The 55,727-nt window shown below is 63.6% G+C and carries 53 protein-coding genes, 2 tRNA genes and 1 pseudogene (1 of these 56 running past the window's edge); 22 read left to right on the top strand and 34 right to left on the bottom strand.

Going from position 1 to position 55,727, the window contains the following annotated elements:
- Window positions 1-188 carry the start of a universal stress protein gene (locus K7W03_RS10370; RefSeq protein WP_025549169.1) on the bottom strand. 268 nt of this gene lie to the left of the window's left edge, so the window shows 188 of its 456 coding nt (coding positions 1-188); the start codon lies at window positions 186-188; the stop codon falls past the left edge of the window.
- A gap of 204 nt (window positions 189-392) precedes the next feature.
- On the opposite strand from K7W03_RS10370, the gene K7W03_RS10365 reads away from it, so the two are divergent.
- The 4 genes and pseudogenes from K7W03_RS10365 to K7W03_RS10350 all read left to right on the top strand — a co-directional run.
- Window positions 393-1,691 carry a pyruvate dehydrogenase complex dihydrolipoamide acetyltransferase gene (locus tag K7W03_RS10365; protein WP_222886252.1) on the top strand — a complete coding sequence of 433 codons (1,299 nt, stop codon included), beginning with the start codon at window positions 393-395 and terminating at the stop codon, window positions 1,689-1,691.
- Window positions 1,691-2,095: an acyl-CoA thioesterase gene (locus K7W03_RS10360; RefSeq protein WP_048575700.1), complete on the top strand. Its 405-nt coding sequence runs from the start codon at window positions 1,691-1,693 to the stop codon at window positions 2,093-2,095. Before K7W03_RS10365 ends, K7W03_RS10360 begins: the two co-directional genes overlap by 1 nt.
- Before the next feature lie 10 nt (window positions 2,096-2,105).
- Window positions 2,106-3,503 carry a dihydrolipoyl dehydrogenase gene (gene lpdA, locus K7W03_RS10355; protein WP_222886251.1) on the top strand — a complete coding sequence of 466 codons (1,398 nt, stop codon included), beginning with the start codon at window positions 2,106-2,108 and terminating at the stop codon, window positions 3,501-3,503.
- A pseudogene (locus K7W03_RS10350) lies at window positions 3,460-4,041 on the top strand (phosphatase PAP2 family protein); the annotation flags it as partial. The gene lpdA and the pseudogene K7W03_RS10350, both read left to right, overlap by 44 nt.
- Window positions 4,042-4,092: 51 nt before the next feature.
- On the opposite strand, the gene K7W03_RS27775 reads toward K7W03_RS10350, so the two are convergent.
- Window positions 4,093-5,580, bottom strand: coding sequence for a DUF2142 domain-containing protein (locus K7W03_RS27775; protein WP_319024305.1), 1,488 nt, complete (start codon window positions 5,578-5,580; stop codon window positions 4,093-4,095).
- 390 nt (window positions 5,581-5,970) lie between these two features.
- On the opposite strand from K7W03_RS27775, the gene K7W03_RS10345 reads away from it, so the two are divergent.
- Window positions 5,971-6,345: a hypothetical protein gene (locus tag K7W03_RS10345; RefSeq protein WP_025549176.1), complete on the top strand. Its 375-nt coding sequence runs from the start codon at window positions 5,971-5,973 to the stop codon at window positions 6,343-6,345.
- Between the two features lie 73 nt (window positions 6,346-6,418).
- Here K7W03_RS10345 and K7W03_RS10340 read toward each other — a convergent pair whose 3' ends face one another.
- The 10 genes from K7W03_RS10340 to K7W03_RS10295 form a co-directional block, all read right to left on the bottom strand.
- Complete coding sequence (locus K7W03_RS10340) at window positions 6,419-7,366, bottom strand: hemolysin family protein (RefSeq protein WP_025549178.1); 948 nt, start codon at window positions 7,364-7,366, stop codon at window positions 6,419-6,421.
- Window positions 7,367-7,469: 103 nt separating this feature from the next.
- Window positions 7,470-7,970 (bottom strand): rRNA maturation RNase YbeY, encoded by a 501-nt coding sequence (gene ybeY, locus K7W03_RS10335; protein WP_025549179.1) that lies wholly within the window; start codon window positions 7,968-7,970, stop codon window positions 7,470-7,472.
- 141 nt (window positions 7,971-8,111) lie between these two features.
- Window positions 8,112-9,116: a PhoH family protein gene (locus tag K7W03_RS10330; RefSeq protein WP_025549180.1), complete on the bottom strand. Its 1,005-nt coding sequence runs from the start codon at window positions 9,114-9,116 to the stop codon at window positions 8,112-8,114.
- Between the two features lie 122 nt (window positions 9,117-9,238).
- Window positions 9,239-10,588, bottom strand: a complete 1,350-nt coding sequence (gene miaB / locus K7W03_RS10325) for a tRNA (N6-isopentenyl adenosine(37)-C2)-methylthiotransferase MiaB (protein ID WP_222886249.1) — start codon at window positions 10,586-10,588, stop codon at window positions 9,239-9,241.
- Window positions 10,589-10,597: 9 nt separating this feature from the next.
- On the bottom strand, window positions 10,598-11,356 hold the full coding sequence (locus tag K7W03_RS10320) for a lysophospholipid acyltransferase family protein (protein WP_222886248.1): 759 nt from the start codon (window positions 11,354-11,356) through the stop codon (window positions 10,598-10,600).
- Window positions 11,357-11,362: 6 nt separating this feature from the next.
- Entirely contained in the window at window positions 11,363-11,785 is a 423-nt protein-coding gene (locus K7W03_RS10315; RefSeq protein WP_025549184.1) for a Fur family transcriptional regulator, read from the bottom strand.
- A gap of 123 nt (window positions 11,786-11,908) precedes the next feature.
- Window positions 11,909-12,334, bottom strand: a complete 426-nt coding sequence (locus tag K7W03_RS10310) for a MucR family transcriptional regulator (RefSeq protein WP_025549185.1) — start codon at window positions 12,332-12,334, stop codon at window positions 11,909-11,911.
- Window positions 12,335-12,446: 112 nt separating this feature from the next.
- Entirely contained in the window at window positions 12,447-12,929 is a 483-nt protein-coding gene (locus tag K7W03_RS10305) for a GNAT family N-acetyltransferase (protein WP_222886247.1), read from the bottom strand.
- Complete coding sequence (gene tsaB, locus K7W03_RS10300) at window positions 12,926-13,555, bottom strand: tRNA (adenosine(37)-N6)-threonylcarbamoyltransferase complex dimerization subunit type 1 TsaB (protein WP_222886246.1); 630 nt, start codon at window positions 13,553-13,555, stop codon at window positions 12,926-12,928. Before tsaB ends, K7W03_RS10305 begins: the two co-directional genes overlap by 4 nt.
- Before the next feature lie 100 nt (window positions 13,556-13,655).
- Entirely contained in the window at window positions 13,656-14,228 is a 573-nt protein-coding gene (locus tag K7W03_RS10295) for a NifU family protein (protein ID WP_222886245.1), read from the bottom strand.
- A 114-nt stretch (window positions 14,229-14,342) separates the two neighbouring features.
- Here K7W03_RS10295 and K7W03_RS10290 point away from each other — a divergent pair, with 114 nt between their 5' ends.
- The 3 genes from K7W03_RS10290 to K7W03_RS10280 all read left to right on the top strand — a co-directional run bounded on the left by K7W03_RS10290 (window position 14,343) and on the right by K7W03_RS10280 (window position 19,476).
- A complete protein-coding gene (locus K7W03_RS10290; protein WP_222886244.1) occupies window positions 14,343-14,813 on the top strand; it encodes a pyridoxamine 5'-phosphate oxidase family protein in 471 nt (156 codons plus the stop codon).
- A gap of 249 nt (window positions 14,814-15,062) precedes the next feature.
- Window positions 15,063-16,448, top strand: coding sequence for a DEAD/DEAH box helicase (locus K7W03_RS10285; RefSeq protein WP_061938865.1), 1,386 nt, complete (start codon window positions 15,063-15,065; stop codon window positions 16,446-16,448).
- Between the two features lie 136 nt (window positions 16,449-16,584).
- Window positions 16,585-19,476 carry a M16 family metallopeptidase gene (locus tag K7W03_RS10280; RefSeq protein WP_222886243.1) on the top strand — a complete coding sequence of 964 codons (2,892 nt, stop codon included), beginning with the start codon at window positions 16,585-16,587 and terminating at the stop codon, window positions 19,474-19,476.
- Window positions 19,477-19,489: 13 nt separating this feature from the next.
- Here the strand turns inward: K7W03_RS10280 and K7W03_RS10275 are convergent, their stop codons facing one another.
- Window positions 19,490-19,654 (bottom strand): hypothetical protein, encoded by a 165-nt coding sequence (locus tag K7W03_RS10275; protein WP_165363355.1) that lies wholly within the window; start codon window positions 19,652-19,654, stop codon window positions 19,490-19,492.
- A gap of 131 nt (window positions 19,655-19,785) precedes the next feature.
- A complete protein-coding gene (locus K7W03_RS10270) occupies window positions 19,786-20,373 on the bottom strand; it encodes a TetR/AcrR family transcriptional regulator (RefSeq protein WP_025549192.1) in 588 nt (195 codons plus the stop codon).
- 118 nt (window positions 20,374-20,491) lie between these two features.
- Here K7W03_RS10270 and K7W03_RS10265 point away from each other — a divergent pair, with 118 nt between their 5' ends.
- The 4 genes from K7W03_RS10265 to K7W03_RS10250 all read left to right on the top strand — a co-directional run bounded on the left by K7W03_RS10265 (window position 20,492) and on the right by K7W03_RS10250 (window position 26,805).
- Window positions 20,492-21,652, top strand: coding sequence for an efflux RND transporter periplasmic adaptor subunit (locus K7W03_RS10265; protein ID WP_222886242.1), 1,161 nt, complete (start codon window positions 20,492-20,494; stop codon window positions 21,650-21,652).
- Between the two features lie 3 nt (window positions 21,653-21,655).
- Window positions 21,656-24,832, top strand: coding sequence for an efflux RND transporter permease subunit (locus K7W03_RS10260; protein WP_222886241.1), 3,177 nt, complete (start codon window positions 21,656-21,658; stop codon window positions 24,830-24,832).
- A gap of 5 nt (window positions 24,833-24,837) precedes the next feature.
- Window positions 24,838-26,238, top strand: coding sequence for an efflux transporter outer membrane subunit (locus K7W03_RS10255; RefSeq protein ID WP_222886240.1), 1,401 nt, complete (start codon window positions 24,838-24,840; stop codon window positions 26,236-26,238).
- A gap of 81 nt (window positions 26,239-26,319) precedes the next feature.
- Window positions 26,320-26,805, top strand: coding sequence for a methylated-DNA--[protein]-cysteine S-methyltransferase (locus tag K7W03_RS10250; RefSeq protein WP_222886239.1), 486 nt, complete (start codon window positions 26,320-26,322; stop codon window positions 26,803-26,805).
- 14 nt (window positions 26,806-26,819) lie between these two features.
- Here K7W03_RS10250 and K7W03_RS10245 read toward each other — a convergent pair.
- The 4 genes from K7W03_RS10245 to dapB form a co-directional block, all read right to left on the bottom strand.
- A tRNA-Arg gene (locus K7W03_RS10245) sits at window positions 26,820-26,896 on the bottom strand.
- A 74-nt stretch (window positions 26,897-26,970) separates the two neighbouring features.
- Window positions 26,971-27,354 (bottom strand): hypothetical protein, encoded by a 384-nt coding sequence (locus tag K7W03_RS10240; RefSeq protein ID WP_413469324.1) that lies wholly within the window; start codon window positions 27,352-27,354, stop codon window positions 26,971-26,973.
- A 95-nt stretch (window positions 27,355-27,449) separates the two neighbouring features.
- Window positions 27,450-28,100, bottom strand: coding sequence for an endonuclease III (nth, locus tag K7W03_RS10235; RefSeq protein WP_044662448.1), 651 nt, complete (start codon window positions 28,098-28,100; stop codon window positions 27,450-27,452).
- Between the two features lie 6 nt (window positions 28,101-28,106).
- On the bottom strand, window positions 28,107-28,871 hold the full coding sequence (gene dapB, locus K7W03_RS10230) for a 4-hydroxy-tetrahydrodipicolinate reductase (protein ID WP_222886238.1): 765 nt from the start codon (window positions 28,869-28,871) through the stop codon (window positions 28,107-28,109).
- Between the two features lie 187 nt (window positions 28,872-29,058).
- On the opposite strand from dapB, the gene K7W03_RS10225 reads away from it, so the two are divergent.
- On the top strand, window positions 29,059-29,757 hold the full coding sequence (locus tag K7W03_RS10225) for an NAD-dependent deacylase (RefSeq protein ID WP_222886255.1): 699 nt from the start codon (window positions 29,059-29,061) through the stop codon (window positions 29,755-29,757).
- Between the two features lie 171 nt (window positions 29,758-29,928).
- Here the strand turns inward: K7W03_RS10225 and K7W03_RS10220 are convergent, their stop codons facing one another.
- From K7W03_RS10220 to K7W03_RS10210, 3 genes are all read right to left on the bottom strand, one after another.
- Complete coding sequence (locus K7W03_RS10220) at window positions 29,929-30,954, bottom strand: FecR family protein (RefSeq protein ID WP_048575717.1); 1,026 nt, start codon at window positions 30,952-30,954, stop codon at window positions 29,929-29,931.
- Complete coding sequence (locus tag K7W03_RS10215) at window positions 30,872-31,477, bottom strand: sigma-70 family RNA polymerase sigma factor (RefSeq protein ID WP_048575718.1); 606 nt, start codon at window positions 31,475-31,477, stop codon at window positions 30,872-30,874. Before K7W03_RS10215 ends, K7W03_RS10220 begins: the two co-directional genes overlap by 83 nt.
- A gap of 146 nt (window positions 31,478-31,623) precedes the next feature.
- A complete protein-coding gene (locus K7W03_RS10210; protein WP_044662444.1) occupies window positions 31,624-31,815 on the bottom strand; it encodes a hypothetical protein in 192 nt (63 codons plus the stop codon).
- Between the two features lie 145 nt (window positions 31,816-31,960).
- On the opposite strand from K7W03_RS10210, the gene K7W03_RS10205 reads away from it, so the two are divergent.
- The 6 genes from K7W03_RS10205 to K7W03_RS10180 all read left to right on the top strand — a co-directional run bounded on the left by K7W03_RS10205 (window position 31,961) and on the right by K7W03_RS10180 (window position 40,806).
- Window positions 31,961-32,045, top strand: a tRNA-Leu gene (locus K7W03_RS10205).
- Between the two features lie 69 nt (window positions 32,046-32,114).
- Window positions 32,115-33,734, top strand: a complete 1,620-nt coding sequence (gene tig, locus K7W03_RS10200) for a trigger factor (protein WP_222886237.1) — start codon at window positions 32,115-32,117, stop codon at window positions 33,732-33,734.
- A gap of 246 nt (window positions 33,735-33,980) precedes the next feature.
- A complete protein-coding gene (locus K7W03_RS10195) occupies window positions 33,981-34,958 on the top strand; it encodes a glycosyltransferase family 2 protein (RefSeq protein ID WP_222886236.1) in 978 nt (325 codons plus the stop codon).
- A 113-nt stretch (window positions 34,959-35,071) separates the two neighbouring features.
- On the top strand, window positions 35,072-35,707 hold the full coding sequence (gene clpP / locus K7W03_RS10190; protein WP_007685070.1) for an ATP-dependent Clp endopeptidase proteolytic subunit ClpP: 636 nt from the start codon (window positions 35,072-35,074) through the stop codon (window positions 35,705-35,707).
- A 135-nt stretch (window positions 35,708-35,842) separates the two neighbouring features.
- A complete protein-coding gene (gene clpX, locus K7W03_RS10185) occupies window positions 35,843-37,111 on the top strand; it encodes an ATP-dependent Clp protease ATP-binding subunit ClpX (protein ID WP_007685071.1) in 1,269 nt (422 codons plus the stop codon).
- Window positions 37,112-37,476: 365 nt separating this feature from the next.
- Window positions 37,477-40,806, top strand: coding sequence for a TonB-dependent receptor (locus K7W03_RS10180; RefSeq protein WP_222886235.1), 3,330 nt, complete (start codon window positions 37,477-37,479; stop codon window positions 40,804-40,806).
- A 49-nt stretch (window positions 40,807-40,855) separates the two neighbouring features.
- Here the strand turns inward: K7W03_RS10180 and mtgA are convergent, their stop codons facing one another.
- The 3 genes from mtgA to K7W03_RS10165 all read right to left on the bottom strand — a co-directional run bounded on the left by mtgA (window position 40,856) and on the right by K7W03_RS10165 (window position 43,709).
- Window positions 40,856-41,551, bottom strand: coding sequence for a monofunctional biosynthetic peptidoglycan transglycosylase (mtgA, locus tag K7W03_RS10175; protein WP_048575722.1), 696 nt, complete (start codon window positions 41,549-41,551; stop codon window positions 40,856-40,858).
- Window positions 41,552-41,753: 202 nt separating this feature from the next.
- Window positions 41,754-42,668: an RNA polymerase sigma factor RpoH gene (gene rpoH, locus K7W03_RS10170; protein WP_025548839.1), complete on the bottom strand. Its 915-nt coding sequence runs from the start codon at window positions 42,666-42,668 to the stop codon at window positions 41,754-41,756.
- A 75-nt stretch (window positions 42,669-42,743) separates the two neighbouring features.
- Window positions 42,744-43,709 carry an RluA family pseudouridine synthase gene (locus K7W03_RS10165; protein ID WP_222886234.1) on the bottom strand — a complete coding sequence of 322 codons (966 nt, stop codon included), beginning with the start codon at window positions 43,707-43,709 and terminating at the stop codon, window positions 42,744-42,746.
- Window positions 43,710-43,726: 17 nt separating this feature from the next.
- Between K7W03_RS10165 and K7W03_RS10160 the strand changes: the two genes are divergently transcribed.
- Both K7W03_RS10160 and K7W03_RS10155 read left to right on the top strand, forming a co-directional pair.
- On the top strand, window positions 43,727-44,128 hold the full coding sequence (locus K7W03_RS10160; RefSeq protein ID WP_222886233.1) for a Mov34/MPN/PAD-1 family protein: 402 nt from the start codon (window positions 43,727-43,729) through the stop codon (window positions 44,126-44,128).
- A gap of 81 nt (window positions 44,129-44,209) precedes the next feature.
- Window positions 44,210-44,863: a histidine phosphotransferase family protein gene (locus tag K7W03_RS10155; RefSeq protein ID WP_044662436.1), complete on the top strand. Its 654-nt coding sequence runs from the start codon at window positions 44,210-44,212 to the stop codon at window positions 44,861-44,863.
- On the opposite strand, the gene K7W03_RS10150 is transcribed toward K7W03_RS10155, so the two are convergent.
- The 4 genes from K7W03_RS10150 to map form a co-directional block, all read right to left on the bottom strand.
- Window positions 44,860-45,912, bottom strand: coding sequence for an NAD(P)H-dependent flavin oxidoreductase (locus tag K7W03_RS10150; RefSeq protein ID WP_222886232.1), 1,053 nt, complete (start codon window positions 45,910-45,912; stop codon window positions 44,860-44,862). The two genes, K7W03_RS10155 and K7W03_RS10150, sit on opposite strands and share 4 nt — an antisense overlap.
- 301 nt (window positions 45,913-46,213) lie before the next feature.
- A complete protein-coding gene (gene glnA / locus K7W03_RS10145) occupies window positions 46,214-47,626 on the bottom strand; it encodes a type I glutamate--ammonia ligase (RefSeq protein ID WP_025548834.1) in 1,413 nt (470 codons plus the stop codon).
- 96 nt (window positions 47,627-47,722) lie between these two features.
- Window positions 47,723-48,061 carry a P-II family nitrogen regulator gene (locus K7W03_RS10140; protein WP_222886231.1) on the bottom strand — a complete coding sequence of 113 codons (339 nt, stop codon included), beginning with the start codon at window positions 48,059-48,061 and terminating at the stop codon, window positions 47,723-47,725.
- A 242-nt stretch (window positions 48,062-48,303) separates the two neighbouring features.
- Window positions 48,304-49,134 (bottom strand): type I methionyl aminopeptidase, encoded by an 831-nt coding sequence (gene map, locus K7W03_RS10135; protein WP_025548831.1) that lies wholly within the window; start codon window positions 49,132-49,134, stop codon window positions 48,304-48,306.
- An 80-nt stretch (window positions 49,135-49,214) separates the two neighbouring features.
- Here map and K7W03_RS10130 point away from each other — a divergent pair, with 80 nt between their 5' ends.
- A complete protein-coding gene (locus K7W03_RS10130; protein WP_025548830.1) occupies window positions 49,215-49,976 on the top strand; it encodes a competence/damage-inducible protein A in 762 nt (253 codons plus the stop codon).
- A gap of 71 nt (window positions 49,977-50,047) precedes the next feature.
- On the opposite strand, the gene K7W03_RS10125 is transcribed toward K7W03_RS10130, so the two are convergent.
- From K7W03_RS10125 to K7W03_RS10100, 6 genes are all read right to left on the bottom strand, one after another.
- Window positions 50,048-51,244, bottom strand: a complete 1,197-nt coding sequence (locus tag K7W03_RS10125; protein WP_222886230.1) for an acetyl-CoA C-acetyltransferase — start codon at window positions 51,242-51,244, stop codon at window positions 50,048-50,050.
- Between the two features lie 25 nt (window positions 51,245-51,269).
- On the bottom strand, window positions 51,270-52,424 hold the full coding sequence (locus K7W03_RS10120) for an acyl-CoA dehydrogenase family protein (RefSeq protein ID WP_025548828.1): 1,155 nt from the start codon (window positions 52,422-52,424) through the stop codon (window positions 51,270-51,272).
- A gap of 25 nt (window positions 52,425-52,449) precedes the next feature.
- Window positions 52,450-53,274 (bottom strand): MaoC family dehydratase N-terminal domain-containing protein, encoded by an 825-nt coding sequence (locus tag K7W03_RS10115; protein WP_222886229.1) that lies wholly within the window; start codon window positions 53,272-53,274, stop codon window positions 52,450-52,452.
- On the bottom strand, window positions 53,271-54,479 hold the full coding sequence (locus K7W03_RS10110; RefSeq protein ID WP_222886228.1) for a CoA transferase: 1,209 nt from the start codon (window positions 54,477-54,479) through the stop codon (window positions 53,271-53,273). The genes K7W03_RS10115 and K7W03_RS10110 overlap by 4 nt, the downstream gene beginning before the upstream one ends.
- Before the next feature lie 6 nt (window positions 54,480-54,485).
- Window positions 54,486-55,502, bottom strand: coding sequence for an NADP-dependent oxidoreductase (locus tag K7W03_RS10105; RefSeq protein WP_222886227.1), 1,017 nt, complete (start codon window positions 55,500-55,502; stop codon window positions 54,486-54,488).
- 10 nt (window positions 55,503-55,512) lie between these two features.
- A partial coding sequence (locus K7W03_RS10100; protein WP_264319055.1) for an acyl-CoA dehydrogenase family protein occupies window positions 55,513-55,727 on the bottom strand: 215 nt, incomplete at its 5' end.

Genomic DNA, 55,727 nt, shown 5'->3' with positions numbered 1-55,727 from the left:
GCTTCGGCCCGTTGCAGGGCTTCATCCTCCATCGTCGCCTGCACGCCGCCCCATTGGACGAACTCGGCGGGAGGGATGAGGGCCAGGATACGGATCGCGCCCGCCGTCTTGGCGGCGCGCCGCGCAGCGAAACGAAGCGCCGTCTCCGCCTCCGGCGATTCGTCCACGACAACCAGATATGTCCGCATCTGCCGCGTCCTTACAGGGTAACGACCTTTTGGTCTTCATCGTCACAGGCGCCGGCTGAACCCATATGGTTAGCCGTGAACCAGAGTGGTGAAATGTGGCCGATTATCGGCGGGTGCGCAAGGCTTGGCCTTGACCGTTCCGGCCAAAGCGCCGAAACGAACTTCATTGCCCCATGCCCGATAAAGATGAGAGGCCTTCCACCCATGAGCAAGACGATCCAGATGCCGGCCCTTTCCCCGACCATGGAAGAAGGGACGCTGGCAAAGTGGCTGGTGAAGGAGGGCGACGCCGTCTCCTCCGGCGACCTGCTCGCAGAGATCGAGACCGACAAGGCGACGATGGAATTCGAAGCCGTCGATGAAGGCATAGTGGCCAAGATACTGGTGGCCGAAGGGGCGGAGGGCGTGAAGGTGGGCACGGTCATCGCCATCATCGCGGAGGAGGGCGAGGATGTATCGCAGGCCGCTGCTGGAAATGCCGCGCCCAAGGCGGCTGCTCCCGCAGAGAGTGCAGAGAGTCCTGCGCCCAAGGCTGACCCTGTTCCCGCCAAAGCGCCCGCACCTGCCGCCAAGGCTGATCCGGCGCCGGCCCAGGGGACCGATGGCAGGGTGAAGGCCAGCCCGCTCGCTCGCCGTCTGGCCGAGGCGAAGGGGCTCGATCTTGCCGCCGTCACCGGTTCCGGCCCCAATGGCCGCATCGTGAAAGCGGACCTCGACGGTGCGACGCCGGCCGCCAAGGCCGCTGCTCCGGCGCCTGCCTCCGCGCCTGCGGCCGCACCCGTCGCCGCTCCGGCTGCAGCGCAGGACTTTGGCATCCCGCATGAGGTCATCAAGCTCAGCGGCATGCGCAAGACGATCGCGCGCCGCCTGACCGAATCCAAGCAGCAGGTGCCCCATATCTACCTGACCGTGGACGTTCGGCTCGACAAGCTGTTGAAGCTGCGCGGAGAACTCAATGCCGGCCTTGCTTCGCGGGGCGTCAAGCTGTCGGTGAATGACCTGCTGATCAAGGCGCTGGGCGTCGCGCTGGTCCAGGTGCCGGAATGCAATGTGCAGTTCGCCGGCGACCAGATGCTGAAATTCCAGCGCGCCGACATTTCGGTCGCCGTGTCGATTCCCGGCGGGCTGATCACGCCGATCGTGACCGAAGCGGACAGCAAGGGCGTCGCCGCCATCTCGACCGCGATGAAGGACCTCGCCAGCCGCGCCAAGGACGGCAAGCTGAAGCCGGAGGAGTATCAGGGCGGCACCGCCTCGCTCTCCAACATGGGCATGTTCGGCATCAAGCAGTTCGAGGCCGTCATCAACCCGCCGCAGGGCATGATCATGGCTATCGGCGCGGGCGAGAAGCGGCCCTATGTCATCGACGACGCCCTCCAGATCGCGACCGTGATGTCGGCCACCGGCAGCTTCGACCATCGCGCCATTGACGGCGCGGACGGCGCCCGCCTGATGCAGGTCTTCAGGGAGCTGGTCGAAAATCCGATCGGCTTGCTGGCCTGATGAGCCGGCTGGACGAGCAGCCGCCGGCAGACCACCCGGCGGTGCGCGTCATCGCGATGCCCGCCGACACCAATCCCTATGGGGATATTTTCGGCGGCTGGTTGATGAGCCTGATGGATTCCGCGGCGGGTTCCGTCGCCGCCAGACACAGCCATGGCCGTGCCGTGACCATCGCGGTGGAGGGCATGACTTTCCTGCGCCCGGTCGTTGTGGGCGATGAGGTGTCGGTGTTTGCAACGCTGAAATCGGTCGGGCGCACGTCCATGAAGATCGACGTGGAAGCATGGCGCCGTGCCCGGCACGACGACCGCAGCTATCGCGTCACCCGCGCGACCTTCACATTCGTGGCGATCGGTGAGGATCGCCAGCCCCGTTCCGTGCCGCCCTTGGCGGACCAAGACTAGAGAGACCGATATGGCTGAGAATTACGACCTCATCGTTCTGGGCTCCGGCCCCGGCGGCTATGTGGCCGCGATCCGCGCCGCCCAACTGGGCCTGAAGACCGCCATTGTCGAGCGGGAGAATCTGGGCGGCATCTGCCTCAACTGGGGCTGCATCCCGACCAAGGCGCTCCTGCGTTCCGCTGAAATCTACCATTATATGCAGCATGCCGGGGACTATGGACTGGCGGCCGAGAAGATCAGCGCCGACATCGCGGCGGTGGTGAAGCGTTCGCGCGGCGTCGCCAAGCAACTGAACCAGGGCGTCACGCACCTGATGAAGAAGAACAAGATCGCCGTCCATATGGGCGAGGGCAAGCTGACCGGGAAGGGCAGGCTCAGCGTCACCAGGGACGGCAAGACGGAGGAACTGACGGCGAAGAACATCATCGTCGCCACCGGTGCGCGGGCGCGCGACCTGCCGGGCAGCCCGGCCGACGGCAAGCGCGTCTGGACCTATCGCCACGCCATGACCCCGCCGGAAATGCCGGGCAAGCTGCTGGTCATCGGATCGGGCGCGATCGGCATCGAGTTCGCCAGCTTCTACAATGACATGGGCGCCGACGTGACCGTGGTCGAGATGATGGACCGCATCGTGCCGGTCGAGGATGCGGATGTTTCCGCCTTTCTCGAAAAGGCGCTGAAGAAGCAGAGCATGACCATCCTGACCGGTGCCGGCGTCAGCGACATCCAGGTCGGCGCCAATGGCATCAAGGCGAAGCTGAAAGACAAGGCGGGCAAGGAGAGCGCCGCCGAATTCAGCCACATGATCGTCGCCATCGGCATCGTCCCCAATACGGAGAATATCGGCCTCAAGGAACTGGGCGTCGCCATGGACGAGCGCGGTTTCCTGAAGACCGACGCGATGTGCCGCACCAATGTCGACGGCCTCTGGGCGATCGGTGACATCACTGCCCCGCCGTGGCTGGCGCACAAGGCGAGCCATGAGGGCGTGATCGCGGCGGAAGCCATTGCCGGCAAGCATCCCCATGCCATGGACCCGCGCAATATTCCGGGCTGCACCTATTGCCATCCGCAGATCGCCTCCGTTGGCCTGACTGAAGCCAAGGCGAAGGAAGCCGGCTATGAGGTGAAGGTCGGCATGTTCCCCTTCATCGGCAATGGCAAGGCCATCGCGCTGGGCGAGGCGGAAGGCTTCACCAAGACGGTGTTCGATGCCAAGACCGGCGAGTTGCTTGGCGCGCATATGGTCGGTGCGGAAGTGACCGAGATGATCCAGGGCTATACCATCGGCAAGACGCTGGAGACGACCGAGGCGGAACTGATGCACACCGTCTTCCCGCATCCGACCATCTCGGAATCGATGCATGAAAGCGTGCTCGCCGCTTATGGGCGCGCACTCCATATCTGATCGGCGCAAAGCCGTGGCTAAAGGCGCGGGGGCGTTTGTCCTCGCGCTTTTTTGCGTCCTGGGGATTGCGCTGGTCCAGCGGCAGGGATGGCTGGATGGGCTGAATGCCGGGTTGATGGGAATGGCGGGGCGCGCGCGGGACAGCGGCACCGGAACCATCGTCACCTGGATCATGCAACTGGCGTCGGCCGTGGGCGGAACGGCCGGGCGCTTCGCGCTGCTGGGCGCCTGCTTCGTCGCGCTTTGGCGGATGGCGCGTGCGCGTGCCCTCTGGCTGTTCTGGGTGGCGTTCGGCGGGACATTGCTCAACCTGGCGCTCAAGCAGATATTTGCCGCGCCCCGGCCCGATCTGTTGCCGCATCTTGACCTGGTGAACAGCTATAGTTTTCCAAGCGGCCATGCGGCGGGAAACATGGTCTTCTTCGGGGCCCTGGCCATGCTGGGCGGGCGGCGCTCCGCCTATGTCGCCATGGGACTGGCGATTGCGCTGATCGGGATCAGCCGGGTCTGGCTGAGCGTGCATTGGCCAAGCGACGTGCTGGCGGGTTGGATCGAAGGACTGGGCTGGCTGGCGCTGTGCGGTGCCTGGCTACCAGCGCGGAGAGGGCAGGAAAAGTCGGCGGATGGGGTCATGGTGCGGGGGCATGCCGTCGGCGGTGACGAAGCCATGGACCCAGAAGCTGTCGAAAACCGTGGCGGCGGCAATGGCGAGTAGCAGCAGGGCCGATCCGGCGAACAGGGGCCGCGCGCCGCGCAGCGGGGCCGCCGGCATAAGGGCGAGCAATGCGAGTGGCAGAACGGGCAGGAAATAGCGACCCTGCGTCCCCTGGATATAGTCGGCGCTAAGCGGCGTGCCCGTCAGATACATGGCGGTTTCGATCAGCAGCGCCACCCCGGCCGCGATGGCGAGCCACCAGAGCCTTTGCCCCCATGAGACGCGCATGGCCGATCCGCTGCCAATCGCCGCGCCGAGCATTGCCAGCGCCAGCGGATAGGCGAGAAGAGGCAGCAAAATCGCATTCCAGCCGAAACGGCCCACGATCTGGAGCGCATAGACCGGCGTGCGTTCGGTGACGCTGGTGACAAGGATATGGAGATAGGCAAGCGGATCGCGCAGGATAACCGCCAATTGCTGACCGAGAGGCGCGGTCACGACCGTCTCGCCCGTCTTGCGCGACACGATATGGTAGAGCGCCTGGGTGCCGCCGGAGAGCTTCATCCACAGAAGGAAGGCGAAAGCGCCGATGACCATTGCGGCAAGGAGCGGCAGGGGTCGAAGATCGCGGCGGCTTTCCGGCCAGCGCAATCCGGCCGCCATCAACGGCAGATAGACGCCCTTGGCAAGCGCCAGCACGGGAGCGGTCAGGTAGAGCGCCAGGCCGCGTTTCGCCGTCCACCCCATGAAGCCGACCCGCAGCGCCAAGGCAAGGCCGAGAAAGCCCATGCCGTTGATGACCGCATCGGGGGAGAGCGAGGCATTTTGATAGCAGAAGGTCGGCAGCAGCGCCGTGGCGAGCAGGGCATTGCGGCCGAAGGGAACAAGGCCGAGCGCCGCGGCCAGCATGGCCAGTGCGAACAGGGCGTTGACGATCCGGCCACTGTAGAAAGCTCCCAGATGCGGCAGGCCCAGGCTCTTGCCGATCGCCAGACCGGTCGCTCCGGGCAAATAGAGGGTGGGCGCATAGTTCGCCACATTGGGGAAATCGGCAAAGCGCCGCTCATCGGCACGGGATTTCCCGGCATCCCACGCGATCATCAGCATGGACGGCCGGAACAGGCGGGCATCGGGTGATGCGCGCGTCGGGAAATGGGCGTCGTGCAGGTCGATGGCGGCGCGGGGAAGCTCCGCGCCGATCATCGCGCCCCGCTGCTTGGTCAGCATGCCGCCTTCGGAAAGGAGGAGCGCCTTCATAAAATGCTGATTCTCGTCGGGAGCCTGAAAGGGCGGCGTGACGCAGGCAAAGAAGAGGGTTGCGATGCAGATCAGGGCGTAGAGCCGCTTTTCCAGGCTGGTCCATGGCATATAGCCCGCCGTCGGCGGATTCGCCCGGCCGGATGTCCGTCTTTCCTGTCGCATCGATCGCCCCCTGTCTGGGCATGATGACCTAGCGGCAAGCTCTTAATATTTCGCGCCTATTTCTGATCTGCATCAACATATTGGGTGGGGGATCGCGTAAGTCTTCCGTAATATTTTCGCGCCAGTGTGGTCAGGCTCGGGACCCAATGCTGGCTGGGTCGAGGTTTGAGGCAAAATGGCTCAGGGCCAGAAGGCAAGGCGCAGGAATATGTCGATATTTCCAGCCTTGCCGACGCAGTACTGGGGTCATTTCGGTCAAATTTCTGCGGGACGCCGAAATGGTTTCCATCTCGAACCGAAATACGCTGGCAAAGGCAATGAGCCTTCGCGGCGCGCATTTCGACGCCTCGACCCCGCCAGTAACGGGTCCTGAGCCTAGCGGAGAACCCCATGTATATCATTGATTTCCGGCATGATCTGAACCTGCTCGACATCCGATGGCGCGGTATCTTCACCGATGGGGCGATTGCGGAATATGCGCGCATATTGAAGCGCCAGTTCGTTGAGCAGGGGTTCCAGCCGGGCTATCTGCTGCGCATGGACATGACCGACAGCGCTGTCCAGACACAGGATGCGGTTGCATCCTTCGGTCGCCATCTCGGCGATTTTCCCAAGGCGAGGCGGATCGCCATCGTCACCCCCAGCGCCATTGCAAGCATGCAGGTGCGCCGGGTGATGACCCAATCCTATCTGCGGATATTTCCATGGGCTGAGCCGGCACTGGAGTGGCTGCTGGAGGATGAAGCAGCGGTGGCTGGGCTATAGCGGGCCATCCTGAGACCTTCGCATCACTTGCTCAGGTCCGATTCCTACCGCTTCAACCCAACTCAAAGCAAAATCAGCCCTCTTCCTCAATTTCCCGTTCCGCTGGAGGGTGAAGGCGCAGACGGCTGACGCGGCGTCCGTCGCTGTCCAGGATTTCCAGTTTCCAGCCGCTTTGCGCATGTTCGACGATCTCGCCGGGCTCGGGAACGCGGCCCGCGATCACGAAGGCCAGGCCGCCCAGCGTGTCGACATCTTCCTCTATGTCCGCCAGCTTTTCGTCGATTTCCTTCGCCACATCCTCCAGTTCGGCGCGGGCGTCGGCTTCCCAAAGGCCGCCATCCAGCGGAACCAGCATCGCTTCCGGTTCCTCGTCATGCTCGTCCTCCACCTCTCCGACGATTTCCTCGACCAGATCCTCGAAGGTGAGCAGCCCTTCCGTACCCGAATATTCGTCGAGCACGATGGCGAGATGGGTGCGCTTGGCGCGCATTTCCGCGAGCAGGTCCAGCGCCCCCATGCTTTCGGGAACATAGAGCGGCTGGCGGATCAGCGGTTCCAGCGTATCGGGCACCGGCGCCTTGCCCGCCAATATGGCGAAGGCGTCGCGGATGTGGATCATGCCGACGATAGTGTCCAGATTTTCGCGATAGACGGGGATGCGGCTGTGTCCCGCCTCCGCGAACAGGGCGGCCAGATCGGCAAAGCTGGCCTTTTCCTCTATGGCGATGATGTCCGCGCGAGGGACCGCCACGTCATCGACCGTATGTTCGGAAAAGTGCAGCAGGTTGCGGACCATCTGGCGTTCGATGGCGGACAGGTCGCCCTTGGCAGGGGGCGCCGCGCCTTCCTCCTGCTCCTCCTCATCATATTCGTCGAGCGCATCCTCCAGCTCGCGCCGGAGGCTGTGGCTTTCCTCATCTCCGAAGAGCAGCGACTTCAGGCCGCTCCATAAACCGCCCTCGTGGCTGCTACTGTCCGATTCCTTCGAACCGTTGCCGTCCTTGGGACTGCCTTCCGCCATCGTAGTTCCCGTTTCCCTGTTCACGGCATTGCCCGAGAAAGCCTGTCCTGAACCCGTTTGACGGTGGGCGCCGGCTTTCCGCTAAAAGCGATGCCACAAAATATTATCGATCCCCATAGGGATCGGAAATGCCCAGGCTGATCAGCGACTGCGTCTCCAGCGCTTCCATCGCTTCGGCCTCGGCGTCCTCCATATGATCATATCCCAGCAAATGAAAAGTCCCATGGACGATCAGATGCGTGGCATGATCGGCTATGGAGATGCCCTTTTCCGCAGCCTCGCTGGCGCAGACCCCCTCCGCCAGCACGATGTCGCCCAACAGCACCTCGCCATCGTCGGTGTTGGCGGTGGTTTCCAGCAGGTCCGACTGCACCATCGGGAAGGACAGGACGTTGGTCGGCCTGTCCTTGTCCCGATAGGCGCGGTTGAGCTGGTGGACCTCCTCGTCGGTGGTGAGTTTGACCGCGACCTCGTACAAGGCTTCGTCCGCGGCGAACGCGGCATAGGGGCTGTGCGTGATGGCCGCGACGACGGCCCGCTGGGCCAGCAATTCCCAGTCGGTATCGGGCCAGCCCTGCTCGTGGAGAACGGCGACTTCAATCATTATGACGGTTTCCGTTCGCGCCGGGGGTAGTCGAGACATGGTGAAGGTCGAAATGTCGTTCCTCTACCCTGGGCTGTCCCGGACGCCTGCCTTGGCAGGCGTTCGAAGGGCTCGAAATGGCAGGGGTCCCGGGCGTGCATCTCAGGCATCCGGGCCCTCATAAGCCTGGACGATGCGGCCCACGACCGGGTGACGCACCACGTCGCTGATGCCGAAGGGCACGACGGAAATGCCCTCCACCCCCTCCAGCCGCGCGACGGCGTCCGCCAGACCGGAAATGCCCGGCTGCGGCAGGTCCACCTGACGCGGGTCGCCACAGATGACCATGCGGCTGCCTTCACCGAAGCGGGTCAGGAACATCTTCATCTGGGCGACGGTGGTGTTCTGCGCTTCGTCCAGCACGATGAACGCGTTGGACAGGGTGCGACCGCGCATGAAGGCGAGGGGGGCGATCTCGATCTCCCCCGACGCGATGCGGCGTTCGACCTGCTCTGCGGGGAGCGTGTCGTAGAGCGCGTCGTAGATCGGGCGGAGATAGGGGTCGACCTTCTCCTTCATGTCGCCGGGCAGGAAGCCAAGGCGCTCGCCCGCTTCCACGGCGGGGCGGGAGAGGATCAGGCGGTCGACGCTGCCGGTGATGAGCTGGCTCACGGCCTGCGCGACGGCGAGGTAGGTCTTGCCGGTGCCCGCCGGGCCCAGCGCGAAGATGATGTCGTTGCGGGTGAGCGCCTCCATATAGGTCACCTGCGTCGCGGAACGCGGGACGATGGTCTTCTTGCGCGTGCGGATCATGACCTTGGGCGGTTCGGCCACGTCATGGCGGATGATGCCGTCCAGCGTGGGTTCCGCGGACATGGCGATCACCGCTTCCACCGCGCCGGCATCGATTTCCTGGCCGGCGACGATACGGTTGTAGAGGCCTGTCATGACATCGCGCGCGCGGGCGGCCGCCTCGGCGTCCCCCTCGATCTGGAGCTTGTTGCCGCGCGCCGCGATATAGACGCCCAGGCGGTTTTCGATGGCCACCAGATTCTGGTCATATTGGCCGAACAGCGCGCCCAGCAGGTGCGGACGGTCGAAAGTGACTTCCAGCCGGGCGCGTTCTGCGACCTCGGTGCGGTGGTTATGATTGGGTTTCTTGGACATTCAGCAGCCTCCCTGTTCGTCAGTCATACTCGCGCGGGCGAGTATCCATCTCCTGTCGTTTGAGCCTGGTGGACAGGGCTGGAGATGGGTTCCCGTTGCCACGGGAACGACTGTGATTAGGTTCAAGCGGCCTTCCTCCTGCTGGGTTGTCCGGCCAGACTGTTCGGGCCGGCGCTGATGATATCGACTTCTACCATGTCCCCGATCGAAAGTTCCGGCGCGGTGACGTGGACGGACTGAAGCCAGGGCGTCTTGCCGATGAGCTGGCCGGGATGGCGGCCCTTGCGCTCCAGCAGGATGCCGGTGCGGCGGCCGACGGTGGCCGCGTTGAATTCCACCTGATGGCGGTTGATCAGCGCCTGCAGGCGGGCGAGCCGTTCGTCCATGACCTCCGCGGGGATCTGTCCGTCCATGTCGGCGGCGGGCGTGCCGGGGCGCGAACTATATTTGAAGCTGTAGCATTGGGCGTAGCGGACCTGCTCCACGATCTTCAGCGTATCCTCGAACTCGGCGTCGGTCTCACCGGGGAAGCCCACGATGAAGTCGCCGGAGAGCGCGATGTCCGGCCGGGCTTCGCGCACGCGTTCGATGATGCGCAGATAGCTGTCGGCGTCATGGCTGCGGTTCATCGCCTTCAGCACACGGTCGTTCCCCGACTGCACCGGCAGGTGGAGGAAGGGCATCAGCTTGGGTTCGTCGCCATGGGCCGCGATCAGCCCGTCGCTCATGTCGTTGGGATGGCTGGTGGTGTAGCGGATGCGCTTGAGGGCGTCGATCTTCGCCAGTTCGCGGACCAGCCGGTCCATGCCCTGCGTCCGGCCCCTGTCATCCTCGCCGGTCCAGGCATTGACGTTCTGGCCGAGCAGGGTGATCTCCCGCACGCCGCCGTCGACCAGCGCCTTCGCCTCGTCCAGGATCGCGGACCAACTGCGGCTGATTTCCGCGCCGCGTGTATAGGGGACCACGCAATAGGTGCAGAATTTGTCGCAGCCTTCCATGATCGTCAGGAAGGCGGTGGGGCGCACCTGCTTCGTGCGCGCGGGAAGGGCGCCGAATTTCGACGCCAGCGGCATGTCCGTGTCGACGGCCTGTTCGCCACGGCCCGCCTTGTCGATCAGGTCGGGCAGGCGGTGATAGGCCTGTGGGCCGACGACGATGTCGACATTGCGGGCGCGCCGCTGGATTTCGCCGCCCTCCGCCTGGGCCACGCAGCCGGCGACCGCGATCATCGGGCGGCTGCCGTCCTCGCGGGTCATGCGGCCGATGTCGGAATAGACCTTGTCCACCGCCTTTTCGCGGATGTGGCAGGTGTTGAGGATGACCAGATCCGCCTCGGCGCCGTCGGCCGCGGCGGTCATGCCGCGCTCGCCCAGCATTTCGGCCATGCGCTCGCCATCATAGACGTTCATCTGGCAGCCGAAGGATTTGACGTGGAAGGTCGCTGGAGTCTTTTGGGCGTCGTACCGATTCATGCGGTCCAGCTATACAAGGGGTGCGCCGCAAGTAAAAGGCGGCAGGTGCGCGGCGATGCTCGCGGCTATTCTTTCGCGGGCCGTCGCGGCCAAGGCCTTGCGATCAGGGCAGATTGCCGGATCGAACGGCTCCAGAAAGCGCAGGGTGACCTCCAGCCTGCCCTTGCGTTCCAGCAACCTCCTGACGTTCGCACACGCCGGCTCGTCACTGTGCCAGCTGATTTCGGCGGTGGCCGGACCATAGTCGATATGGACAGGCTGAATCCGCACCGAGCGCGGAGGAGGCAGCAGGACCGAGAGCAGGGATGGCTTGAACGGCAGGAGGCCGGTGCCGTCGCTGGTGGTGCCCTCCGGGAAAAGCGCCACCGGCTGATGCCCCGCCAGCGCGGCGCGCAAGGCGTCGAGTTGCGAAGAGAGCGCGCCGCGGCGCTCGCGGGCGACGAAGAGCGTGTTGTTCTGCGCGGCCAGCCAGCCGATGACGGGCCAGCGCGCAATGCCGTCATGCGCGACGAAGGCCGCACCCGTCGCACCGCCCAGCGCCAATATGTCCACCCAACTGACATGATTGGCGATGATGAAGCTGTCCCCTTGAAAGGGATGGCCATCGATCCGCACCCGGGCGCCGACGGAACGCGCCGCCAGCGCCAGAAAACGCGGCGGCCAGGGCGAACGGCGCCGGGCCGCGCGCCAGAGCAGATGCGGGATGAGGCAGAGCAGCAGGCTGGCGGCCAAAGCCGTCAGGCGCATGAAGCGGCGAAGTGCGGCCAAGCTGTCTCAGCTCTTGCGGTCGAGCGCGACGCCGTAAAGTTCCATCCGGTGGTCGACCAGGCGGAAGCCAAGCTTTTCCGCGATCTGCTTCTGAAGCTGCTCCAGTTCGGGATCGACGAATTCGATGACATTGCCCGTCTCGACATCGATCAGATGGTCGTGATGGGATTCGGGCGCCGCCTCATATCGGGCGCGGCCGTCACCGAAATCGTGACGATCCAATATGCCCGCCTCCTCGAAGAGGCGGACCGTGCGGTACACGGTGGCGATGGAAATGCCCGGATCGATGGCAGCGGAGCGCCTGTGCAGTTCCTCCACATCCGGGTGATCCGTGGCGTCGCTCAGCACCTGGGCGATGACGCGGCGCTGTTCGGTGATGCGCAGGCCCTTTTCATGGCAAAGGGCTTCGACGTCGATCTTGCGGTTCATGCAGGCTCACTTGGCTGGAATGTGCGTAAGTTCGGAAAAGAGCCTAGCGGCTTTCGTCCTAGTATAAAAGGGGCGCGCGATACGCGCACCCCTTGCATGGGCGTTTGCCTGCGCTTTGCGCGTTTATTTGGGAGCGCGGACGCGACGGCGCTTGGTGCCGAGGCCGATCTTCTTGGCCAGGCTGCGGCGCTGTTCGGCATAGTTGGGCGCGACCATCGGATAATCGGCCGGCAGGCCCCATTTAGCGCGATAATCTTCGGGCGTCATCTGATAATGAGTCATCAGGTGGCGCTTCAGCATCTTCAGCTTCTTGCCGTCTTCCAGGCAGATGATGTAGTCGGGCTTGATCGACGAGCGGACGGAGACGGCGGGTTCGGGCTTCACCTCCGGCGCGGCGGCGGGAGTGGCCAGACCGGAAAGCGCGGCGTGCACATTCTGGATCAGGGTAGATACGTCAGAGACGGCAACGCTGTTGTTCGAGACATGGGCCGCGACAATATCCGACGTCAAAGTAATGAGCAGTTCGCTCTGCGCTGATTCAGTTTCCATTTCTTTTCCCTGCGAAGGCTATTGGTTGCGCGACCCGCCCGAGGAAAATCATTTCAGGAGCGGTATGGGTCAGCTATACCGATGGTTTCTGTTTTGCAAGGGCGGATTTAAATCATCTAAGCATGTCGATACGAAAGCTTAGCGCGTCGTGAAGTTGTCCATCGTTGCCGCGATAGTAACCGGGACGGCGGTGTACATATTCGAACCCGGCTTTTTCATATAGCCTTATTGCCGTATTCGACGCGCGAACTTCCAGATTCATCGACGTAATGCCCCGCTTGCGCGCCGTCCTGAGGCTGTCGAGCAGCAGGTCCTCGCCAATGCCCCTCCCGCGCCAGAGCGGGCTGACGGCCAACAGCAGCAATTCGCATTCGTCAAGCACGGAACGGACCAGCGCGAAGCCGACCGGCGCGGCGTCGATCCGGGCGATGGTGAGCCAGGTTCCCGGCATGGTCATCACCCCGGCGAGCTGCGGCAATGTCCATGCTTCGCCAAAGGCCGGGTCGAAGGCGCGCACCATGACGTCCATGGCATCGCTCATCGCGTTGCGTTCGCCATCCTCATAGGTCTGGAGCGTCAGGCCGGGCGTCGTCATGACGCTGCCCGTTCCGCCATCGGACGCGCATCCGCGCCACGGCAATAAAGGGGGGAGGGCGGGAGCGACGGGAGCCCGGCGATCAGCGGATAGTCCGCGGCATCGGGATACAGGCTGACCGCCATGCCATGACCGCGCGCCGTCACCAGCGCTTCGGCGCCGGTGCCGTAGATGGTGGGCTGCGTCAATTGCTTCGCCAGTTCGGCAATCGGTGTGGAGGCAGGCGGGCCGAGGGGCGCAAGCCCGTCAGTGGAGAAGGCCTGCCAGAACAACTCGCCATGACCGCCGGTAATGGTGACGGCCAGGGACTCGTCCTTATGATCCCCTGCCGCCGCCCTGGCCGCGATCATGGCGAGCGCGCCATAGCCATGCAGCGGAATGTTCCAGGCCAGCGCCAGCGCCCGCGCGGCGGCGATCCCGATGCGCACGCCGGTGAAGCTGCCGGGGCCGACATCGACGGCGATCGCATCGGCCCGGCCGCCGTCGGGCAGGGCAGCGATGGCGGGCAGCAGCGCTTCGGCATGGCCACGCCCGACGATTTCATGAAAATGGCCCAGGGGCGCTCCGTCATCGAGCAGCGCCACGGACAGCGCCTGTGTCGCGGTGTCGATGACCAATATGCGCAAAGAAAACCCCTGTTGACCGCTCGCCCGATGCGATGCCCGGCTCTGCGGTTAATCGATCGGCACGGGTTTGCCAATTGTTCCCGGCCAACTGTTTCGCCGCTCAGACGGCGCGGACCTCCGTCACTTCGGGCACATAATGTTTGAGCAGTTGTTCGATCCCGTTCTTCAGCGTCGCCGTGGAGGAGGGGCAGCCGGAACAGGCGCCCTGCATGCGCAGATAGACGGTTCCCTTGTCGAAGCCGCGATAGATGATGTCGCCGCCGTCATTGGCCACGGCCGGCCGGACACGGGTGTCGATCAGCTCGCGAATCTGGGCGATGATCTCCTCATCTTCCGGATCGTCCGTAAATTCCTCCTCCTCGGGGACGAAGATTTCGCCTGCCGAGCCGGGCGCGAACAGCGGCATGTTGGCGGAGAAATGTTCGAGCAGGATCGAAAGGATGTCGGGCTTCACATCGCTCCACTGCGCGCCGGGCGCGATGGTGACGGAAATGAAGTCCCCGCCGAAAAAGACCCCCGTCACGTCGCCCAGGCCGAACAGCGCATCGGCCAGCGGCGAAGCCTCCGCTTCTTCCGGTGTGGCGAAATCGCGGGTGCCCATGCCCATGACCACGCGGCCGGGAATGAACTTGACGGTTGCCGGATTGGGCGTCGCTTCGGTCTCGATCAACATGCGCGCTATGTGGAGAGAAGACTGCGCAAGATCAAGCTTTCGTGCTAAATTGACTCCTGCAAATCGCTTGGCGCCGTCGATTGAGTCCCGCCTGAGATCGAAGGGAGAGAGAAGATGAGCAATAAGGCCGACATCCGCCACCGCTTCTGGACGGAATTGTCGCAAAGCCCGTTCCTGATGGTCGGGTTGAGAGGGTCGCCCGATCACAGCATGCCCATGACGGCGCAGCTCGATCCCGGCGCGAACCATTGCTTCTGGTTCTATACGACGCGGGAGAACCGGCTGGCGAGGGGCGGACCGGCCATGGCCCAGTTCGCAGGCAAGGGACATTTCCTGTTCGCCTGCATCGACGGCACTCTGGTCGAGGAGACGGACCCGGCGGTGATCGACCGGTACTGGACCCATGACGTAGCGAGCTGGTATCCCGGCGGACGGCAGGACCCGCATCTGACGATGCTCCGTTTCGATCTTGGCCGCGCGGAAATCTGGCGTGCCGACATGTCGCTTGGCGGCATGTTCCGGCAAATGTTCGGCGGAGACGTGCGCGAAGAGATGCGGAGCAAGCATGTGGAGGTGACGTTGTAGGGGGAAGCGAAAGCCGCCACTTGCTTTTTCCCGCCATTCCCGCCATATGCGCTGCAACGCAGCAGCGGGCTTCACGCCCCTTCCAGCGATTGGCAGCGTGATCGCTTCGGCCCGAACGGGCATCGGGGCCGGCCAATGAAAGTCTGCGCCAAGCTTTGAGGCTTCCCTTTTCACGCGGGTCGTTTCGTAACCCGCCTTGCGTCCCGGCCCTGCCGGAAGACGCCGGGGCCCATTCGTGAGTTATCATCCATGCAATTTACCGACCTTGGCCTTGCCGAGCCGATCCTGAAGGCGCTGGCCGCCAAGAAATATGCCTCGCCGACGCCGATCCAGGCGCAGGCCATTCCCGTGCTGCTGAAGGGCAAGGACCTGTGCGGCATCGCGCAGACCGGCACCGGCAAGACCGCTGCCTTCGCGCTGCCCAGCCTTGACCATTTCGCCCGCAATCCCAAGCCGACGCCGCTCCAGGGCTGCCGCATGCTGGTGCTGTCGCCGACGCGCGAACTCGCCGCGCAGATCGCGCAGAGCTTCCGCGACTATGGCCGCTTCCTGAAGCTGTCCGTGGAGGTGGTGTTCGGCGGCGTGCCGATCAACCGGCAGATCCGGGCGCTGGGGCGCGGCGTCGACATCGTCGTGGCGACGCCGGGCCGTCTGCTCGACCTGATCGACCAGCGCGCCTTCACCATCAAGGATACCGAGATATTCGTCCTCGACGAAGCCGACCAGATGATGGACATGGGCTTCATCCACCCGTTGAAGCGCATCGCCAAGCTGCTGCCGAAGGAGCGGCAGAACCTCTTCTTCTCCGCCACCATGCCGGGCGAGATCGAGGCGCTGGCCAGCCAGTTCCTGCACGATCCGGTCAAGGTGAGCGTCGCGCCGCAGTCGACCACGGCGGAGCGGGTCCGGCAGCAGGCTACCTTCGTCAACCAGATGGAGAAGCAGGCGCTGCTCAACCTGACGATCCAGAAGGAAGACATCGACCGCGCGCTGATCTTCACCCGGACCAAGCATGGCGCCGACCGGGTCGTGCGCTTTCTGGAGGGCGCGGGCATCCAGGCCGTGGCGATCCATGGCAACAAGAGCCAGGCGCAGCGGACCACCGCGCTCCAGGCCTTCCGCCATGGCCATGTGAAGCTGCTGGTGGCGACCGACATCGCCGCGCGCGGCATCGACGTGTCGGGTGTCAGCCATGTCATCAATTTCGAACTGCCCAATGTGCCGGAACAATATGTCCACCGCATCGGCCGCACGGCGCGGGCAGGGGCGGAGGGCGTTGCGATCAGCTTCGTGGCGGACGACGAGCGGCCTTATCTGAAGGCCATCGAGCGGACGACCAAGGTGAAGCTGGACGTTGTCCCGCTGCCGGAGAATTTCGTCGAGGCGGTGCGCAATCTTCCCAAGGCCGCGCCGCAGCGCAAGGGTCGGGAGCAGACGCCGGAGCAGAAGACGCGGCGCGCCGACGGGCAACGCCGCTATCAGGACCAGCAGAAGCAGCAGCGCGGCAATACCGAACGGGCGCATCGGCCGGATGGCGAAGCTGCGAAGCCGGCAAAGAAGAATTTCCGGCGCCGTCGCGGCGGCAGCAATGTCGGCGCGCATAAGGGCGCGGTGCAGAAGACCGGCGGGCGGTAATCCTGGATATGATGGGCTCCTGCGAAGGCAGGAGCCCAGTCCTGCCGTTTGACCGGATTCCCGTCTTCGCGGGAAGATGAGGTTCCTTCCTCTTTGTCAGTGGCCATTCAGGAAAATCTCTTTAGGCTGCACGGCCATGAGCTTTTCCTTCCGGCGTTCCGCCGCTTCGCTGTCCGTCCTTGCCCTGCTGCTTTCGGGAATGCCCGCGCCTCTGGGGGCGAAGACGGACCCGACTGCCACATCCACGGCGCCGGGCTCGACCAAGGCGCAGGTCAGGCCATGGCTCTACGAGAACAGCGATGTTCCGATCGATCCGGCCTGGCGCTTCGGCACCCTGTCCAATGGCGTGCGCTATGCCGTCCGCCGCAATGGCGTTCCGCCGGGTCAGGTGTCGGTCCGGCTGCGGATCGACGCCGGCTCGCTGATGGAGCAGTCCGATGAGCTGGGATATGCCCATTTCATGGAGCATCTGACCTTCCGCGGCTCCCGCCATGTGCCCGACGGGGAATCCAAACGCATCTGGCAGCGGCTGGGCGTCACCTTCGGCAGCGACAGCAATGCACAGACGACGCCGACCGGGACCACCTATGCGCTCGACCTGCCGCAGGCGACGCAGGCCAGCCTGGGCGAAAGCATGAAGATACTCGCCGGCATGATGGCCGACCCCAATATCGTCGAGAGCGCCGTGAATGCCGAGCGCGCCGTGGTCCTTGCGGAAAAGCGGGAGAGCGATGGGCCGCAGATGCGGATTTCCGATGCGACAAGACGGCATTTCTTCGCTGGCCAGCCGCTGGCCGACCATAGCCCCATCGGCACGGTGGCAACGCTGAATGCCGTCACGGCGGCGAAGATGGAAGCTTTTCACCAGCGCTGGTACCGCCCGGAAAATGCCGTGATCTCTATTGCGGGCGACATCGACCCGGCCATGGCCGAACAATTGATCAAGGATAATTTCGGCTCCTGGACCGTCCCCGGAAAGGGCGCGCCGCTACCCGATTTCGGGGAGCCCGACCCCAAGGCCCCGGCAACCAGGGTGACGGTGGAGCCCGGCGCGCCCACCGGTCTCACCATGGCCTGGCTGCGCCCGTGGAAGCCGCATGCCGACACCATCGTCTACAATCAGGACAAGCTGACCGACATGCTGGCCCTGCAGATCATCAGCCGCCGTCTGGAACAGGCTGCGCGCAGCGGCGGCAGCTTCCTGCAGGCAAGCGTGGATCAGCAGGATGTCAGCCGGTCCGCCGATGGCACCTTCGTCACCATCGTGCCCACGGGCGAGAATTGGGAAAAGGCGTTGGGAGACGTGCGCGCGATCATAGAGGATGCCAAGGCCGCGCCGCCAAGCCAGATAGAGATCGACCGCGAATATGCGCAGATGGACACCGCACTCGCGATCCAGGTCGAGAATGCCGATACGGAGGCGGGCGCCAAGCAGGCGAGCGACCTGGTGAGCGCGGTCGACATTCGCGAAACCACGGTCAGCCCGCAGGCGGCGCTGGACATCTTCCGCTCCGGCAAGACGGGCATGACGCCGCAGAAGATATTGGATTCGACCCGGCGGCTCTTCTCCGCCGGCGTCTTCCGCGCGCAGCTGATCACTGGCAAGGTCCAGCCCGGCGTCGACGCGAAGCTGGCCGCCGCTGTCGCCGCGCCGGTCAAGGCGGCGACCAATGCGCGGCTGGCGGACAAGGTTGTGACCATGGCCGACCTGCCGAAGCTCGGCGCGCCGGGGAAGGTCGTTTCGCGTACGCCCATCGGCCTGCCGGGGATGGAAAGCATTGTCTTCTCCAACGGCGTCAAGCTGACCCTGTTCGCCAATGATGCGGAAACGGAGAAGGTGCGGATCAACGTCCGCTTCGGTCATGGCCAGCAGGCCTTTTCCCCGACCCGGCCCGTGCCGGGCTGGGCGGCGGATTATGCGCTGGTGGCGAGTGGAATAGGGAAGCTGGGCCAGCGGGAACTCGATGACCTGACCAATGGCCGCCGCATGGGGATGGATTTCGCCATCGACGACGATGCCTTTGAAATGCAGGCCGTAACGCGTCCGGCGGATTATAAGGACCAGTTGCTGCTGTTCGCGACCAAGCTGTTTGCGCCGGGATGGGACCCCGCGCCGATCGCGCGCGTGAAGACGGGGGCAGGGGTCGCCTATGACGCAATGGAGCGGGCGCCGGATTCCGTGCTGGCTCGGGACCTCAACTGGTTGCTGCACGACAAGGATGTGCGGTTCCGCACGCCTTCGCGGGCGGAGATCGACGCGCTGACTCCACAAGCCTTCCGCGCCACATGGGAACCGCTGCTGGCATCCGGGCCCGTCGAGATACAGATTTTCGGGCAGGTGAAGGCGGACGATGCCATTGCAGCCGTGGCGGCGACCTTCGGTGCGCTGCCGCAGCGGGCGGATGTCCCGGTTCCCGCCGCCAACAAGCTGATGCGCTTTCCCGCCCATGTCGAAAGCCCGGTGATCCTGCGGCACAAGGGCGACAAGGAGCAAGCGGCGGCGGTCATGGCATGGCCCACGGCAGGCGGGTTCGCACTGACGAAGGAAGCGCGGCAGCTTGAAATCCTGACGCAGATTTTCAACGATCGGCTGTTCGACAAGCTGCGTTCGACCGAAGGCGCGGCCTATTCGCCCAGCGTCCAGAACAACTGGCCATTTTCCTATGAAAGCGGCGGTTACATATTGGTGACGAGCCAAGTGCGCCCGGATCGCGTCCGTTATTTCTATGGCGTGGTGAAGGACACGGCGGCGGACCTCGTCAAAAATCCGGTGAGCGAGGATGAATTGCAGCGCGCCGTCGCGCCGATGCGGCAATTGCTGATGCGGGCAGGGACAGGCAATGCCTTCTGGATGAACCAGATGGAGGGCGCTACCCACGACCCGCGCTATGTACAGGCGATGCAGACCATGGCGCAGGACATGCTGACCGTCACGCCAACCGATATTCAGGCGCTGGCGGCCAAATATCTGGTGTCCGGCAAGAGCTGGTCTGCGGTGGTGCTGCCCGATGGCGTCGCCGCCAAATAGCCGGACCGGCGGCTCAGGCCGGGACGCGCTCCGTCTGTTCCAGCAACTGGCTGTAGAGCCGCACATATTCCATGTGGATCGCGCGGATTTCCGGATTGCGGGAGCGGGCGGCCAGCCTGCGATTGCGGTCCAGCCGCGCCTCGAAATAGCTGCGGTCGAACGACATGTTGATACCCATTTCTTGCCTCCCGGGGGAACGATTTGGGGGCAGGAATGTTTCCGGCGGCCGAAAGTTGCGGCTGATTTCAGGCATTTCTGCTGCAACGCGGCAGACTGACCGGAAGCCGAGCCGGACCGAAGCCCGCGCCTTCAGTCCATGGCGCGAAGCGCGGCGACGATCATGAAGGCCGCGCATTTGGCGGTACGCTCAGCGCTGATGGTCGGTGCCGACAGGCTGCGATGGCCCAACCCGAACAAACAGGCCAGGATCATTTCTTCGGCGCTTTTCAGCGCTTCGCCCGACAATCCGGGGTTTGCGACGCAGGCGAAATCCCCCAAGGATTTCCGCAGGCCGTTGCACATGTCGGCAATCGTGCCCGCGACCCGCGCGTTGCGGAATCCTTCGGCCAGAATATCGAAGGACAGGGCCTCATGCGGGTTGTCCATCACCTCCAGCAACAGCAGTTCGAAGGTCCGCTCTATGCTGATCTCCCCTGCCTCGAGCCGGTTCTGCAAGCTCAGGATCGTCGCTTCGCGTTCGCGCGTATCGCTATTCACGATCGCTTCGATAATGTCTTCCTTGCCCTTGAACAGCCGGTAGATCTGGCCGACGGACACATGCGCCGCGGCAGCCAGTTCGGCCATCGCGCTCTGATGAAAACCGTTGGCGGCGAACAGATCGCGGGCCGCATCCAATATGCGGTCCCTGGCATTCCGTTCATGTTGCAATGCAGCCAAAAATCTTCGTCCCGTCTTTTTTACTCTTGAACAAATTGTGGCATGTTCCTACCTGCCGCGCAAGCGGAATGAACGTTCATTCCAATTGAAGCCACCAGTGGAAACGGAGCATCGACCGATGCAAAAGGGGATTTTTGTCGGACTGTTCGCCTGCGCGTCGGCCCTTGCGCTGGGCGCCTGTGGCCAGCAGCAGCAGCCTGCGCCGCCGCCGCCCGCGGTCGGTGTGGTGAAATTGACGGTGGAAAACGCTCCGCTGACGACCGAGCTTCCCGGCCGCATCGCCGCAGTGGAAACGGCAGAGGTCCGGCCCCAGATCAGCGGCGTCATCCGCCGCCGCCTGTTCACCGAAGGCGCCGTGGTGCGTGCGGGCCAATTGCTCTACGAGATCGAGGATGCGCCCTATCGCGCCGCCCTGGGGCAGGCGCAGGGCGCTCTCTCTCGGGCGCAGGCATCGATCCGGGCGACGGGACTGCAGGCGCAGCGTTACAAGGAACTGGTCGGCATCAACGCCGTCAGCCGGCAGGAGGCCGACAATGCCGCCGCCTCGGCCCAGCAGGCGCGCGCCGATGTCGCCGCGCAGCGGGCGGCGGTGCAGGCCGCGCAGGTGAACCAGGATTTCACCCGCATAAGGGCCCCCATTTCCGGGCGGATCGGCCGTTCCCTGTTCACGCCGGGCGCGTTGGTGCAGGCAGGACAGGCCGACCCGCTGGCGACGATCCAGCGGACCGACGTCGTCTATGTCGACGTGACCCAGTCGGCCGCGCAGATCATCGACCTCAAGCAGGCGATGAAAGCAGGCGGCGTCAGTGCCGCTAACGGCGCGCGGGTCCAGTTGCTGCTGCCCAATGGCAGCGTCTATCCGATCGAGGGGCGTCTGCAATTTTCCGAGGTGACGGTCGATCCCAGTTCGGGCGCGGTGACGCTGCGTGCGACCTTCGCCAATCCGGACGGCCTGTTGCTGCCCGGCATGTATGTGCGGGCCAGGCTGGTCGAGGGCCAACGCAGCCAGGCGATCCTTGCGCCGCAGCAGGGCATCACCCGCGATGCGCGGGGCCGGGCCACCGCCATGGTGGTGGGTGCGGACAACAAGGTCGAACTGCGTCAGGTCGAAACCGACCGGGCCATTGGCGACAAGTGGATCGTCACCAAGGGGCTGAGGGCGGGAGACAGGCTGGTCGTGGAGGGCCTGGTGAACCTGCGGCCCGGAACGGTCGTGAAGCCGGGCGCGCCGCAGCAGGTGACGGCGGGCAGGCAGGCGAATGCCGGCGGGGCGAACTAAGTCATGGCCCGCTATTTCATCGACAGGCCCATCTTCGCATGGGTCATCGCCATCGTCATCATGCTGGCCGGCATTCTGGCCCTGCGCTCGCTGGCCGTGGCGCAGTTTCCGGAGATCGCGCCGCCCGCGGTGACGATCGCGACCACCTATCCAGGCGCGAATGCGGAAACGCTGGAAAGCACGACGACGCAGATCATAGAGCAGCAGCTCAAGGGCATCGACAATCTCCGCTACTTCTCGTCCAGCAGCGATTCGGCGGGCAACCTCACCATCACCCTGACCTTCGAGCAGGGAACGGATGCCGACATCGCGCAGGTCCAGGTCCAGAACAAGCTGGCCCAGGCCACCCCCCTGTTGCCGCAGGAAGTGCAGCAACAGGGCCTGCGCGTCACCAAATCCACCTCGACCTTCCTGATGATCATGGCCGTCTATGCCGATGACGGCATTCATGATCAGCAGGATGCGGGCGATTTCGTCGCTTCCGCCCTGCAGGATCCGATCAGCCGCGTCGACGGCGTGGGGGATACCCAGTTGCTGGGCGCGCAATATGCGATGCGCATCTGGCTCGATCCCTATAAGATGGCCAATCTGGGCGTCACCACCGGCGACGTCAAATCCGCCATACGCGCCCAGAATGCGCAGGTTTCCGCAGGCCAGATCGGCGGCACGCCGTCGCCCCGCGGCCAAGCGCTGAACGCCACCGTGACGGCGCAGTCGCGCCTCAGGACCCCCGAGGAGTTCCGGCAGATCCGGCTGCGCAGCAACAGCAACGGATCGGTCGTCTATCTGGCGGATGTCGCCAGGGTGGAGTTGGGTGCGGAAAGCTACAGCTTCGGCGCGAGGTTCAATGGCCATCCGGCCGCCGGCTTCGGCGTAAGGCTGGCGCCGGGCGCCAATGCGCTCGATACGGTGGAAGGCGTGAAGAACCGGGTCAACGAACTATCGAAAACCTTCCCGAGCTGGGTCAAATACGACTTCCCGGTGGACAATTCGACCTTCGTGAAACTGTCGGTGGAGCAGGTCATCCACACGCTGTTCGAAGCGACGCTGCTCGTCTTCGTGGTGATGTTCCTGTTCCTTCAGAACTGGCGCGCCACGCTGATCCCCACCATTGCGGTGCCGGTCGTGCTGCTGGGATCGCTGGCGATCCTCTATGCGGCGGGGTTCACCATCAATACGCTGACGCTGTTCGGCATGGTGCTGGCGATCGGCCTGCTGGTCGACGACGCCATCGTCGTGGTCGAGAATGTCGAGCGCATCATTCAGGAAGAGGGGCTTAGCCCGAAGGAAGCCGCGAAGAAGTCGATGGACGAGATCAGCGGCGCGCTGATCGGTATCGGTCTGGTGCTGTCGGCGGTGTTCCTGCCCATGGCGTTCTTCGGCGGGTCGACGGGCGTGATCTTCCGCCAGTTCTCCATCACCATCGTGTCCGCCATGGTGTTGTCGGTGCTGGTCGCGTTGATCCTGACGCCCGCGCTTTGCGCGACGATCCTGCGGCCCCGGGGGCACAGCCATGTCTGGACCGGCCCGTTGGGGTCGCGCTTCGGCCGCTTCTTCGACTGGTTCAACCGGACCTTCGACCGCAATGTCGTGCGATACGGCGCGACCGTGGAGAAGGTCGAGCGGCGCTGGGGCCGCACGATGCTGGTCTATGCATTGATCGTCGCGGGGATGGCGCTGGTCTTCCTGCGCCTGCCTGGCGGTTTCCTGCCCGATGAAGATCAGGGCATCATCATCAACCAGGTGTCGCTCCCGACCGGGTCGACGCTGGAGGAGACCGAACGGACGCTGGCGAAGGTGCGCGATCACTATATGACGGACGAGAAGCGGAATGTTGCCGCCGTCTTTACCATCTCCGGCTTCGGCTTCGTGGGCCAGGGCCAGAATGTCGGCCTCGCCTTTGTCAGGATGAAGGACTGGTCGCAGCGCGAGGGCGCCGACAACAAGGTGTCCGCCATCGCTTTGCGTGCCAATGGCGCGTTCCAGCGGATTTCCGCAGGCATGGCGATCGCCTTCGTGCCGCCCGCCGTGCAGGAACTGGGCAATGCCACCGGCTTCGACTTTCAGCTCGTGGACCGCGCCGGGCTGGGCCATGACAGGATGCTGGAGGCGCGCAACCAGTTGCTGGGCATGGCCATGGCCGACAAGCGGCTGGCGCAGGTGCGCCCCAACGGGCTGGAGGATACGCCGCAGCTCAAGCTCGACGTCGATCAGGCGGCAGCGGGCGCGCTGGGCATCGCCCAGTCCGATGTCAACGATACGATCAGCACGGCGATGGGCAGCAGCTACGTCAACGACTTCATCGACCGCGACCGGGTGAAGCGCGTCTATGTGCAGGCCGATGCGCCGTTCCGGACCACGCCGGATTCGATCGGCGTGCTGCATGTGCGGGGAAGCGGCGGCGCGATGGCGCCGATCTCTTCCTTTGCGACGACCGAATGGACCCATGGCCCGGCGAAGCTGGAGCGGTTCAACGGCGTGCCGTCGATGCAGATCATGGGTGCGCCCGCGCCGGGCGTTTCGACCGGCGAGGCGATGAAGGCGATGGAGGAAATGGCGGCCAAGCTGCCGGCAGGCGTCGGTTATGAATGGAACGGCATTTCCTATGAGGAGAAGACCTCAGGCGGGCAGGCGCCGGCGCTTTATGCGCTGTCGATGCTGATCGTGTTCCTGTGCCTGGCTGCGCTTTATGAAAGCTGGTCCGTGCCCATCGCCGTGATGCTGGTGGTGCCGCTGGGCGTGTTCGGCGCGGTGGTCGCCGCGATGCTGGTCGGCCTCAACAACGACATCTACCTTCAGGTCGGCCTGATCACGACCATCGGCGTGTCGGCCAAGAACGCCATCCTGATCGTCGAATTCGCCGAGGAGAAGATGCGCGAGGGGCTGCCACCCGCGCGGGCGGCGCTGGAGGCGGGCAAGCTGCGCCTGCGGCCGATCCTGATGACCAGCTTCGCCTTCGTCTTCGGCGTGCTGCCGCTGGCGGTGGCGAAGGGCGCGGGCGCAGGCGGCCAGAACGCCATAGGCTGGGCCGTGGTCGGCGGCATGCTGTCCGCGACGGTGCTCGCCATCTTCTTCGTGCCGGTCTTCTTCACTGTCGTGAAGCGGCTGTTCCGCGAACATCATGGCAAGGATCAGGGCGGGCATGAGGGCGTCGCCCGCCTGGGTCCGCAGGAGGCATGAGGATAATGAACAAGATGAAGCCGTTTTCGGCGGCTGCTCTGGCGCTGACGCTCGCGGCCTGCGACATGGCGCCCAAATATGTGCGCCCTGCCTTGCCGGTGCCGGGGGGGAGCCCGCAGGGGCCGGCCTATCCGGCTGGGCAGGGGCAGGCGATCGTTCCGGCGGATACGGCCTGGAAGGATTTCTTCGTCGATCCCCGCCTGGCGCGGGTGATCGAGACGTCGCTGGCCAATAATCGCGACCTGCGTGTCGCCCTTGCCAATGTCGAGCAGGCGCGGGCGCAATATCGCGTGCGGCGGGCGGACATATTTCCCACTGTGAACGCCAGCGGCAGCGCCACCTATCAGGATACGCCCTTCTCGCAGGTCGGGACCGGCCGGATGGACATCTATTCGGCGTCCGTAGGCGTGTCGGCCTGGGAAATCGACCTGTTCGGCCGGGTGCGCAACCTCAGCAGGGCGGCGCAGGAACAATATTTCGCATCGGTCGAGAACCGGAATGCGGCGCAGACCGCGCTGGTCGCAGAGGTCGCGAACGCCTGGCTAGCCATGGCGGCGGATCAGGAGCGGCTGAGGATTGCGCGCGATCTGGAAAAAGCCTTCGGCCAGACGCTGGACCTCACCAAGGCCCGCTTCGCCAAGGGGATCGCGTCGGAACTGGAAGTGCGGCAGGCGCAGACCAGCCATGACCGGGCGCGGTCCGATATTGCCGAAGCGACGACCCTGGTGGCGCAGGACCAGAATGCGCTGAACCTGCTGGCCGGTATGACGGTGGCGGCGGAGGACTTGCCGGCGGCGATGCCGGATGGCGACGTCACCCTCTCCAACCTGCCGGCCGACCTGCCTTCCACGGCTTTGCTGCGACGCCCGGACATCATGGCGGCCGAACATCAGTTGCTGGCGGCCAATGCCAATATCGGCGCGGCGCGAGCGGCCTTCTTCCCGAATATCTCCCTGACTGCGGCGTTCGGGACGTTGAGCCTTGGCCTGTCCAATCTGTTCAAGTCGGGCAGCGACACATGGTCGGTGGTGCCGTCCGCCAGCCTGCCGATCTTCGATTTCGGCCGCAACAAGGGCAATCTGCGCTATGCGCGGGCCACCTATGACGCGATGGTCGCCACCTATGAGAAGAGCGTGCAGGCGGGTTTCCGCGAAGTCGCCGATGCGCTTGCCCGGCGCGGCACGATGACGGAGCAAATGGAGGCGCAGACATCCCTGCGGGATGCGGCGCGGGTAAGCTATCGCCTGTCGGAAGCGCGGTTCCGCGCCGGCGTCGATCCCTTCCTGACCACGCTGGATGCGCAGCGGACGCTCTATAATGCCGAACAGAGCCTGCTGGCGACACGGCTGGCGCGCGCCGCGAACATGGTCGAATTGTATCGCGCGATGGGTGGCGGCCTGAAATGATCTTTGACCGCAAGCGGCGGGAAGGCGGCCATGCATGTCATGCCCCATGCTGGCGTCGGCAAAGGGCTGAAAGGACAGGGCATGACTTATGCATATCGGACGCTGGCATCGCCCGTCGGTGAACTGACGCTGGTCGCGTGCGAGGCGGGGCTGGCGGCGGTCCTGTGGCAGGATGACGATCCCCGGCGGGTGCCCATGGGGCAGCGGACCGAAAGGGTCGATCATCCGGTGCTGGAGGAAGCGGGACGGCAACTGAATGAATATTTCGCCGGGCAGCGGGAGACGTTCGATCTGCCGCTGCATTTCAACGGCACGGATTTTCAGAAAAGCGTCTGGACCGCGCTGCTGACCATCCCCTTTGGAGAAACGCGCAGCTATGCCGACATTGCCCGCCAGATCGGGAGACCGTCCGCCTGCCGCGCAGTGGGTGCCGCCAATGGGCGCAACCCGATTTCCATCATCGCGCCGTGCCACCGGGTGGTGGGCGCCAACGGCGCACTGACGGGCTTTGCAGGCGGCTTGAAGGCCAAAAGCTATCTGCTTGGTCTGGAGGGAAAATTTCTCTGACATCCATTCGAAAATGGCGCACCCAAGAGGATTCGAACCTCTGGCCTTTGCCTTCGGAGGGCAACGCTCTATCCAGCTGAGCTATGGGTGCGTGTCGCTGGTGCGAAGGGCCGCTTAGCAAAGCCCAATCGCTCGCGCCAGCATCAAAATCGCCTCAGGCCAAAGTTATTTCGCCATTTTCTGCATCGGCTGGAATTTCCCAAGGCCGCAGCTCGGTCCACGCTGCAATCCGCCGGTCTGGTAGAGCACCGTGATGATGTCCACCGAGCAGAGCTGGGACAGGCTGGTCTTGTAGAGGAAGCGCCGCTCGAAACCCAGGCTGGGGCAACTCATCGGCAGGATATTGCGATAGACCTTGTTGCCGTTCATGATGAAATCGATGGTCCTGTCGTCGCGGACCTCGGTGGAGCGGATCGCATTCAGTTGAACGCAATCGACCGGCTTGCCGGCCGGGACCAGATTGTCCGGAGCCTTTCCGGCGAGGGCAGGGGCAGCCGTGCAGGCGAGTGCCGCGGCCAGGGCGAATTGGCGGATAAGGGGGGCAGACATATCGTCTCTCCTGTTGACTGTCCGGATGACGTCGCGGGAGCCTGTCATCCGTCCTGTCGCTCCTTCTACCGCGCGGCGGCTGAACCGCGCAATAATCAGGGGCTGGTGCCGGGCGCGGGCGTCTTGGGCTTGAAGCGGCAGAGGTCGGCCACGATGCAGCGCCAGCATTCGGGCTTGCGCGCCTTGCAGACATAGCGGCCATGCAGGATCAGCCAGTGATGGGCATCGCGGCGGAAGGGGCCGGGAACGTTTTTCTCGAGCTTCAGTTCGACGGCAAGCGGCGTCTTGCCCGGCGCTAGGCCGGTACGGTTGCCGACACGGAAGATGTGGGTGTCGACTGCGAATGTTTCCTGCCCGAACGCGGTGTTGACCACGACATTGGCGGTCTTTCGCCCGACGCCGGGCAGGGTGGTCAGGACATCGCGATCCTGCGGCACCTCTCCGCCGAAATCGCGCAGGAGGATTTCGGACAGGGCGATGACGTTCTTCGCCTTGGCGTTGAAGAGGCCGATGGTCTTGATATGCTGCTTCAGGCCTTCTTCGCCCAGTTCCACCATCTGCTGTGGCGTGTGGACATCGCGGAAGAGCGCGCGGGTCGCCTTGTTGACGCCCACGTCCGTCGCCTGCGCGGAAAGCACCACCGCGACCAGCAACTGATAGACATTGCCATATTCCAGCTCCGTTCGGGGCGCCGGATTGGCTTCAGCGAGGCGGCTGAAGAAATCGAAGATCTGGTCCTTCTTCATCGGCGTTTACAGGCCCAGCACGCCTTTCATGTCGTAGCGGCCGACAGGTTGGCCGATCAGCCATTGGGCCCCCTTCACCGCGCCCCGCGCGAAGATGACGCGGTTTTCGGCGCGATGGCCGATTTCGATTCGCTCGCCCTCGGCCGCGAGGATCACCTGATGGTCGCCCGCCACCGATCCGCCGCGCAATGCCGCAAAGCCGATCGCACCCCTGGCCCGTGCGCCGGTGATGCCGTCGCGCCCGCGTTCGCTATGGTCGGCAAGAGCGATACCGCGCCCGCGCGCGGCGGCTTCGCCCAACAACAGCGCAGTGCCGGAAGGCGCATCGACCTTATGACGATGGTGCATTTCGACGATCTCTATGTCCCAATCGTCGTTGAGGCGCGCCGCAGCCTGTTCCACCAGCGCCGCCAGCAGGTTGACGCCCAGAGAGGTATTGCCGGTCTGGAGGATCGGGACTTGCCTTGACGCTTCGTCGATCAGCGCATGGTGCGCGGATTCCAGTCCGGTGGTGCCGATGAGGATCGGCTTCTTCGCCGCAATGCAGGCGTCCAGATGGGCCGACAGGGCGGCGGGCACGGAAAAGTCGATCAGCACGTCGCTTTGCTCGGCCAGGGCAAGCGGATCGGCAGTGATGGCGATGCCGGGGGCAAGCTCTCCCGCGCAACCGCGGTCGGTGCCTCCGGCGATTGCCAGCCCAGCCTCCTGAGCGACCTGCGCGATGGCGCGTCCCATGCGGCCAGCCGCGCCGAAAATCCCGATCCGTGTCATCAGCCTCATTCCCTGAAAGGTCGGATGGCCGATGCCAGAATGGGCCGGGCTTGTCATCCCCACGGTACGGAAATGGACGATAAATGGCTGGTTGGGCCAAGCCAATGATCCGTTCTGCAAAAACGATGTCCGGATGATCCCGAATGCGGCATAGCCATGATATGCAACCATGGCGCCGGAAGAAGAGATGGACGACATTCGCAATATCGTGATCCTGACCGGTGCGGGAATTTCGGCGGAAAGCGGCCTTGCCACCTTTCGCGGGCCCGATGGCCTGTGGGAGGGGCATCGGGTCGAGGATGTGTGCACGCCCGAAGCTCTGGCCCGGAATGCCCCGCTGGTGCATCGCTTTTATGACGAGCGGCGGGCCAAGCTGGATGAGGTGAAGCCCAATGCCGCGCACGAGGCGCTGGCGGCGCTGGATGCGGCATGGCCGGGCGAGCTGCTGATCGTCACGCAGAATGTGGACGATCTGCACGAGCGGGCCGGGGCGAAGCGGCTGGTCCACATGCATGGCGAGTTGCGGTCGGCGCTCTGTGCGGCTTGCGGCAAGGCGGTGCCATGGACGCCGGCTCTGCCCCCCGGCTCGGCCTGCGGCGGGTGCGGGCGTCCGGCCCTGCGCCCCGACATCGTTTTCTTCGGGGAGATGCCCTATCGGATGGATTTGATCGACGATGCCTTGCGGCGGTCCGACCTGTTCGTTTCGGTGGGCACTTCCGGGGCAGTGTATCCGGCGGCGGGATTCGTGCAGACCGCCCGCCATGTGGGAGCCCGGACGCTGGAGTTGAATCTGGAGCCATCGGCGGGCAGCTTCTATTTCGAGGAAAGCCGTATGGGGGCGGCGAGTATCCTGGTGCCGGAATTGGTGCGGGAATTATTGGGGTAGTCCGGAACGGGCCGCTTCGCATGGCCATTGGACCGAAAGCGGATTCTTCTGCGGTCCGGTCGTGCCATATGCCGCCTGAGATTCCGGCGTTCGCCGGGATGACGGGATGAGAGGCCGGGGGACCATGGCGATAATGTCTGGGGATGAGGGGGAGTGTTTTGCTTCCCGCTCCTATTCGCCGGCGGCGTTGTCCGCTAGCTCCGGCTCATCCTGATAGAGCAGCATGACCGAGCCGTCCTGTCCGGCGACCACCCGGATGGGCAGGCTGAGTTGCAGGGCGGAGAGGAATTCCTTGCTGTCGGTGATACGGAAGCGGCCGCCGATGCGGAGCGATGAGACCCGGGTGTCCCCGATCAGGATCGGCGCCGCACGGTAGCGGTTGAACTCGCTCGCGGCCTGTTCGATGGTCTCTCCGTCCAGTTCCACCATCTGTTCGCGCCAGGCGGTCCGCTGGCCGATGAGGCGCGAGTCGAGGTGGGTGAGCGACACGCTGCGCGGCTGGATGACGGCGCCGCTGCCGGCGCTGATCTGCTGGGCCAGATCGTTGCCGGAATGCACCGTGACGGTGCCCTGCGTGACGGTCAGTTCGACCAATGAAGGGCGCAACCGCACGTTGAAGGCGGTGCCGACGGCGCGGATGACGGCGGAGCGGGCCTCGACGTCGAAGGGGCGGGAACGGTCGTGGGCAACGTCGAAAGAGGCTTCGCCCTTCAGGATGCGGACCTTGCGGCCATGATCGGTGAAGCGGACCTCGGCGGCGCTGTCGCTGTTGAGATGCAGGGTGGAGCCGTCGTCCAGCGCGATGTCGCTGATCTGGCCGATCCGCGTTTCATAATGGTCGACGCCGCTGAAGGTGCGGACCGTGACGATGGCAGCGACGATGAACAGCATCACCGCGACGGCGGCGGCGATCATGATGTTGCGCGACAGGCGGCGCTGCTGTTCCTCGCTGACGATGGCTTCCAGCGGGGGCAGGTTGACTTCGGCGGCCGCGCTCTTGAGCCGTTCGGCCGCTTCCCAAGCGGCTTCGGCCCGCGCGAACGCTACGGCATGACGGGGATCGGCTTCGACCCAGCGACAGATTTCCGCTTCGACCTCGGGACGAGGATCGCCATTAAGCCTTGCCAGCAGGCGCGCGGCTTCCGCCTCGATCTTGTCCCTGCTTTCGTAGCCCGAATCTGGTCCCGACGCCTGCACGTTCGAAATCCGTTTCCTCACGTTCCGCCCAGGCCCGCATAACTATTGCGATCGCTTTGGCCAGATGTTTTTCAACTGTAGAAACGGACAGGGACATTTCCTCCGCTATTTCCAGCATCGATTTTTCATGGATACGGCGGAGAATGAAGACCCGGCGGCATTGTGTCGGAAGCGAATCGACGATCGTCTCGACCTGGCGCAGAGCCTCGCGGGCGTGAAGCTGAGCCTCCACATTATTTTCGCCCTGCAGTAGTTCCAGGTCGGCAATGGTTTCGAAACTCACCACCTTGTTACGGCGTGCGGTGTCGATCACCAGATTGCGGGCTATGGTGAAGAGATAAGCCCGACCGGTCGTCACATTTTCCCAATTTTCAGTGGCATAGGCGCGGGCGAGTACCTCCGCGACCATGTCTTCCAGTTCCTGATTGGCAGGCAGGATCCTCCGGAGGCGCCCTCTGAGAGCAGCTTCCTGTGGTAGGATCACTGTCTTGAACCATTCCAGCTTAGCGCGAACCCTGTGCACGATGACCCCCTTGCTGTCAGCCGCGCCTCTCCCGAATTCATCTGTTTGTCATAGTTCAATCATGGATGCAGGGGCCTGTCCAGCGATTGCGCAGGCATTATTTCCCGTTTCTGTGGAAAACCCACGCTCTGTGACCAAAATGTCGATCAGACGGGAGGGAGTTCGGGCGGCGCGCTGTCCGGCTGGTCGAAATCGGGACCATTGGGCACGATTTCCGGCGGCTCGCCGGCGGGGGTTTCGTCGGGCGTGAGGGGCGCAGGGGTTTCCGGCGGCGATTGAGGGTCGATCCTGTCGGGGGGCGGCACGCCGTCGGGCGCCGGGTCGGGATGGGTGGCCATGGCTGTCTCTCCTTGATATGAGCGGTTACGCCCGGCCGGGGGGATGGGTTCCGTTCGGACTTATCCACCGGTTATCCACAGGCTGGACCTCTGGGCCTTGCTTCATGGGTCGCTTTTCTCTATGCCGCGCCGACCGGCGACCGATGCGGGCGTGGCGAAATTGGTAGACGCGCCAGATTTAGGTTCTGGTATCGCAAGATGTGGGGGTTCGAGTCCCTTCGCCCGCACCAGTGCGCCAGACTCTATAGGATGCGCAGGCGCCAACGAAATTCAGCTTTAGAAAGCGTTTGAGAGAAGAGATGCAGACTGTCGAGACGTTGAACGAGGGCCTGAAGCGCGCCTACACCGTGACCATCACGTCGAAGGACATCGACGCCCGCGTGGAAAAGGAAGTGGCCGCCATCGCGCCGCAGGTCCGCATGCCCGGCTTCCGCCCCGGCAAGGTGCCCGCCAACCTCGTCAAGAAGATGCATGGCGAATCGCTGCAGCGCGATGCGCTCAACAGCTCGATCCAGGACAGCATCCAGAAGCTGATCGCTGACCAGAAGCTGCGTCCGGCGATGCAGCCTTCGGTCGAGCTGGACGAGGCCTTCGAATTCGGCAAGGACGCCGAGGTGAAGGTCGAGCTGGAAGTGCTGCCCGAGATCGCGGCGCCGAGCATCGAAGGGCTGAAGCTGGAGCGTCTGACCGTCGAGGTGGCTGATGCGCAGGTGGATGAAGCCGCCGGCCGCATCGCGACCCAGCAGGGCGCGCTGGAAGAGCATGCCGCCAGCCACAAGGCGAAGGACGGCGATACGCTGACCATCGATTTCGTCGGCAAGATCGACGGCGAGGCCTTTGAGGGCGGTTCGGCCGAGGACGTGAAGCTCAAGATCGGCTCGGGTCAGTTCATCCCGGGCTTCGAGGAGCAGCTTGCCGGCGTCAAGAAGGGTGACGAGAAGACCATCACCGTGACCTTCCCGGAAGATTATGGCGCGGCGCACCTCGCCGGCAAGGAAGCGACCTTCGACATCACCGTCAAGGCGATCCTGAATGCCGACAAGCCCAAGCTGGACGATGATTTCGCCAAGTCGCTGGGCCTGGAGGGCCTGGACAAGCTCAAGGAACTGCTGAAGGGCCAGATCGAGCAGGAACATAATGGCCTGACCCGCACCCATATGAAGCGCAAGCTGCTCGACCAGCTCGCCGCTGCCCACGATTTCGACGTGCCGCCGAGCATGGTCGAGGCCGAGTTCAACCAGATCTGGGCGCAGCTCCAGCACGAAGCCAGCCATGAGGAAGACCCCGAAGCGGCCCTCAAGGAGATGGAAGCGGAGAAGGAAGACTATCGCGCCATCGCCGTGCGCCGCGTCCGCCTGGGCCTGCTGCTTTCGGAAATCGGCCAGGCCAATGGCGTTGTCGTCAGCGATCAGGAAATGAACCGCCTGATCATGCAGGCAGCCCAGCAGTACAGCCCGCAGGACCGCGAGCGCTTCGTGCAATATGTGCGTCAGGACCCGATGGCGGCCGCGCAGCTCCGTGCGCCGCTCTATGAGGACAAGGTGGTGGACTTCCTGTTCGAGAAGGCGGAGATCACCGACCGGGCCGTCAGCCGGGAAGAGCTGGAAGCCGCGATCGAGGCTGAGGATGGCGATCTGAAGCCGCACGTCCACGGTCCGGGCTGTGGTCATGACCATGACCATGACCATGATCATGACGAAAAGCCCAAGGCGAAGAAGGCTGCGCCGAAGAAGAAGGCTGCCGAGGCCGAGGAAGCGGCTCCGGCCGAGGCTGCCGCCGAAGAGGCCCCGGCCAAGAAGGCTCCGGCCAAGAAGGCCGCCGCCAAGAAGGATGAGGCCGTGGCTGAGGAAGCCGCTGCCGAGGAGAAGCCCAAGGCCAAGAAAGCTCCGGCCAAGAAGGCTGCCGCCAAGGCTGAATAAGGCCTTTTCGGTCTGACAGGACAAGCGCCCGGCTTCGCAAGGAAGCCCGGGCGCTTTTCATTTCGGGCGCGGCATGGCAGACGAAATGTTAATGAGGTCCGTTCATGTCGAGAGGGGGCAGGATCGGGGGGAGTCGAACTCCTGCCAAGGCAGGATCCAGTCCCGCCATTTGAACTGGGTCCTGTCTTCGCAGGAACATGCCGTGTTTCCGAGGTGATGCGGCGGCGCTAAAAAGGTTTCGGGTCGATGAAGGAATTTCCGGCAGTGGAAAGCGGGGAGGGCGTTGCCACGCCGAAGATCGCCGTCATCCTGCCCTGCTATAATGAGGCCGGCGCGATCGTTCGGACGGTGGAGGATTTCCGCCGGGCGTTCCCCTCCGCTGAAATTTACGTGTTCGACAACAACAGCACGGACGGCAGCCGCGAACTGGCAGCCGGGGCTGGGGCTATCGTCCGCCGCGTGGCGCAGCAGGGCAAGGGCCATGTGGTGCGCCGCATGTTCGCGGACGTGGATGCCGACATCTACATCATGGCGGATGGCGATGCGACCTACGAGGCTGCGGCCGCTCCAAAGATGGTGGCGGCAATGCTGGAAGACAATCTCGACATGGTCGTGGGCGCAAGGCGGAGCGAGATTGAGGAGGCCTATCGGCGCGGGCACCGCTTCGGCAATTGGGCGCTGACCAGCCTGCTCAAGCGGCTGTTCGGACGCAGCTTCACGGACATACTTTCCGGATACCGTGTCTTCTCCCGACGGTTCGTCAAGAGCTTTCCCGTCCTTTCCGCCGGGTTCGAGATCGAGACGGAGATCAGCGTCCACGCGCTGGAACTCGCCATGCCCGTGTCGGAGGTGGTCACCGCCTATGGCGCGCGGCCGGAAGGATCGGTCAGCAAGCTCAGCACCTATCGCGACGGCTGGCGCATCCTGCGGACGATCATCACCCTTTATCGCATCGAACGGCCGATCCTGTTCTTCGGCATCATCGCCGCCCTGCTGGCATTGACGGGACTGGTCCTGGCGGCGCCGCTGATCCTCACCTATATGAAAACGGGGCTTGTGCCGCGCTTTCCCACCGCCATATTGGTGACGGGCCTCATGATCCTCGCCACGCTTTCGGGCATGTGCGGCCTTATATTGGACACCGTGGTGCGCGGGCGGCGGGAGGTTCGCCGGCTTGCCTATCTCGCCTTCAAGGCGCCATCCGACTTCGCCCGGCGCGACTGATTGCGCCCCGTTCGGCCGGGCAAACAGACCGCGTTTCACGCGACCCCTTGAACAGTCCGCTTTTTGTGCCGATGTAGAGAACGGGCAAAAGCAACACACCCTGAAAGAGCAAAATGACCGATATCATGTCCGATCCCATGGCCGCTCTGGTCCCTATCGTCATCGAACAGTCGAACCGGGGCGAGCGCAGCTTCGACATCTATTCGCGCCTGCTGCGGGAGCGGATCATCTTCGTCACCGGCCAAGTCGAGGATCATATGGCCTCGCTGATCGTCGCCCAGTTGTTGTTCCTTGAGTCGGAAAATCCGAAGAAGGACATCTGGATGTACATCAACTCGCCCGGCGGGGTGGTGACGTCCGGTATGGCGATCCACGATACGATGAAATATATCCGCCCGCAGGTGGGCACCGTCTGCATCGGCCAGGCGGCCTCCATGGGCAGCTTCCTGCTCGCGGCGGGCGAACCGGGCAAGCGCATCGCGCTCAGCAACGCGCGCATCATGGTGCACCAGCCATCGGGCGGCGCGCAGGGCATGGCGTCGGACATCGAAATCCAGGCCAAGGAAATCCTGCGCATCCGCAGCCGCCTCAACAACCTCTACGTCCAATATACCGGGCGTTCGCTGGAGGAAGTGGAGCGCGCCATGGACCGCGATACCTTCCTTGAGGCGGAGGAAGCCAAGGCCTTCGGCCTGGTGGACGAAGTGTTCGACCGCCGGCCGGCCATGGCGGAAACCCCCGAGGGCTAAAACCTATGTTTACCGCACGCGCCCTTTTCTCCCCTTGTGAAACGGGCGCGTCGCGGTCTAGGATGATCCTAGGACCAGAATATCCCTCGGCATGGGGCGGCTGTTCGCCTCAAAAGAGGGAAGAGAGATTGGCGAATGACTAAGCTTACGGGCTCCGATTCTAAAAGCACGCTTTACTGCTCCTTCTGCGGCAAGTCGCAGCATGAGGTGCGTAAGCTGATCGCGGGGCCGACCGTGTTCATCTGCGACGAGTGCGTGGAACTGTGCAACGACATCATCCGGGAGGAGACCAAGGGCGGTCTCGTCGGCAAGAAGGATGGCGGCGTGCCGACCCCGCAGGAAATCTGCGATGTGCTGGACGATTATGTGATCGGCCAGAACCGGGCGAAGCGCGTCCTGTCGGTTGCCGTCCACAACCATTACAAGCGCCTCAACCACGGCACCAAGCCGGGCGAGGTGGAACTGGCCAAGTCCAACATCCTGCTGGTCGGTCCGACCGGCTGCGGCAAGACGCTGCTGGCGCAGACGCTGGCCAAGACGTTCGACGTGCCCTTCACCATGGCCGACGCGACCACGCTGACCGAGGCGGGCTATGTGGGCGAGGATGTGGAGAACATCATCCTCAAGCTGCTCCAGGCGTCGGACTATAATGTCGAGAAGGCGCAGCGCGGCATCGTCTACATCGACGAGATCGACAAGATCAGCCGCAAGGCCGAAAATCCGTCGATCACGCGCGACGTTTCGGGTGAGGGCGTGCAGCAGGCGCTGCTGAAGCTGATGGAAGGTACGACGGCTTCGGTTCCGCCGCAGGGCGGGCGCAAGCATCCGCAGCAGGAGTTCCTCCAGGTCGATACGACCAACATCCTTTTCATCTGCGGTGGCGCGTTCGCGGGCCTGGAAAAGATCATCGGCGACCGTTTGGAGGCCAAGTCGATCGGCTTCGGTGCTCATGTCGCCGCGCCCGAGGAGCGGAAGACCGGCGAACTGCTGCGCCAGAGCGAGCCGGAGGATCTGCTGAAATTCGGGCTCATCCCTGAGTTCGTCGGTCGTCTGCCGGTGATAGCGACGCTGGAAGATCTGGACGTGGCTGCGCTGGTCAAGATTCTGGTTGAGCCGAAGAACGCACTGGTGAAGCAATATGCCAAGCTGTTCGACATGGAGAATGTCGAACTCAGCTTCACCGACGATGCTCTGACCGCCATTGCCAAGAAGGCCATCGAGCGGAAGACGGGCGCGCGCGGGCTTCGCTCGATCCTGGAGGCCATCCTGCTCGATACCATGTTCGACCTGCCTTCGATGGAGGGCGTGGGAGAAGTGGTGGTCGACAAGGATGTGGTCGCCGGCAGCAAAGAGCCGATTCGCGTGTTCAGCGAAAAGGACAAGCGGGCCGAAGACGCCGCCTGAATCGATCCCACTTTTTGAAAGCTATAAGGGGCCGGTGCATTTCGTCGGCCCCTTTTTGCTGTCCATGATGCGCGTGCACAAAAATTTTTGCTGCGTTGCAAAATTGCACCAGTGTCAAGCGGTAGTAGGGACCGTCCATAAATAGCGTAAAATCAATTATTTAACGGGATGTTCCCTCCCTAATTTGAATGCCTTTGACCATATCCCGGCTGCTGTCATTCTAAAACTGTTATATTGTCGTAAAACTGTAATCGGAGCATCACAGGGCCGTCGTCACGCATCGTTAGGCGGTGGCGGACTCAACAAAGTGAGTGACTTAAGGGTTTGCCAGTCGGGGTGGCTGGTGGCTCCAAAGGGGAATGTAGATGAGGGATCTCAAGATTTTTCTCGCCGCATCTGCGGCGGCCGTCGGTGTTGCAGGCGCACTTGTTGCTCCCGCGCATGCGCAGGAAACGACGTCGACCATTCGCGGTAATGTGACAAGCAATGGCCAGCCGGTTGCTGGTGCGCAGGTTAAGGTAACGCATGTGCCCACTGGCACTGTATCGAATGCCGTTACCGATTCCTCCGGTGGCTTTACTGCTGCCGGTCTGCGCGTTGGCGGTCCTTATACGGTAGAAGTCATTGCATCCGGCTATACAACCTCGACCGTCACCGACATTCAGACAGCAGTAGGACAGACCTTTGCTTTGCCCGTCGAACTGGCGCAGGAAGGCGAGGCGATTGTGGTGACCGCTTCACTTGTACGGGGTGCTGGCAACATCTCGGCCGGTCCCGCAAATGTCATGACAGCTGAGGAAATCAGCAAGATTGCTTCGGTCAATCGCGACATTCGCGACATTGCTGCGCGCGATCCGTTCGCGACTTTGGATACCAGCCAGACGACAGGCCGCCAAGTGTCCTTCGCCGGACAGAATCCACGTTTCAACCGGTTCACTGTCGATGGGGTGCCGATCACGGATAGCTTCGGCCTCAATCCCGATGCCTTGCCGTCGCGTCGCGGCCCGGTTCCACTCGACTCCATTGGTCAATTCGAAACCAAGGTTGCGCCTTACGATATTCGTGAAGGCTTCTTTCAGGGCGGCGTATCCAACGCGATCCTGAAATCGGGTACCAACGAATTTCATGGCACCGCTTTCTACACCTTCAGCTCAGACGAATTGACGGGTAAGAAGACCAAATCCTATATCCTCAACCCGACCGGCCGGATCGTCCAGCCCAACTTCACCAGCAAGGATTTCGGCGCGGAGATTTCCGGCCCGATCATCAAGGATAAGCTGTTTTTCATGATAGCGGCGGAACGCGTGCGCGCCGCCCGTCCGGTCGCCTTTGGTACGCAGGAGGATAATGCCGGCACGCCCGTCATCGGTGCGCGCGACGCCGATCTGGAACGGATCACCCAGATCGCTCAGGACAGATATGGCTATGATCCAGGCGGTATCCTGCGTTCTGACGGGGACAAGGACGATCGTGTCGTTGCAAAGATCGACGCCAATCTTTCAGATACGCAACGTGTTTCGCTGACCGGCCTCTACACCAAAGACGAACTGAATGTCAGTACGACGACAGGAACGCGCGACCTGGGGCTTGAATCCAACGCCTACCGGAAGCCGAACAAGATGAAGGCCGGCATCGTCAACTGGAACGCCGACTGGACCGATCGTTTTTCAACCGAGGCGCGCGCGCTTTACAAGACCTATGACAGCGGGCAGTTCCCTCTGATGGGTCGCAGCGCGCAGATGTCGATCTGCGCTGCGCCTGTGTCGGACCGAAATGCCGGCGGAGCAGTCACGACCAATGTAAGCACCGTGTGCCCCACCGGCACGCCGCAGTTCGTTCTGGGCGCTGGGGGGCCGAGCCAGTCCAACGTCCTTAAAATCCGCACCTGGGGTGGTTCGGTCTCGGCCAAGCTGAAGGCGGGCGATCATAATTTCCGCATGTTGGCGGAATGGAACCACACAAAGTCATTCAACATGTTCGTGAATCCCTCAGCCGGAACTTATTATTTCGACAGCATTCAGGATTTCGCCAACGGCACAGCGCAATCGTTCAGCTACAACAATGCCGGATCGCTCGATCCTGCAGACGCTGCCGCGAGTTTCTCCTATGATGCCTACACTTTCGGCCTGCAGGATGATTGGCGGATCAACAGCCAACTGACAGTTGGGATAGGCGTGCGTTACGACCTGTTCGGCATGGACAGCAAGCCCGCGGTGAATCCCAACTTTTCGCGCCGTTACGGCTTCACCAATGCCAGCAACATCGGAGGCATCGGGTTAGTGCAGCCGCGTTTCGGCTTCACCTATAAGCCGACGCCTCGCCTGACGATTCGCGGTGGCGGTGGTATCTTCGGTGGCGGTGCACCGGACGTCTATATCGGCAACAGCTTCTCCAACACCGGCGTGATCAATACATCGATTTCGGCGCGCCAGACCGATGGCGGAGTTTATCAGTTGAACGGCGCGACCAATCCGTCTGCGGCATCTATCCTGACCAACCCTTCCTTTACCACCGTTCCGGCGGCGGCGGATGTCGCGGTCCAAGCGGCGGCGGCGGGCCTATCGTCCAATCCCAATGCGACCACATCCCTCAATGCGATTGATCCGAATTTCAAGGCGCCGAACCAATATCGCGGGACTTTGTCGGTGGATTACGAGGCCAATTTTGGCGCACTGGGGGATGGCTGGCGTTTTGGCGCAGACCTGCTTTATTCCAAGGTGCGCAGCCAGGTGATGGTCGTCGATTTGCGATCGGTGCCGATCCCTGGGTCGTTCACGCCGGATGGCCGTCAGCGTTATCGGAACCTCATCCTTGCTGCCAATGGCCAGCCGCTAAATGACACGGGCCAGGATTTGCTTTTGACCAATACCAAATATGGTCGCGGCTGGATCGGCGTGCTGCGTGCTGAAAAGAGTTGGGATTGGGGCCTGACGCTTAGCGGTGCCTACACCTACCAGGACGTGCGTGACGCGGGAGCGCTTACATCCTCGCAGGCAGGTTCGATCTATGGCAACGGCGCCAATTATGATGCGAATTTCGGCGGCCGAGGTCATTCGAACGATGAAGTTCGTTGGGCCTTCCGCTACAATGCTTCGTTCGAGCGGGCGTTCTTCGGTGACTACAAGACGCGGATAGACATCTTTGGTACGACCCGCGCCGGTTCGCCCTACAGCTACACCATGCAGGATCTGTCAGGTCAGCGTTCGGGCGTGTTCGGCACGGCCGGTAGCGCGTTGCGGTATCTACTATATGTGCCGACGGAGAACGATCCAAAGGTCGTTTATGATAGCGACGCGACGCGTGACCGCATCAATGCGATCATCGAAGGCTCCGGTCTGAAGAACTATCGCGGGCAGATAGCGCCGCGCAACGCCTTCCGGTCCAAGGCCTTCACGCGCATCGACTTGCATGTAGAGCAGGAGGTGCCGCTGCCGTTGGGCACCCGCTTCTCTCTGTTCGCGGACGTCGAGAATTTCACCAATCTGCTGAATCACAAATGGGGCCAGCAGTTGCGGTCGAGCTTCCCGTTCCGTAAGGTCGTAACCAAGGTCAGTTGCGTGGCTGCGGGTGCCAATGCCTGCGCGCAGTATAGATATGAGCAGCCTTCATCCGATACGGTACTGGCGGACGAACTGGTGACCACTAACGGATCGTCGCTTTATGCAATCCGTATCGGCGCCCGCATCAGCTTCTGATCAACGGGATGATGAGAAAGGAAAGGGCGCGGAGAAATTCGCGCCCTTTTCATTTCAGGCAGCTATCCAGCCCGTCGCGCTGGACAATACCGATGCGGGCGGTGATGCTGTTGCCATAGCGGCGGGTGAAGCCATGGGGGTCGATGGCTTCGCGCTTCTTGGGAAGAGGCAGGACTGCGGCGATGCGGGCGGCCTCTGCACGGGTCAGTCGCTGGGCGCCGTGGTGGAAATAGCGGATCGCGCCAGCCTGCGCGCCATAAGTGCCGATGCCGGTTTCCGCGACATTCAGATACACCTCCATGATCCGGCGCTTGCCCCAGATCGCTTCGATCAGGAGCGTGAACCAGGCCTCCAGCCCCTTGCGGACGAAACCGCCGCCCTGGAAGAGGAAAACATTCTTTGCGGTCTGCTGGCTGATGGTCGATCCGCCGCGGATGCGGCCGCCGCTCGCATTGTGCCGCATGGCCTGAGCGATGGCGACGGCGTCGAAGCCATGATGGCTGCAAAAGCGGCTATCCTCCGCAGCGATGGCGGCGCGCGCCATGTCCGGGTCCATCTTGTCCAGGCTCATCCAATCCTTGGTGATGCCGTTGGGGTCCAGCAACATCGTCCATGTCACGGGCGGCGGCACGAAGCGATAAATCACCACCATCAACAGGGAGAGGGCAACGAAACCACCGATGATCTTGAGGATGATCCCGATCCAGCGGGAGCGGCGGCGAGGGGAAGCGGACTTGGCGTTCATACTGCCGTGGTAGCGCGGATGCCGGGCGGTTCAAGATGGGAGAAGGCCACTCTTCGTGCCGACGAAAGCCGGGCTCATGACGCCAGGTGCATTTTACTGCCTGAGATCCCGCTTTTGCGCGGATCACGAATGATTATTGAGTGGGTGAGCAAAAAAAAGCCCCGGATTTCACTCCAGGGCTCCTTTGCGCTTTGCCATCCGGTCAGACAGCGGCGAGGCGGGAGATTTTGCCCAGCTTGTCGCCTGCAATCCGCATCATCGCCTTTTGCAGCTTCTCGAAAGCGCGGACCTCGATCTGGCGGACGCGCTCGCGGCTGACGCCATAGACCTGCGAGAGTTCCTCGAGCGTCTTGGGCTCCTCCGCCAGGCGCCGTTCGGCCAGGATATGCTTCTCCCGATCGTTGAGGTCGTCCATCGCCTCCACCAGCATGTCGTGGCGCAGTTCGCTCTCCTGCTGGTCGGCGACGCGTTCGTCCTGGAGCGGATCGGTGTCAGCCAGCCAATCCTGCCATTGGCCCTCGCCATCCTCGCGCATCGGCACGTTGAGCGACGTGTCGCCGCCCATCGCCATGCGGCGGTTCATGGAGATGACATCCTCCTCCGTAACGCCCAGATCGGTCGCGATCTTCCTGACGTCGTCGGGGTGCAGGTCTCCATCTTCGAACGCTTCGATATTGTTCTTCATCCGGCGCAGGTTGAAGAACAGCTTCTTCTGCGCAGCGGTGGTGCCCATCTTCACGAGGCTCCAGGACCGCAGGATGAATTCCTGGATCGATGCGCGAATCCACCACATGGCATAGGTCGCCAGACGGAAGCCGCGATCCGGTTCGAACTTCTTCACGCCCTGCATCAAGCCGATATTGCCTTCGCTGATCAGCTCGCTGACCGGCAGGCCATAACCGCGATAGCCCATGGCGATCTTCGCCACGAGGCGCAGATGCGATGTCACGAGCTGGGCAGCGGCCTCGGAATCCGCATGCTCGGCATAGCGCTTCGCGAGCATATATTCCTGCTCGGGCGTCAGAATCGGAAATTTGCGGATTTCCGACAGATAGCGGTTGAGGCTGGCTTCACCGCCCAGCGCCGGAACCGCGGGGACATTGCTTTTATCAGCCATGTCGTCACCTTTCCCTTTCATGCGCGGCGGGACCCAGAAGAGGCGTCCAAGGCGCCGTCGCAAACTTGTCCAAAACTATACGTGAAGCTCGCTTAACAGTTCCTGCATATCGACAGGGAGTTTGCTGTCGAAGCTGAGCGCCTCACCCGTTAACGGATGTATGAACCCCAGCCTTTTCGCGTGCAATGCCTGCCTTTCGAAACCCAGCGTTTCCAGTATCGATTTGAAACCTTTTCTCTCTCTACCGTAAACCGGGTCGCCGATCAAGGGGTGTCCCAGATGCGCCATATGGACGCGGACCTGATGGGTTCGTCCGGTTTCCAGCCTGCATTCAACCATGGCCGCGCCGCGCAGCCTTTCCATCGTCCGGTAATGCGTCACGGCATGTTTGCCGCGCCCTTCCCGATGAACCGCCATCTTCTTTCGATCGGCGTCGGACCGGCCGATCCATGTGTCGATGGTGCCCGTCGCCGGCTGCGGCACGCCATAGACGATCGCGGCGTAGAGCCGATCGATCGAATGTGCCTTGAACTGCTGCGCGAGCCCTTCATGCGCGCGGTCGGATTTGGCAACGACCAACAGCCCCGAAGTATCCTTGTCGATGCGATGGACGATGCCTGGCCGCGCCACCCCGCCGATGCCGGAAAGCTGGCCCTGGCAATGATGGAGCAGCGCGTTGACAAGCGTGCCGTCCAGATTGCCCGCCGCCGGGTGGACGACCAGGCCCGCCGGCTTGTCGATGACGATCAGGTCTGCGTCTTCATGCACCACGACCAGCGGGATGTCCTGCGCGACGGCCTCGGCCTCGACGGGTGGCGGAAGGGCGATGGCGAAAGCCTGTCCCGCGGCGACCTTCATGGAAGGATTGGGAGATCGCGCACCCCCCTTGCCCGGGTCTTCCGTCACTTGGCCCTCGACGATCAGCGCCTTCAGCCGCTCGCGCGAAAGATCGGGAACCAGCTCGGCAAGCGCCTTGTCTAGCCGCATGCCCGCCTGCGCCTCACCGATTGTCGCTTCAATGATGGAAACCCCCGAACCCATTGGGTAGGAATGTAGGAATGAGGGTTGGGATTTCAAGAGGGCTGCTGGAACAAATCATGTCCGAAGCGGCGGCGAACAAGCATGAGGTCTGCGGGCTGCTGCTTGGGAAGGCTGGCCGGATCGAGGCGGTTCGGCCCGCCGCCAATGTCGCCGCCGATCCGGCGCGGCATTTCGAACTGGACCCGGTCGAACTGATCGCCGCCCATCGCGCGGCGCGGGCGGGCGGGGCGGCGATCGTCGGCCATTATCATTCGCATCCGGGCGGTCAGGCCGTGCCATCCCAAACCGACGCGGCCTGCGCGACGCCCGACGGCAGCCTCTGGCTGATCGTCGGCGGCGGCGCGGCCCGCCTGTGGCTTGCCACGGCGGGGAGAGACGGACAGGTGCAATTTGTCGAGGCTTTGCTCGACATCATGTGAGTGAGGGTTGCATCACGATGCAGGGCAGCGCATTAGCCGTTCATTCCTTCCTGTTCATTTCTCCGGCGGCGGCGAACCTTCATGACCAATCCGATCGACAGCATCGATTTTGCCAGCCTGCTTTGCTCGCGCCTTTGTCATGACCTTTTGAGCCCGGTCGGCGCGCTCAACAACGGGCTCGAGCTGATGGCGGACGAAACGGACCCGGAAATGCGGCAGCGTTGTCTGGACCTGCTGGCGGACAGCGCGAAGACCTCTGCGAACAAGCTGAAATTCTTCCGCCTGGCCTTCGGTTCGGCGGGCGGCTTTGGCGATGCCGTGCCGACGCATGAGGCGCGGGTCGCGATCGAGGGTATGTTCGCGGCTTCGGGCCGGGTGAAGATCGGCTGGCTGGTCGAGGACGACATGCTGGAAAAGCTGCCGGTGAAGGTGTTGCTGAACCTGGCGCTGATTGCGGGCGATGCGCTCGTGCGGGGCGGCCAGCTCGACATCGGGGCGGAAAAGCGGCCGGGCGTGACGGAGATCGTCGTGCGGGCGGAAGGGCCGAAACTGGTGCTTGATCCCGACCTGCGCGCCGCGCTGGCGGGGACTTTGCCGCCGGAGGGGCTGGCTTCGCGCACGTCGGCGGCGTGGATGGTGCGCACCCTGGTGACGAGCGTCGGCGGGGAGATTGCGCTGTCGCCTGCTGGCGAGCCGATCCTGCTGTTCGGGGCGTCCATTCCCGACGCGCGCTAAGCGCTTTCCTGCATTTCCCTCGCCAGAAGGCCGATCAGCTCGGCGGCGGGCAGGGCGCGAGCCAGCGGTGCACCCTGGCCGGCCCATTGCGCGCCGAAGCCGCCTTCGCCCTTGGCCTTTGCCGCGGCGTTCAGCGCTTTGCCCGCATCATAGGCGATGGGGTAGGCGGGCGGCTGCAATGCTGCCTCGGCGCCCCAGGCGGTGAAGCGATTGGCAAGGCAGCGGGCCGGACGACCTGAAATGGCGCGGGTCATCGCGGTGTGATGGGCAGCGGGGCTCGTGAGGGCGGCGCGATAGGCTGCGTCGGCGCTGCTTTCCGTGCAGGCGATGAAGGCTGTGCCCAGTTGTGCCGCGACCGCGCCGAGGGCGAGCGCGGCACGAATGCCTTGCCCGTCCATGATGCCGCCCGCTGCGATCACGGGCAGGTCGCATTGGGCTGCAAGCAGGCGGGTGAGGGCGAAGGTGCCGAGCTGGTCGTCAGGCGCTTCGGGATCGAAGGCGCCTCGATGGCCTCCTGCCTCATATCCCTGTGCGACCATGGCGTCGATGCCCGCTTCCCGCGCAGCCCGCGCTTCGACCGGACTGGTGACGGTTGCGAGGAGAAGGCATCCGGCTCGCTTGAGCGCCGCGATGCTGGTTGGATCGGGCAATCCGAAATGGAAGCTGACGACCGGCGGCGCAAGTTCGACCAAGGTGGCGAGCATTGCGTCGTCCTCTACGAAGCTGCGGTAGATTTCGCGCAGGCCGGTCGGAGGCTGGGCATCATAGGCCTGGAACAGTGGCGTCAGTGCAGCGAGCCAGGCCCCTTCCCTGACGGGGTCGCTGCGCGCGGGCCGATGGGTGAAAAGGTTGACGTTGAAGGGACGGCTGGTCTGGGCGCGGACGGCTTCTATCATGGCGCGGGCACCCGCCGCGTCGGTGGCGCCCACGGCAATGGAGCCAAGCGCTCCTGCATTGGAGACGGCTGCCGCCATGGCGGGCGTCGAGACACCGGCCATCGGCGCCTGGATGATGGGATGGGACAGGCCCAGCGATTCGATGATCGACATGGGATCGATTGTCGGAGTTTTGCGGCGGGCGGGCAATGGGCGGATCTGGGCTGAAGCTGAATTCGCCAATTGTCGCCATCAAGTGCGCCATGCTTCTGCCAGGGCAGCCGAATGAGGCAAGTGGCTCATGAGGGCTCTGTCCGGCGCTTGAACATCGTTTGATCTGTGCGTCGGCCTTCGGAGGAGCATGGCCCGGTTGGGTCGGATAATCGCGTTCTGCTTCCGTCCATTCCCACATCCCAAATGAAAAGGGCCCGGTCGCCTGTGCGACCGAGCCCCTTTTTCAACAGTCCCGAATGGATCAGGCGCTGTAGTACATGTCGAATTCCACCGGCGAGGGCGCCATTTCCCAGCGGTACACTTCGGGCCACTTCAGTTCGAGATAGGCCTCGATCTGGTCCTTGGTGAACACGTCGCCCTTCAGCAGGAAGTCGTAGTCGGCGGCCAGCGAGTTCAGCGCTTCACGCAGCGAACCGCAAACGGTCGGCACCTGGCTCAGTTCTTCCGGCGGCAGGTCGTACAGGTTCTTGTCCATCGCCGCGCCGGGATGAATCTTGTTCTCGATGCCGTCAAGGCCGGCCATCAGCAGCGCCGAATAGCACAGATAGGGGTTGGCCATCGCGTCGGGGAAGCGGAATTCGACGCGCTTCGCCTTGGCGCCCGCGCCGTAGGGAATACGGCAGGAGGCCGAGCGGTTGCGGGCCGAATAGGCCAGCAGAACCGGGGCTTCGAAGCCCGGCACCAGGCGCTTGTAGCTGTTGGTGGTCGGGTTGGTGAAGGCATTCAGGGCCTTGGCGTGCTTGATGACGCCGCCGATGAAGTAGAGGCAGGTTTCCGAAAGACCGGCATAGCCTTCGCCCGCGAAGAGCGGCTTGCCGCCTTCCCAGATCGACATGTGGGTGTGCATGCCGGAACCGTTGTCCTGCGCGATCGGCTTCGGCATGAAGGTCGCCGTCTTGCCATAGGCCTGGGCGACCATCTGCACGACATATTTGTAAATCTGCATGCGGTCGGCGGTCTGGACTAGCGTACCGAAGGTCAGGCCGAGTTCGTGCTGGGCAGCGGCCACTTCATGGTGGTGCTTGTCGCAGGGCAGGCCCATTTCCAGCATGGTCGACACCATCTCGGCGCGGATGTCGGTGCAGGGATCGACCGGCGCGACGGGGAAATAGCCGCCCTTGGCGCGCGGACGGTGGGCAAGGTTGCCGCCTTCATATTCCTTGCCGGTGTTCGTCGGCAGCTCGACATCGTCGATCTTGAAGAAGGATTCATTATAGTCCGAGTTGAAGCGGACATCGTCGAACATGAAGAATTCGGCTTCCGGGCCGACATAGACGGTGTCGCCGAAACCGGCCGACTTGACGAAGGCTTCGGCGCGCTTCGCGGTCGAACGCGGGTCGCGGCTGTAGAGTTCGCCGGTGTCGGGTTCCACGATGTCGCAGAAGATGATGAGCATCGGCGTGGCGCTGAACGGATCGACATAGACGGCGTCCAGGTCGGGCTTCAGGATCATGTCCGATTCGTTGATCGCCTTCCAGCCTTCGATCGACGAACCGTCGAACATCAGGCCCTGGGTCAGTTCATCCTCGCCCAGCACCGAAGACACCATGGTCAGGTGCTGCCACTTGCCCTTGGGATCGGTGAAACGGACATCGACCCATTCGATCTCCTTTTCCTCGATCATCTTCAGGATGTCTTTAGGCGTGTTAGCCATGTGAACCTTGCCCTTCTTTCATGATACCCCCCCGAAGGGGTAAGTTGATGTGGTCAGCCGCCAGACCGCTGAAGCCGGCGAGAAGTTTGGTGAAAATCAGATGGCGTCGCTGTCGCGCTCGCCGGTGCGGATGCGCACCGCACCCTCGACATTGGAAATGAAGATCTTGCCGTCGCCAATGCGGCCGGTCTGCGCCGCGGCAGAGATCGCCTCCACCACCCGTTCGGCGAGCGAATCGTCCACCACGACCTCCAGCTTCACCTTGGGCAGGAAATCCACCACATATTCGGCGCCGCGATAAAGTTCCGTATGGCCCTTCTGGCGACCGAAACCCTTGGCCTCGGTGACGGTGATGCCCGACACGCCCACTTCGTGCAGCGCTTCCTTCACTTCGTCGAGCTTGAACGGTTTGATGATCGCTTCGATCTTCTTCATCTCTAGATATCCCAACTCAAACGCGCGCCAAATGGCGGGTATGATCCCGCCCTTCGTCCTGATCGAGCGACGACTGTCATGCCCCCCGAAGGCAAGAGCCGCCTCTCTTCCTAATCAATTACCGTGCCAAATAGCGAATCGCTGGAAACTGCTTTCTGCGATGCAGCAACTTTTGTCCATATTGCCCGGATTCCGGGCAATATCATGATGTACTGCCCATTTTTTAGGCATGGCTGATATGATCAACGCTGATAGGGCGGCGCGTCGAGACCCGCAGGGCTCCTGGTGAATATCTCGCAACCGGTTTCAGTGATGCCGATGCTGTGTTCGAACTGCGCGGACAGGGTACGGTCGCGCGTGACCGCCGTCCAGCCATCCTCCAGCATCTTCACGCCCGGCTTGCCGATATTGATCATCGGTTCGATGGTGAAGAACATGCCGGGCTTGAGTTCCGGGCCGGTGCCAGGGCGGCCGACATGGACCACCTCCGGGCTGTCATGGAACACGCGGCCCAGGCCGTGGCCGCAAAAATCGCGCACGACGCCATAGCGGTGTTTTTCCGCATGACGCTGGATGGCATGGCCGATGTCGCCCAGCATATTGCCGGGCTTAGCCTGCTCAATACCCAGCATCAGGCATTCATAGGTGACTTCGACCAGGCGCCGCGCCTTGATCGGGGCTTCGCCGCAAATATACATACGGCTGCTGTCGCCGTGCCAACCATCGACCAGCGGCGTCACATCGATATTCAATATGTCGCCTTCCTTCAGCTTCTGATCGCCGGGAATGCCGTGGCAGATGACATTGTTGAGCGAGATGCAACAGCTATGGGTGTAGCCGCGATAGCCCAAAGTCGCGGGCACGCCGCCGCCGTCCAGCGTCATGCGGCGGACGATGTCGTCCAGCTCTCCGGTCGTGACGCCCGGCACGACGTGGGGCACCAGCGCGTCCAGTATCTCCGCGGCCAGCCGCCCGGCCTTGCGCATGCCTTCGAAACCGGCCGCGTCATAGAGCTTGATCGCGGTCGAGCGGGAAATCGGCGCGTCCGCCGTCATCGTCATATATTCGGTCATGGACGTGATTATAGGCGGGGATGCCGCATAATGCGAGAGGGCGGCTAGGCAGGGCGCGCGGCAGAAGCTATGGCCAGCCTATGGCCGACCCGACCCGCATATGGACCGCAGCGCTGATCGTGATCGGCGACGAGATTCTCTCGGGCAGGACCCAGGACAAGAATGTGTCGCAGATTGCGACATGGCTGAATGTGCAGGGCATCCGCCTGCGCGAAGTGCGGGTGGTCGCCGATGACAGCGACGCGATCGTGGAAGCGGTGAATGCGCTTCGCGCACGCAACGATTATCTGTTCACGACCGGCGGCATCGGGCCGACCCACGACGATATTACCGTGGACGCCATCGCCGCGGCGCTGGGCGTCGACGTTGAAATCCACCCCGAGGCGCAGGCGATGCTGTCGGCCTATTATGAAACGCGCGGAGGCTTGACCGAGGCGCGTCTGCGCATGGCCCGCGCACCTGCCGGATCAAGCCTGATCGAAAATCGCATGTCGGGCGCTCCGGGCATTCGGCATGGCAATATCTTCATCATGGCCGGCGTGCCGCATATCACCGCCGGGATGCTGGATAGCCTGACGGGGAAGCTGGAGGGGGGGCTGCCGGTGCTGTCCGCCACCATCGGTTGCTGGGTGGCGGAAAGCGAGATCGCGGACCTTCTCGGCGCGACGGAACGGGCGCATGAGGGTTGCCAGATCGGCAGCTATCCCTTCTTCCGCGAGGGGAGGACGGGCGCTAATTTCGTGATCCGCTCAGTCGACGCGGAAGGGCTGGATCGGTGCGTGGCGGACTTGAGCGCCGGGTTGGAGCAGGGCGGCTGGCCGGTGGTGGCCGGCGGAATTTGAGCCCCGTCCCATAGGTGCTTCGGATGGGGAGCGGACATTGACGCTCCCCCTTGGGCGGCCATGCGCCTTTGTCAGGCTCGCTCGAATATCGCGGCCAGACCCTGGCCGCCGCCGATGCACATCGTCTCCAGTCCATAGCGTCCATCGCGTCGCTGCAATTCGCGCAGCAGATTGGCGAGAATCCGTCCCCCCGTAGCCCCGATGGGATGGCCCAGCGAAATGCCCGAGCCATTGACGTTCAGCTTGTCCCGGTCGTCCCAGTTCCAGCCCTTGAGGCAGGCGAGCACCTGCGGCGCAAAGGCTTCGTTGAGTTCGACCAGATCGATGTCTTTCCACCCGAGGCCGGTGCGTGCGAACAGCCGTTCGACCGCCGGAACCGGCCCGATGCCCATGCGCGAGGGGTCGCAGCCCGCCGCCGACCAGCTATGCAGGTAGCCCATGGGCTCCAGGCCAAGTTCGCTGAGCTTGTCCTCCGCCACCACGAGGCAGGCCGCCGCCGCGTCATTCTGCTGGCTGGCATTGCCGGCGGTGACGACACCGTCCTTCTCGATGGGCTTCAGCAGGGCCAGCGATTCCGGCGTGGCGTCGGCGCGGATGCCCTCATCCTTCACGAACATCAGGGGCTCGCCCTTGCGCTGCGGCACTGGGACGGGAACCAGTTCGTCGTCGAACTTGCCCGCTTCCCATGCGGCGGCGGCGCGCTGGTGGCTCATCGCGGCATATTCGTCGCAGGCTTCCCGCGAGATGTCATAATCCCTGGCGAGATTGTTCGCCGTCTCGATCATGCCGCTGATGATGCCATAGCGTTCGATCGGCTGGGACATCACCCGGCCCCGCGTCAGGCGGTCGTGGAACTGGGTCGAGCCGGACCGGGCGCCCCAGCGATGATCGATCGAATAATATTCGACGTTCGACATGCTTTCCACGCCGCCTGCGATCACCATGTCCGCGGCGCCGGTCTGGATTCGCATGGCGGCGTCGATCACCGCCTGAAGTCCGGAGCCGCAGCGCCGGTCGAGCTGCACGCCGGGAACGGATTCGGGCAGCCCCGCCGCCAGCGCCGACCAGCGGCCGATGCACGGCGCCTCGCCATTGCCATAGCCCTGGCTGAACACCACGTCGTCGATCCGCTCGGGGTCGATCCTGGTGCGATCCACCAGCGCCTTGATGATGATGGCGCCCAGATCGCCCGCCGTCATCGACTTGAGCGACCCGCCATATTTGCCGACGGCGGTGCGGATGGGGGCGACTATGGCGGCTCTGCGCATGGGGATAAGTCCTTCGGATGAAAAATCAGCGGGCGGATTCGGCCTGGCGGATCATTTGCCTGGCGATGATTGTCTGCTGGATCTGGCTGGTGCCCTCATAGATGCGCAGCAGACGGACATCGCGATAGAAGCGCTCCACCTTATATTCGGCCATATAGCCGGCGCCGCCATAGATTTGCACGGCGCGGTCCGCGATCCGGCCCACAGCTTCAGATGCATGATATTTGAGCGCGGCGCATTCCAGGCTGACGGGTTCGCCCGCATCGAACTTCGCCGCGACCGACTGCATCAGCGCTTCGGTGGTCAGCATGTCGACCTTCATGTCGGCCAGCATGCCCTGGACAAGCTGGAAGTCGGCGATGCGCTGGCCGAACTGCTTGCGCTCCAGCGCGTAGGAGAGCGCCATGTCGATCAGCCGCTGGCACATGCCGAGCGAGACGGCCGCGATGTGGATGCGTCCGCGATCCAGCACCTTCATCGCGGTCTTGAAGCCGCGCCCGGGCACGCCGCCGATGATGGCGCTCGCTGGCACGACCACATCGTCCAGGATGACGTCCGTGGTGATCGACCCCTTCTGCCCCATCTTCTTGTCGGGCTTGCCGAAGCTGATGCCGGGCGTGCTGGCGGGCAGGATGAAGGCGGAGATGCCCGCCGCGCCCTTCACATCGGGCTCCGTGCGCGCCATCAGCGTGAAGACGCTCGCGCGGGGGGCATTGGTGATGTAGCGCTTGGTGCCGCTGATGCGGTAATTGTCGCCGTCCCGGATCGCTACGGTACGCAGCGAACCCGCGTCGGAACCCGCCTCCGGCTCTGTCAGGCCGAAGCTGGCGATGGCTTCGCCGGTCGCGAATTTGGGCAGCCATTCGCGCTTCTGCTCCTCGGTGCCGTCCATGACGATGCCCTGGCTGCCGATGCCGACCGTGGTGCCGATGACCGAGCGGAACACGACCGAGGCGCGGGTGATCTCCCGGATGATCGCCGCTTCCTCCGCCATGGTACAGCCAAGGCCGCCAAATTCCTCCGGCACGGAAAGGCCGAACAGGCCCATGTCGCGCATCTGCTGGATGATGCTTTCGGGTACGGCGTCGGCCTCCTCGACCGCATCTTCGGCGGGGATCAGCTTTTCCGCGACGAAGCGCTGGACGGTGGTGCGGAACAGGTCGAACGTCTCGGCGTCCATCTCGAAAAACTCCTCTCTCAGAACTTCAATAAGCGACGTCCGCCACCATGGCGTCCATGCCGTCACAGCGAATGGCGCGGAAGCGACCGCCCTCATCCTCGCGCAGCAGCACGCTCTGGCCGCAAAAGACCGGGGCGACGGCGCGGAAGGAGAAGCGGCTGGGCTTGCGCCCTCCGTTGCGGGCTTGGCCGAACAGCTTGGCGGCGGTGAAGGGACCGTGGATCACCAGCCCCGGATAACCTTCGTCCGCGCAAGCATAGGGCAGGTCGTAATGGATGCGGTGGCTGTTGAAGGTCACGGCGGAAAAGCGGAACAGATCGACCGTGGACGGCGTCCAGACAGCGTCCTTCTCCTCCGGGGGGAATGGGGCCGGAACGATGGCGGGAGTCGCGCCGCCTGCATCGCGATAGACGATGGTCTGGGTCTCGCGCACGCATTCATCGTCCCCCTGGACGATGCGATGGTCCACGGTCAGCAGGATCAGCTCGCCGCTGCGTCCCGATTTATGCGCGACATCGCGCACGGTGGAGATGCGGGTCGCCTCCCTGTCGAGCAGCAGAGAGGGACCGAATGCCATGTCCGATGCCGCGAACATGCGGCGGGGCAGGCTGACCGGGGGCAGGAAGCCTCCGCGTCTGGGGTGGCCGTCAGGACCGATCCGGTCCGCTGCGGCGACGGGCAGGAAGAAGGCCCAATGGGCGAGGGACGGCTGGATTTCCCCGACGTTCAGCGGTTCGCCTATGGCGGCGGCAAAGCGGGTGAGCGCCTGACTGTCCAGAATTTCAGTGCGGCTCTCTGTCTTGCCGATCCAGCTGCGCCAATGGGCGATGTCGGCTTCGGTCACGGTCATGCCACCAGGCCTTCATCATGCAGCCGTCCGATCGCGCCGCTGTCCAGGCCCAGCACGGTGGCGAGCACTTCGTCGGTATGTTGCCCCAGCTTCGGCGCGGTGGCGACGGGACCGCGGCCTTCGTTGGCCAGCGTGCCGGCCGGACCGGATGTCGGATAGCTGAGGCCGCTCGGATGGGTCAGCGTCTTGAACAGCGGATTGGCGGTGAACAGGCGCGCGTCGGTCGTCACCGCCCGATGCAGCGTCTGATATTCGCCCCAGGTGACGCCGCCCGCGTCGAAGGCGGGTTTCAGCGCTTCGGCCGTGCGGCTTGCGAAGGCAGCCTCGAACAGCGGGAAGAGGCGGGCGCGGTGGGTGAAGCGGGCGCCTTCATCCCTGGCGAAGCTGGTCCCAAGTTCCGTTTCGATGGCGCTGACCGCATCGCTGAGGTCCAGCGTCTTGAGCAGGCCGCTCCACTGGCGCGGCGTGATGGCGACGACGATCAGCCGCTTGCCGTCCGCCGTCACGAAATCGCGTCCGAAGGCGCCGAACAGGTCATTGCCCATGCGGGGGCGGTCTCCGGCGGACAGCACTTCCGCCACCGAACCCAGATGCGACAGGCTGGACGCCGCCAGATCGGACAGGGGAATGCGGATTTCCGCGCCCTCGCCGCTGGTCCTGCGGCGGAGCAGCGCCGATGTCAGCGCGAAGGCGGCATAGGCTCCGCCCAGCAAATCCCACGCCGGCAGCACATGGTTGACGGGCCGTTCGTCATCGGCCGGCCCCGTCATCTGCGGCACGCCGACCGCCGCGTTGATCGTATAGTCGACCGCTGGCGATCCGTCAGCCCAGCCCATCACCCGGACGGTGATGATGTCGGCGCGCCTCGCCGCCAGCGCTTCATGGCTGAGGAAACCCTTCACCGGATAGTTGGTGAGGAACAGCCCGGCATTGTCGCCCGGCGCCGTCGCCAGCGCCACGGCCAGTTCGCGGCCTTCGGGACGGCCAAGGTCGATGGCGATGGATTTCTTGCCCTTGTTCAGCCCCTCCCAATAGAGGCTGTCCCCACTGGGCGCGACCGGCCAGCGGCGGTAGTCCGGACCGCCGCCGATGGCGTCGAAGCGGATCACTTCCGCGCCCATCTGAGCGAGGTGCAGGCCACAGGATGGCCCGGCTATGAAGGCGGCGCCTTCGACGACACGCAGGCCTTTCAGCAAATCATACATGCAGTTTCACCCCAGGAATCCGACAAGGGTCCGACCGATGTTCGCGCCGGTGAACAGACCCCAAAAGGCATCCAGCGCCTTGTCGATCCCTTCATAGACCGTTTCCGCCGAAGCCATTTGCCCCGCGGCGTTCCAGGCCGTCATCCGCTCCACCATCTCGGTCTCAAGGTCCATATGGTCGAGTGCGATGAAGCCTTCCATGCGGATGCGCTTGGTCATGATCATGGTAAGGTTGCGCGGTACGACCGGCGCATCGGTGACGTTATATTGGGAGATCATCCCGCACACCGCGAAACGGGCGAAATTATGGGCCAGCGACAGCGCGGCCTGCAAATGATCGCCGCCGACATTTTCGAAATAAACGTCGATGCCCGTCGCGCCGATCGCCTTGACCTCACGGGCGAGCGCTTTGGTGAGGTTCGGCTCCGCCTTGTAATCGATGGCGGCGTCGACCTTCAGCACATCGCGCAGGAAGGCGGTCTTTTCCGAGCCGCCCGCCGATCCGATTACCTTGCATCCGATGTTGCGGGCGATCTGGCAGGCTATCGAGCCGACCGCACCGGACGCTGCCGAGACGAATACGACCTCGTCAGGCTGCAGCCGTGCGATCCGCATCAGCCCGGCATAAGCCGTCAGGCCCGGCATCCCGGCGAAACAGAGCCAGGCCTGGGTGGGGAGGGCGCTCCTGTCCCGCTGCTGAAGCGCACTGGCAGGGGCGTTGAAGACCTCCCGCCATCCAAGGCGGGAGAAGACGAGATCGCCCGGCGCGAAGGCCGGATCATTGGAAGCGATGACCTCTCCGATCGCCGGCCCCTCCATCGGCGCATCGAGCGCGAAGGGCGGGACATAGCTCTTGGCGTCGCTCATCCGCCCGCGCATGGCGGGATCGACCGCCATCCACAGGTTGCGGACCTGCACTTCGCCCGGACCGGGCGGCGGTGCGTCGACCGTGACCATGGCGAAGTCTTCCGCGACCGGCGTGCCGATCGGGCGGCGCTTCAAGTGGATTTCACGCGATTGCATGCCGGTCGCCTCAATAGCCGTTGAGCCGCGCCCAGCGCTCGCGATGCCAGGCGGTCGAGCCATAGCATTGCGCCGCCACCCGCGCCCGCTTCAGATAAAGTCCCGCATCATGCTCATGGGTCATGCCGATGCCGCCGTGAAGCTGGACCATCTGGGATGAAATACCGTGCAGCGTTTCCCCAACGGTCGCCTTGGCCAGGGAGGCGAGGGCGGGGAGGGCGGGAT

Origin of the sequence: Sphingobium sp. PNB, from assembly GCF_019873065.1 — a bacterium.
GTDB classification, from domain to species: domain Bacteria; phylum Pseudomonadota; class Alphaproteobacteria; order Sphingomonadales; family Sphingomonadaceae; genus Sphingobium; species Sphingobium fuliginis.
This window is presented reverse-complemented; position numbering and strand designations above follow the sequence as displayed.

Coding starts and splice junctions, on each gene's coding strand:
- K7W03_RS10225 (WP_222886255.1), top strand. CDS start 29,059: ATGGACGACATTCGCAATATCGTGATCCTGACCGGTGCGGGAATTTCG.
- K7W03_RS10345 (WP_025549176.1), top strand. CDS start 5,971: ATGTATATCATTGATTTCCGGCATGATCTGAACCTGCTCGACATCCGA.
- map (WP_025548831.1), bottom strand. CDS start 49,134: ATGACCGAATATATGACGATGACGGCGGACGCGCCGATTTCCCGCTCG.
- miaB (WP_222886249.1), bottom strand. CDS start 10,588: ATGAATCGGTACGACGCCCAAAAGACTCCAGCGACCTTCCACGTCAAA.
- K7W03_RS10260 (WP_222886241.1), top strand. CDS start 21,656: ATGGCCCGCTATTTCATCGACAGGCCCATCTTCGCATGGGTCATCGCC.
- lpdA (WP_222886251.1), top strand. CDS start 2,106: ATGGCTGAGAATTACGACCTCATCGTTCTGGGCTCCGGCCCCGGCGGC.
- ybeY (WP_025549179.1), bottom strand. CDS start 7,970: ATGATTGAAGTCGCCGTTCTCCACGAGCAGGGCTGGCCCGATACCGAC.
- K7W03_RS27775 (WP_319024305.1), bottom strand. CDS start 5,580: ATGCGACAGGAAAGACGGACATCCGGCCGGGCGAATCCGCCGACGGCG.
- K7W03_RS10265 (WP_222886242.1), top strand. CDS start 20,492: ATGCAAAAGGGGATTTTTGTCGGACTGTTCGCCTGCGCGTCGGCCCTT.
- K7W03_RS10150 (WP_222886232.1), bottom strand. CDS start 45,912: ATGTCGATCATCGAATCGCTGGGCCTGTCCCATCCCATCATCCAGGCG.
- K7W03_RS10365 (WP_222886252.1), top strand. CDS start 393: ATGAGCAAGACGATCCAGATGCCGGCCCTTTCCCCGACCATGGAAGAA.
- rpoH (WP_025548839.1), bottom strand. CDS start 42,668: ATGGCTGATAAAAGCAATGTCCCCGCGGTTCCGGCGCTGGGCGGTGAA.
- K7W03_RS10115 (WP_222886229.1), bottom strand. CDS start 53,274: ATGACCGTGACCGAAGCCGACATCGCCCATTGGCGCAGCTGGATCGGC.
- K7W03_RS10305 (WP_222886247.1), bottom strand. CDS start 12,929: ATGACGACGCCCGGCCTGACGCTCCAGACCTATGAGGATGGCGAACGC.
- K7W03_RS10290 (WP_222886244.1), top strand. CDS start 14,343: ATGAGCAATAAGGCCGACATCCGCCACCGCTTCTGGACGGAATTGTCG.
- K7W03_RS10255 (WP_222886240.1), top strand. CDS start 24,838: ATGAACAAGATGAAGCCGTTTTCGGCGGCTGCTCTGGCGCTGACGCTC.
- K7W03_RS10105 (WP_222886227.1), bottom strand. CDS start 55,502: ATGCAATCGCGTGAAATCCACTTGAAGCGCCGCCCGATCGGCACGCCG.
- K7W03_RS10165 (WP_222886234.1), bottom strand. CDS start 43,709: ATGGGTTCGGGGGTTTCCATCATTGAAGCGACAATCGGTGAGGCGCAG.
- clpX (WP_007685071.1), top strand. CDS start 35,843: ATGACTAAGCTTACGGGCTCCGATTCTAAAAGCACGCTTTACTGCTCC.
- clpP (WP_007685070.1), top strand. CDS start 35,072: ATGACCGATATCATGTCCGATCCCATGGCCGCTCTGGTCCCTATCGTC.
- K7W03_RS10160 (WP_222886233.1), top strand. CDS start 43,727: ATGAGGGTTGGGATTTCAAGAGGGCTGCTGGAACAAATCATGTCCGAA.
- K7W03_RS10180 (WP_222886235.1), top strand. CDS start 37,477: ATGAGGGATCTCAAGATTTTTCTCGCCGCATCTGCGGCGGCCGTCGGT.
- K7W03_RS10285 (WP_061938865.1), top strand. CDS start 15,063: ATGCAATTTACCGACCTTGGCCTTGCCGAGCCGATCCTGAAGGCGCTG.
- K7W03_RS10310 (WP_025549185.1), bottom strand. CDS start 12,334: ATGGAAACTGAATCAGCGCAGAGCGAACTGCTCATTACTTTGACGTCG.
- K7W03_RS10295 (WP_222886245.1), bottom strand. CDS start 14,228: ATGTTGATCGAGACCGAAGCGACGCCCAATCCGGCAACCGTCAAGTTC.
- K7W03_RS10330 (WP_025549180.1), bottom strand. CDS start 9,116: ATGTCCAAGAAACCCAATCATAACCACCGCACCGAGGTCGCAGAACGC.
- glnA (WP_025548834.1), bottom strand. CDS start 47,626: ATGGCTAACACGCCTAAAGACATCCTGAAGATGATCGAGGAAAAGGAG.
- tig (WP_222886237.1), top strand. CDS start 32,115: ATGCAGACTGTCGAGACGTTGAACGAGGGCCTGAAGCGCGCCTACACC.
- K7W03_RS10240 (WP_413469324.1), bottom strand. CDS start 27,354: ATGTCTGCCCCCCTTATCCGCCAATTCGCCCTGGCCGCGGCACTCGCC.
- K7W03_RS10275 (WP_165363355.1), bottom strand. CDS start 19,654: ATGGGTATCAACATGTCGTTCGACCGCAGCTATTTCGAGGCGCGGCTG.
- K7W03_RS10120 (WP_025548828.1), bottom strand. CDS start 52,424: ATGGACGCCGAGACGTTCGACCTGTTCCGCACCACCGTCCAGCGCTTC.
- nth (WP_044662448.1), bottom strand. CDS start 28,100: ATGAAGAAGGACCAGATCTTCGATTTCTTCAGCCGCCTCGCTGAAGCC.
- K7W03_RS10195 (WP_222886236.1), top strand. CDS start 33,981: ATGAAGGAATTTCCGGCAGTGGAAAGCGGGGAGGGCGTTGCCACGCCG.
- K7W03_RS10140 (WP_222886231.1), bottom strand. CDS start 48,061: ATGAAGAAGATCGAAGCGATCATCAAACCGTTCAAGCTCGACGAAGTG.
- K7W03_RS10315 (WP_025549184.1), bottom strand. CDS start 11,785: ATGAACCGCAAGATCGACGTCGAAGCCCTTTGCCATGAAAAGGGCCTG.
- K7W03_RS10110 (WP_222886228.1), bottom strand. CDS start 54,479: ATGTATGATTTGCTGAAAGGCCTGCGTGTCGTCGAAGGCGCCGCCTTC.
- dapB (WP_222886238.1), bottom strand. CDS start 28,871: ATGACACGGATCGGGATTTTCGGCGCGGCTGGCCGCATGGGACGCGCC.
- K7W03_RS10125 (WP_222886230.1), bottom strand. CDS start 51,244: ATGCGCAGAGCCGCCATAGTCGCCCCCATCCGCACCGCCGTCGGCAAA.
- K7W03_RS10155 (WP_044662436.1), top strand. CDS start 44,210: ATGACCAATCCGATCGACAGCATCGATTTTGCCAGCCTGCTTTGCTCG.
- K7W03_RS10250 (WP_222886239.1), top strand. CDS start 26,320: ATGACTTATGCATATCGGACGCTGGCATCGCCCGTCGGTGAACTGACG.
- mtgA (WP_048575722.1), bottom strand. CDS start 41,551: ATGAACGCCAAGTCCGCTTCCCCTCGCCGCCGCTCCCGCTGGATCGGG.
- K7W03_RS10280 (WP_222886243.1), top strand. CDS start 16,585: ATGAGCTTTTCCTTCCGGCGTTCCGCCGCTTCGCTGTCCGTCCTTGCC.
- K7W03_RS10340 (WP_025549178.1), bottom strand. CDS start 7,366: ATGGCGGAAGGCAGTCCCAAGGACGGCAACGGTTCGAAGGAATCGGAC.
- K7W03_RS10360 (WP_048575700.1), top strand. CDS start 1,691: ATGAGCCGGCTGGACGAGCAGCCGCCGGCAGACCACCCGGCGGTGCGC.
- K7W03_RS10130 (WP_025548830.1), top strand. CDS start 49,215: ATGGCCGACCCGACCCGCATATGGACCGCAGCGCTGATCGTGATCGGC.
- K7W03_RS10210 (WP_044662444.1), bottom strand. CDS start 31,815: ATGGCCACCCATCCCGACCCGGCGCCCGACGGCGTGCCGCCCCCCGAC.